Source organism: Halomonas sp. NPDC076908, from assembly GCF_050269715.1.
Classification (GTDB): Bacteria; Pseudomonadota; Gammaproteobacteria; order Pseudomonadales; family Halomonadaceae; genus Vreelandella.
This window is the reverse complement of the sequence record NZ_JBNNIW010000013.1, coordinates 1-56333: the sequence shown is the minus strand read 5'-3', so window position 1 is coordinate 56333 and position 56333 is coordinate 1. Positions and strand designations below refer to the sequence as shown.

Sequence of the window (56333 nt, the reverse complement as noted above, 5' to 3'; positions counted from 1 at the left end):
GGTACGCCAGAGGCCGGAGAGGTGCGGGACAACATCAATGAAGCGGTTGAAGCCATGGGAGTCGTCTAGCACTTCACCGGTGTCGACGTTGCAGGGAATGCCTTGTGCATACTCACGGAGTACCGATTGGTGGAAGCGCAGCTCGATACGCCACACGGTTTCGTCAGGGTCATAAGCGGGGCTGAGGTCGTCTTTTACGGCGTGCTGCCAGATGCCTTCCCATAGGTGCATTTTGTCGCGGTGTTTGGCTTCTAGCGTCTTGTTGTAGATACAGCATTGAAGCGCCCCAGCGGTACCAAACATATAGGTTTCACCACGGCCATAGGTGGTGGCAATGGTGTTGTGAGCAAACTGCAGTTCGTCGATGCCATCAATGCGCATGATCTTTTTAGAGCGGGTCACGAAGCGCGGCATGAAGTCTTTGGGAGGCTCCCAGCCCTGGACGTCTAAGGCGAGGTGAATGGCACAGCCGACCGGTTCCACATAGGCGAGCATGTGAGCCGCGATGTTGTACATGAAGTCTTGGCACTGCTGAGGGCTTCGCTCCTGGATGAAGTGGGGCGAGAGCTCAATTTTCAGGTGGGTACCAATGTTCTCTACCTTGGTATGCCGAGCCTGGAAGAACACGATCACGCCTAGCTCATTGTTCTGGAGTCGGTAGCGGAAGCCTGAACCGGCTGCGCCGGAACCGACTGACCATGTGACATCAAATACGTCCATGGTGGCCCCATGACCTTCGTTATAGACCCTGATGATCTCATCGAACTGGTAGAGGCAAGGCTTGCCCTGGTAAAGCTGCCTCACCGTGTCCACGCCTGCGTTCAATAAACGGATATTGTCCAGCTCACGTTGACCAGCGGAGCTGATCAAGAGCTTGCCAAACGGGTCTTGCTCGCCTTTCTCCAGTGAGGCAATCGAATAACGGTTCCAACGCTCCATGACCTATTCCCTTAAATTTTTAAAATGTTGCTACGAGCTGTAATGAGCTGTGTTAACGGGTTTCGTTGTTATTCTGCGAGACGTGTTACAGGGATGGTCTCGACCGCTTGCCGCCAGTTCATCGCCACGAGATTGGCTGTGATAGAGCCGGTTTGATCGTGGACGTTGGCGAGCTGGGTAGCGTCGAAACGGGGTAGCACGGTGGCTTGAAGCAGGACATGAAGGTTGGTGCGCTGGGTGGAAGTGGATTCGTTTTGGAATAAGCGACCGGCAACAGGGACGCTAGAGAGGCCAGGAACGCCGGAGACCTGGGAGCGGTCATCCTGTGACGAGAGGCCGCCTAATAGCAGAGTTTGGCCGGAGCGGATTTGGACGGTGGTGTTGATTTGGCGCTGGTTGGTAATGATGTCGGAAGCTAATAGGGAATCCGTGAGTGAGTCGGCGGAGGTGGTGATATCCATGATCACTAGACCGGAGGCGGTGACCACCGGCAGCACGTTTAAGCGTATGCCTACGTCGCGGCGTTCGATGGTTTGAAAGGGGCTGTTAACGTCGGCTGATTCGCCGGTCACGCGGCCAGTGACGAAGGGCACATTCTGACCAATGGAGATGGTGCCCCGCTTACCGGAAAGCGTGAGAATTTGCGGTGTGGATAACACGTTAGAGCGTGAGTCGCGCTGTAAGGCATTGATGGCAAACGCGAGTATATCGCCGTCGAAGATCCCGAAGGTGCCACCGGAGGAGGCTAGCGAGGTGCCTAAGTTAGCGGTGTTGAAGCCACCGGCGACACGGCTACCGGTAGCGCGGCCAAGCGATACGCCTAGATCGAAAGTATCCCCGTCAGTGGTTTCAAAGATGACCGCCTGAATCAGCAATTGAGGGTGTGCGACATCTACTTGGGGGATGAACCCTTGCAGCTGCTCAAGCTGTTTTTCTGGGCCCTTGGCTAAGATGGCATTCGAGGCATGGAGTACCTGCACACGCGGGATGGTGGTGCCTTCCTGGGCGTTCTGAGTCAGGAAGCTGGTCACCAGTGGGGCAATGTCGTCAGCGCGTACGTTGTCGAAGGAAAATAGGTGCGTGGCCTGGGGTTCTGGGGGTGGTGTGAGGGTGGGCACGTTGGCGAACACGTTAGCTTGATCGTGTGCGCCTGGTGCAGATAAAACACCTGGTGTTTGTTGGTGGGTGTTGGAAGTGCCTGGTCGTTGATCAGCAGGTGCCACCGTTGGCGGGTTGCCGGGCAGGATGGTGTAGCCGTGTGAACTCAGCACGCCTTGAAAGAATTCATCTAACTGGTGATCCGGTACGTTAGGGGCATAGACCGTGAGCGTTCCTGTGGCCGTGGGGTGGATGGCTAACGGGGTATCGGTTTGCTCGACGTACCAGCGCACAAAGTCCCGAATATCGGTGTCTTGCATCTGGATCGGGGTGGCTTGGGCACCGGTGGCGATGAACGTGGCCAGGGCGAACGAAGCAGCGGTTTTAGCAGCGAATTTCAGCATGGGTAACTCCATTTTCTATGCGGACAAGACAGGCGTTCACGGGGACGATGGCAAAGCCTTGGCGGGCGAGATCGTCGGTGGTGAGGGACTGGCGGTCGCTATCAATGAGGCGGTAAGTGGTGTGGTCGCCAAACTGGCTAAAGCTGGCGATACGGGCAGTACTCAGGTCGGGCAGTTCTAACGGTGCTACGGGAATGTCGTCTGGCGATCGGGCGTTAACGCGATCGGCCACCAAGACCGACAGGGTGATAAAGCAGCCCAGCGCAAACGAGGCGAGGGAGAGAAACGGACGGTTAAAGCGTTTCCAGTAGATACGGGTCATTTTCATGTAGAACCTCGCGTCACGCGGTACGCGGTGCATGCCGTGGGTGAGCCAAGGCGGCAGCACGGAGTAAGTGCCGTGGGGGTAGTGATCAGAGAAGGCTTGTTTGGTGTCGTAAGCGGGGTAGAGGTGGCGGCCAGTGTAGGTCCAGCGTTCCACGGTGAGGCTTTGCGGGGAGTCGCCATATTTAACAATTCCGAGGTGTACTTTCGGCATAGGCATCTTGGAGCCAACAAACGCTGAGTAAATAGCACCGACAAAGGGAACGGCGACCCGATCCAGGCGACGGCAGTAAACCACGTGTTCAGCAAGAGCAACGCGGGCTTGCTTGTCCATGATCGACAAGTCTTGAATAAGAAAAATGATATCCCAGCCCAGTTTTCGGGCATGAAGAAACCAGTTGATCACGTCTTGGCGGCTTTTATCGTTCCAAGAGCGGGCGTTAAACCAGGTGCCGCATTCATCTAGCACCAACAGGCCGTTTTTGTTTTCGTCGTATTCGTCGGTACCGGTACCGATAGACTCAAGATCAGCCAGGACGGGTTTATCAGGGATGCGGTAGCAGCGGGTAAGCTTGGCGTTTTCACCAATCAGCTTATCCAGGTTCAAGTCCAGGTTGGTAGCGACCTTACAGCCCTGGATCAACTTGTCCTTGATCTTACCCACGGCAACCAGGGTTTTACCGGCACCTAATTTACCGGTGACGACGTAAACGGCCATTAGAGAACGGGCCTCCCTTGCTCCCAATCAATCAGCTGTTTTTTCTGCTGGAAGACCCACATGGCGACTTTGCTGCTGTAAATCGCAGCAATACAGGCTTCAAGGTTATCGGGTTTCACAGCACCCATGCCGTTAGCCAGTTCAGAAGGGAGTGAGGCATTGATCCCGTTGATGATCAGCGCAAACGTGGACGCGAGAGCCACCAGAAGCGTGATATAGAGCGTTGTCCATACCAGCATGCCCGCTAAGCGGCTGGTAAAGCGGGAGGCAATACGTGTGACGAACCATTCAATAACACGCGTGAAGAAGCTGATAAGTGCGCCGATGCCGAGCACTGCCGGAAGTGCCATTTATGCCGTCCTCTGTTCAGAGCGAAAGAAGGTGTCGACGATGCTAACGACCGTCCAGAAATAGATGATCCAGGTCAGCCAGAGCTTGATGGTGTTAAATGCCTGGCAGGAGATTTCCATAGGGCCGAACTGGAGAGGGACGCAGCTGCCGGAAGGCAGCGAGGGAAGTCGTGAGGTAATTTGGTCAGCAATGTCGGAGGTGGCACCGTCGCCGATCTCATCCATCAATGTGTTTATTTCGTCGCTGTGTTCTTGTTCTTGAGCGGCCACACCGTCGAGGGTGTCATCCAAGCCAGAAGAGTTGAACAGGTCGTCACCGGTACCGAGGTCTTCGGTAAAGCGAGAGGCAAGATTATCAACCATGCCATTGAGTAAGTTAGAGATACCGCCTAAAAGGCCATCGCCTTCTTCCCCTTCGCCATCCCCTTCACCAAAACCAAGGCTAGCAATAGCGTCAAAAATGGACGTGCTGAGGGCATCCAGAGAACCAGTTAAAGCGCCTGTTTGGGTATCTATGGCACCAGTAACGTTTTCTGTTTGACCGTCGAGCGCCGCGGTAAACGCGGTAGACTGGTCAGCGATAGCATTTGAGAGAGTTTGCGTTTGAGTGTTATTAGACGCCGTTAAATCATCGGTTTGTGAGGAAATAGCGCCGGTAACGTCAGTTGATAGCGCATCAATTGCGTTACGGTTAGAGCGGCCAGCGGAGCCGATAGCCTCAATGATGCCGGATTCATCAAATTCAAAATCCGGTACGGTTGAGCCACCGCCCGAACCGCCACCACCAGGATTATCGCCGTTGTCGTTACCAGGATCGCCACCGCCGGTATCACCATCCCCGCCGCCATTGTCACCGCCTGGATCAGTGGGATCGGTGGGGTTAGTTGGGTCACCACCACCGTTATCACCGCCGCCGTTATCACCTCCGCCACCGCCACTGGAAGGCTTAGAATGGACGGTGCCATTAGAGTCAACGTAAGAAAAGTAATCAGGCGCGGAATCCCAATCAACTAAATAAGACGTATCGCCAATAGTTACGCAACTGGACGGGTCAGAGCAACCGCCAGGAAGCGCATTTAAATATTCAGGAACATTAAAATCAATTACCGAGAATGTACCCTCGCCTTCACCCCAACCGCCATTTAACGAAGAATCCTGATTAAACTGTCCATACTCACCAGCAGAAGTCGAGTCAATAGGAACAGAGCAAGAGATATTGTCATCAGTTCCCGAACAAGCAACAACGCCACCAGCACCCGTTATAGAACAAGCGCCGCCATGTGTTTTAACAGATCCACCACTATTTAAATAATTCGCAGAACTAGCAGAAACGGAAATAGAGTCACCATTTTCAGACTCACACTCTTCGTCCGTTTTTTGAGGCAATAATTCAGGATTATGCGCCAGAGCAGAACAATAATCGGAACCAGAACAATTGCTCGAACTAACCCTAAAATTAGAACTTACACTAGGATCACAGGGTTGACTGGGATCATAAGGATTAGCATAACAAGTACGGTGCATGCAATTATAGCGATTCCTCTCAAGAGCATTAATACCTCTATACTGCAACCAATGACCCGATAAACCTGAGTTATGATTGGCAATAGCAGCCGAACACGCAGCCGCCGGAGAACCAAAAGAACCACTACCAGCAGCAGGGGTGCTAAAAGTTGGTGAGGAGTGAGCAAAGCTAGAAAACACCATTAAAAAAGGCGCTGATACAGTTAATAAAACGGCTTTTTTAATCATGTTCCCCTCGCGATATAAAAAGGGGCGTTTCCGCCCCTTGGTTGATCCCTTTTAAAGCGGTATTAAGAAGCGCGGTTAGCAAACTTCTTAAACAGCTTGATACCGATTAACGCGGCGGTGATGGAGGCCACGACCGGCCATGCGTAACCGGCCATATCAGCACCGGCGGACTGAACCTCAGTGAAGGCGGCTTCTGCACCGGCTACCTGCGCGTGAGCACTACCCACCGCACCCATGGCGACCGTTGCACCGGCAGCGACCTTGGCTTGAGTGGACTGAACGGCGTTTTTTGCGTTTTGGAAGAGTGCTTTCATGGTCATGTGACTGACTCCATAAATTTCTTAGTGATGACGACGATATGTCCGAAGGCCCAACCGAGGGCGTAGGACGTGAAAAGAGAACCAACAACAAACGTTAGGCTTGGGTCGTTCATCGTTGGCCCCCACTTATCGCGCCGATCCCGAAGGCGAGAACGAGACCGACGCAATAAACCAGGAGCCACAGACCGGAAAGTTCGCTAGTGTCCATGGCTCAAAATCCTATTTTTTATCGCTGTTGGTAGCCGGTTGTGGCTGGCTACCGGTGGCGTTGGGTCGGCGGGCGGCAAGTACGTGAAGTACGGTTTTGCCACCGGCTGCCGCTGAGGAGGTGCGCAGTTCGATATCTAGCTCCATCGCACAGGGCATGTGCGGGGCAGCGGCGTGTAGCTGGTCGAAAATGTCATAGGGCGCTGTCATGACGCTGACCTGATTGCCGATAGCGTTTTCGTTATCAGCAGAGGCCGCCTGCATGATGGAAATTTTTGCGCCCTGAACGCCGTTATCCATCTTGTAGCGTGATGCACCGATAACGTGGGCTTGAATGGTGTTGATCATGGTGGTGGTTCCTTTTCGTTAGCGTTGGGTTCTGGCGGCCTGGGTTAGGCAGTAATCCGCGAGAATGGCTAGCTCAGTGGTTTCAGGTGTAATGCCGCTGCTTACTAGTGCCAGGTATTCAGCCTGTGCGTAGTAGGTGGCGGCGCGTGCATAGTCCAGCCCGTGGAGGCACCGCTGGCCCCGCTCCCTCAGAGCTCGGGAATCGAGGCAGGGGGTCCCAGCCCGCCCTCCGTGGCCCTTCGGTCTTTCTGCACGGCAGCCCACCCCGGCACGGCTGTCAACCGCTCGTGCCTCGGGTATGACAGCCGCGCCGGGGCGGGCTAAGTACGCCGTGCGACCGAAGGGCGACGGATGACGGGCAGGGGACATAGTATTAGGCCTCTGAGCCGTGGGGAGCGGGGGAGGCGGCACGGGCAAGGGCTTCCAGCGGTGCTTTTTCGCCGCGTTCCAATTGGGCAAGGCCGTACTCAATCAGGCGTTCTGAGAGCGCCGAAGAGGTCAGGCCGTTGGTGCCCGCCTGTATCAGGTGGCGGCTATGGGTTTCAGGGTCGAGAAAGACGCGGATGGGCTGTTTTTTACTCATGTGGATAACTCCAAAAGGGCTAAAGGCCGTTGTGGATAACGGACGGGGCGTTAGCCGTGTGGGTGTGGATAGATGCGCCGGTACCACAATTACCGATGAACGAGGGGAGGCGTCGGCAGGTGCGGGGGCGCAGTCGGTGGTGCTTGGGTCGCTTGGGGCGTCGGTAACGCCGTAGTTCAGTGCTAGGAAAGCCAGGGCAGCGCGGTAGCTGGGAAAGCGAATGCGGTAGCGTTTACCTTCGCTGTCAATCAAGGCCATCAGATCGTTATGGGTGACGCCTGAGAGGTCGAGGGTCAACAGGTGATCCGTTGGGATAAACAGTTTTACGATGCCATCAGCGCGAACGTGTAGGTGAACAGAGCCGTTCTGGTTGCAGCCACGATAGAAACGGCCATCGCAAAGTAGAGAAGCGGCGTAAAAGGTGCCTATAACGTCCAGAGTGTGCGTGGTGAACGCTGCCAGGGTGTACACAGGAGCTTGGTGGGCAATAGCAGTCATTAGTGCCAGTCCTCCGATTGCAGGCACTCAGCGGTAAAGAGCGCGACGTTCACGAGGCGACGACGACCCACCTTGATAATGGGGAGGTTCCCTTGGTTCATCTGACCGCGAACGGTGTCGGCAGTAAGGCCAGTGAGTTCAGAGAAGCGCTCTATCGTCATTACAGGCACCTGAGGTGCGGGGACGTGGGGCGTGTTGCTCGTTTCCATGCTGTACCTGCTCGCTGTGGCATGTTGTGGTATCTTCAAAACCAGCAATCAGATGCAATACTTTTTAATACACTAATTGCTGAGCGGGTGTACCGATTAATTGGTAGCCTACGAACTTAGTATACGAAGAAGTTGGTATATGTCCAGTGAACTAGCCCAAAAAATGCGAGAAATACGCGAGGTCGAAACGTCTGGCCGCGCTGAATTTGCGCAACTTATTGGTTTCAATAAAAAAACTGTTGAAAGCATTGAACAGGCTGGAAGAGCGCCAAAAGGGGAAATGCTGCAAGCTATTTGTAAGCAGTGGCCCAAATACACACTTTGGTTAATGACGGATCAGGTAGATGAAGTGTGCGGACAAGTAAGCCCCGATATAGAGAGGGCACGCCGCACGTTGAAGCAAACAGGGACGGGTACCAACTAGCACAAAGGGTTGTGGATAGATGGTATTCAGGGGGAAGGCATTGTGGATAAAGGGCGAGGGGAGTAATGGGAGATCTAAATATTTTAGATGCGTTAACACCTTATATATTAATAATTGTAATAGGTATTTTAGCACTAAAATTTCTTGAAATATTTATTGTGAAAAGCACATTTAGGTCTTTCATGAAAGCCTTTTTTAAAGGATTAGAAGAGGATGATGAAGAAAAAGCGAGTAGAAATAAAAAAAGAAAGAGCAAAAATGGAACAAACGAATATAAAAAGTCAAAAAATAAATCAGAATCATTGTCTGAAACGTTGATTAAAAAAGGAGAAGCTTATAAAGGTAATAGGTTTTTAATGACGCCGACTGAAAGGGATGTGTATAAAATTTTAGAAAAAGGATATGGGGATAAGTATTATATATTCTGCCAAGTAAGGGTTGTGGATATTGTTCAACCCAATATCAATAAATATCAAACATGGACAAAAGAGTATAAATCATTGTTTTGGCAAATATCACAATGGCATTTTGATTATGTAATGTGCAATAAGAGTGATTTTAGTATTTTTTGTGCGCTTGAACTTGATGATGCAAGCCATGAAAGAGCCGACAGAGTTCGAAGAGATAGAATTTTAAATGCCGTATGTACAGATGCAGGCGTTGATCTTAAAAGAATGAGGCTAAACCATAAGGACAAAAAGGTAGAGGTTATTAATTAACCTCTAACAAAAAGATATTTATTTAAACTACCTCTAGCTGTACATGCCCAGGCTTAGAGCGTGGGCGAGCTGGCCCCACAACAATACGTACATCACGGCCCAGGCGGGCTAAGCATTCGAGCATCTTGGATTCACTGATGCCGCGAAACTGGCCTTTAAGAAGGGCAGACACTTTAGGTTGAGGCAGGCCGGTCAACTCGGATACTTTGACCTGTGTTAAACGGCGATGCTTGATGACCTCACCGATCTTGGCGGCAAGCTTTGCCTTGATAAGCATTTCAGCGGCATCATTGCTGTGGATATCGTCGTAGACATTGCCGATGCTTTCTTCAATGATCATTAGGTTTCTCCTTTGGCGTGTTGTTCTGCCGCTTTCAATCGGTCACGGATTTTGTCTATATCGGGTTTAGGTGTGGAGATTCCACTGGATGACTTCTTTTGGAAGCAATGCAATACATAAACTGCTTCTTGGATGCGAACTGTGTAAACAGCACGGTAGGCGTCTCCCTGATGATCTTCCACAACTTCAAGCACCCCAGCCGAACCGAAGCCTTTGAGTGGCTTAGTTTGAGTATGTTTTGAACCAGATTGAGCCAAGTGAAGTGCGAAGCCGAAAACATCTTTCACATCCTCGGGCATGGCCTGGAGATCTTTTTTTGAGCTAGCTACCCATCGTAAGGGTTTTGGTGGTTTGCTATCCATGGGAAAAATATATACCTATTTGGTAATAATGGCAAATGAACGTGAATAGTCCACATTGTGACGACATTCTTGAGCTGCAACGAGCCAAAACGAGCTACTTTAAAGCTGAAAATTCTTTAAAATCAATGCAGTGTGCCGTAGTGAGCAGGTGCGCCAAGGCTTCAAAATCCGCCGCCTTTACGGGTGTGCCAGTTCGAGTCTGGCTACCGGCACCATCTTTAAAATCAGGCACTTAGGTGCCTTTTTTTATGCCTGAAACTTGTGATTTTCCCCTCTCTATACACCTGAATGTGTCCACAAAGTGTCCACGGCATTCCGGTACTTACTTCCTCGCATTAACCAAATGATCAACCAACAACTGTTGATAGAGCTCCACTAGCTCCACGCTCTTGGCATCTTCATGCCAACTCGTGGCGTAGGTTTGGGCGCGTTCGGCAAGCTGCTGGCGCAGGGGTTCATCGCTTAACAGGCGGTTAACCTTGGTGGCGAAGTCGTCATGGTTATCCTCGGCGATTAGGCAGCCTTCTCCTTCTTTCAAAACATCCTGCGTACCCATCTTTGCGGTGGAAACCACCGGTGTGCCCAGGGCCATCGCTTCCAGCAGTACCAGCCCCTGGGTTTCCGTGCGGGATGCAAATACAAAAACGTCGGCGGCGCGGTAGGCGGCTTGCAGTGGGCCGTGGCGGTCGAGGTAGCCGAGAAACAGCACGGCGTCCGCAACGCCAACTTCCTGGGCGCGTCGTACAAGCGATTCAATGGCAGGGCCTTCGCCGGTAATGATCAAACGGGTAGTAGGGTGTTCGGCTAAGACCTGAGGCAGAATATCGATAAGAAAATCGATGTTCTTCTCAAAGGCGGCGCGGCCTACGTAGAGCAGAAGTCGCGCTTCTTTAGGTAGGTGGTAGTGAGCGCGAAATTCGCTGTCATCTTGAGGTTGGCAGAATGATTCCAGCGCTAGCCCCGTGGCAATGACAGTGATGGGCGTGGTCACGCCGTAGTGGGTGAGCGCTTGCTGCATTGCCCGTGAAGGCGCCACTAAGGCGTCGAGCTGTTGACACTGGTGTACTGAAAGCCTACGTGCAGCAAGGCGTAGCCAGCGCCGTGGAAGCCAGCGGATATAGTGATGAATATACTCTTCAAAAAGCGTGTGATAGGTCGCTACCACGGGTAACCCAAGCTGGCGGCCCAGTGCTACTCCGGCATAGTGCGCTGTAAAGGGCGTGTGAACATGAATAAGATCAACGTCTTCATCTGCCAACTTAGCAGCCAGGGCGAGAAGATCCCGGTAGCGCATCATGCGGTCTTCAGGGTCGCCGGGTACTTGGCGGGAGGGTATGCGCAGCACGCCCGGCTCATTCACTTGGCCTACGGGGTAATCAGGACAGATCAGCGTGACCGAGTGACCTATACGCTCAAGGGCAGCGCGAAAACTGGCAATGGAGGTGGAGACGCCATTAACGCGGGGGAAGTAGACATCGGAGATCATTAGTATTTTGAGACCTGACCTCGATGTCTCTGAGGTTGCTGACGTGGAATGAAAAAATGTTAAAGCCGATGCCAGCCGGGCCTTGCGCTTTACCTGGCGCTGCTGGGTCAGAGCATTGCCTTTAGCTAACTGAGTTAGGGCCGCGAGTTCTGAATCGCTGAGAGGTGGGAGTCGGCGCTGAAGCATGTTGTTTAGACTCTTATGGCAGCTTTTTGCCACGCTACCCCGAGTCTATGACTGGCGAATGACAGCCAGTTGACCATTTAGCAGAACGTTAACGCACAGTTGGCTGCTCACTCGCTTTTTCAAGCGTTGCCGTTTTATAGTGCTTGATCAGTATTCGACGAAAGACGGTAACCCACCATGGCCCTTTTTGAGCTGCATAGTCGCAACTTAGCCCAAGAGCAGGTGGCCCATACCCACGATTTCCATCAGCTTATTCTGGCCACCTGTGGTGTTACGGAGCTTTCGATGGAGGGACAAGGGGAAAGGGTGACTGCCCGTCGCGGGTGTCTGATTCCTTCCTCGCGTCATCACGAGTTCCAGGGGGACGGCAGTAACCGGACCTTAGTGTTGGATATTCCGGTTGCTCATCTGGCGTCGCTTGAAAAAGGCAGCGAGATTGAGCGGTTCTTCGATAAACCGCGTTTTTTTAGTGTGCCGCCGGCGTTAAATCAACTTACTCATGCGTTAGCCCACCAGCTTGAACAGTGCCCGGCGCTGCAAAATGAAATCGCGATTCTGCTACTACGCGCGCTGTATATGTACTTGCAGGATGCGACCCCCGCCGCCGCGGGGCAGGTGGGCCAGCACTGTATTAGCGAACGCCTGGATCTTGCCCGTTTAGACGCTTGGTTGGATCAGCATTTGGGCGATGAGGTTCGGGTAGAGCAGATGGCCTCGCTTTGTGCTTTAAGCCCAGGCCACTTTCATAGCTGTTTTCGGGAACTGACCGGCGTGACGCCGCTGGCGTATGTTCAGCGCAGGCGCCTGGAACACGCTCGAACGCTAGTTCGCCATAGCACGCTTAGCCTGGGGCATATCGCCATGCTGGTCGGCTTTCGCGATCAGGGCAGCTTCTCCCGCGCCTATCGCCGCTACTTTGAGCTTTCCCCTTCTTCAGACCGTTAGCCCCTCGTCTGACCGTTAATGCTAAAATTTCCTGGCCTGCATGACTTGCGGGCAAACCTACCTCAGCTTCGGGCAAGTAATTTTCCCGTAAGCGCTTTAGTCTCTGAATATCTATTTAAAGGAAAACCGCCATGAGCGTCACTTATCAAGACAGCAATGCGCGTATGAGCCAAGTCGCCATACACAACGGCACCGTTTATTTGGCCGGCCAAGTGCCCCCTGATGCCACGGCGGATATGCGTGGCCAAACCGAGCAAGTGCTGGCGCGCATTGATCAGTTGCTAGCCCAAGCGGGTACTTCAAAAGAGCATCTGATTTCAGCGCAAATCTGGGTCACCAGCATGGCGGAATTTGACCAAATGAACGCCGCGTGGGATGCCTGGGTAGTGCCGGGTCGTCCGCCAGTACGTGCCGCGCTAGAAGCCCAGCTCGCCAAGCCTGAGTGGAAAGTTGAAATCATGGTTGTTGCGGCGCTTCCGGAGGCCTGATATGCGGGTTGTTTCTGCCGAAGAAGTTACTCAAACGCTTAGCTGGGATGGCTTGGTTAAACGGCTACACGCTACTTTTGTGAATGGCGTGGAGTCTCCTCCGCGCCATCACCACGCGATGCACCGTCCCGATGGTGAAGCCACCATGCTGCTGATGCCCGCCTGGGAAGCTTCAGGTTACATCGGTGTCAAAATGGTCAACGTGTTCCCGCAAAATGCTGACTACGGTATCCCGGCAATCTCGGGGCTTTACCTGCTCAGCGAGGGTAAACACGGTCAGCCGTTGGCGTGTATCGACGGCAGCGAGTTAACCCGCCGTCGCACGGCGGCCGCGTCAGCGCTTGCCGCCCAAGCATTGGCGAATGAGTCGGCAGAAACGCTGCTGGTCGTGGGTACGGGCAAGCTAGCGCCCATGGTGATTGAGGCCCACGCCAGCGTCCGCCCCATCAAGCGCGTACTCATTTGGGGGCGTAATCCCGAGAAGGCGGCATCGATTGCTGATGAGTACGCTGATCGCTTCGAGACCCATGTGGTGGAAGCGTTAGCGGATGCGGTAGCAGAAGCGGACATCATTAGCTGCGTGACGCTCTCTAACCAGCCGATCATCAAAGGCGAATGGCTCACCCCCGGCACGCACCTGGATTTAATTGGCGCGTTTCGTCCGCAAATGCGCGAAACCGATGGGCTATGCCTGCGTCGTGCAGAAGTGTTTGTGGACACTTACGCCGGCGCCAAAGGTGAGGCAGGCGACATTCTTCAGGCCATCAATGAAGGTGAGTTCCAGTTTGACCAGATTCAGGCGGAGCTTGCAGAGGTGCTAGCAGGGACGAAATCGGGACGCTCTGGGCCGGAGGCCATTACGCTATTCAAATCGGTAGGCGCTTCGCTAGAAGATCTAGCTGCTGCCATTGAAGTGTGGGAGTCGCTACCTTCAGCGATGACCGTCGACTAGTATAAAAGTACAAAATCACGTACCGCGCTGCCCGCTCTCCTTGAGCGGTTTAGAGCCGCCAAGGATTGCGAACTTGACCATGAAATGCTTCTACCACCCCGACCAGGCCTACCACGCGCCGCCGACCTTTCTGTTGCGTGGTCAGCCCGCGCCTTCCCCGGAAGGGCCAAAGCGCGCCAAACTGCTCACCCAAGGGTTGGCGAGTGCTGGGCTAACGCTAACCACGCCTACCGAGGCGGATTCACCTAAGCTGCGTAAGCGTTTGGAGCAGATTCATTCACCGCGCTACCTGACGTTTTTGGAAACCATTTATGAGCGTTGGCAGCAACTGCCAAACGCCGCCGAGTTTGTCGCCCCCAACATTCACCCCTGCGGTGGCGGTAACCACTACCCGCGTCACCCGATTGGCCAAGCGGGTTGGCACCTGCACGATATGGCCTGCCCGCTGAGTGCCACCAGCTTTCGTGGCGCGCTGGCCTCGGCTGCTAGTGCCGAAGCGGCGGCAGAAGAGGTACTTAATGGTGCGCCAACGGCCTACGCGCTTTGCCGCCCACCCGGCCACCATGCCGGGCCGGAGCGCGCCGGGGGCTTTTGCCTGCTGAACAACTCAGCGCTGGCTGCCACGGTGCTGCGTGAACGCTTTGCCAAAGTAGCGATTATTGATGTGGATTTACACCACGGCAACGGCACCCAGGATATTTTCTATTACCGAAGCGATGTCTGGACGGGTTCGCTGCATGCCGACCCCAGCGACTTCTACCCGTTTTTTTGGGGCGGCGTTGAGGAAGAGGGTTGCGAAGAAGGGGTAGGCGCTAACGTTAATCTGCCCTTGCCGGTAGGCAGCAACGGCGATGTTTATCTTGATGCACTGGCGATTTTGATTGACCACCTACAACGCTACCAGCCTGAGGCTGTGGTGGTTGCGCTAGGATTAGACGCCCACAAAGATGACCCCTTGGCAGGTCTCACCTTGGAAACAGGTGCCTTTGAAGAACTCGGCAAACGCTTAGCCGCACTCGGGCTGCCCACCGTTGTTGTGCAAGAGGGCGGCTACCCCACCGAACATCTAAGCGCCAACCTGACTGCCTTTATGCAGGGTTTTACAGCATGAGTAGAACCGGTTTCTACTGGCACGAACGCTGCTTCTGGCACGATTTAGGTGCCATTGGTGTGTTTTCCGCCCCCGGCGAATTTTTACAGCCCCAAGCTGCCTCGGAAAGCCCGGAAAGCAAACGACGGTTGAAGAATATTCTCGAAGTCAGTGGGCTGATTGACGAGCTAAGGGTGGTGAAACCGCCTGCTGCCGCCATTGATGATTTATCGCGCTTTCACACTTCACGCTATTTAGAACAACTGCAAGCAGGGGATAAGGCGCAGGGCGGTAATGGTGGCGACTGCGCGCCCTTTATGCCCGGCAGTTGGTCTGCGGCCAGACAGTCGGCAGGGTTAGCCATTGCCGCCGTAGAAGCCGTGGCGCTGGGTGAAGTGAGCAACGCCTACGCCCTGTGCCGCCCGCCGGGCCACCATGCTGAAGCTGATCAAGGCCGTGGATTTTGCTTGCTGGGCAATATTCCCGTGGCGGTGATGCGCGCCCGGGCCTTGGGGCAGGTCAACCGCGTGGCGATACTCGACTGGGACGTTCACCACGGCAACGGCCAGCAGGCGGCGTTTTATGGCGAGCCTGAGGTGTTTACTATTTCCATCCATCAGGCGGCTAATTATCCGCTGGATACAGGCAGCTTTGAAGAGCAGGGCGAAGGCGCGGCCCTGGGTGCCAATCTCAACCTGCCGCTGCCACCGGGCTGCGGCCTGGGCGCCTACGCGTACGCCATGAAAAAGCTGGTGCTGCCCGCGTTGGAAGCCTTTAACCCCGAGCTCATCGTGGTGGCCTGCGGTTACGACGCCTGCGCCAAAGACCCTTTAGGCAAAATGTTGCTCAACAGCCAGGCGTTCGCCACCATGACCGCACAGCTTAAAGCGCTGGCCGAGCGTTGCTGCGATGGCAAGCTGGTATTTGTGCACGAAGGTGGTTACTCCGAAGGCTATGTGCCGCTGTGCGGCCACGCGGTGATCCAAACCCTGGCGGGCAGTGCGATAGCCGTGCCCGACCCACAAAACGATGAAATTGCCGCTTGGGGCTATCAGTCCCTGCAACCGCACCAGCAGTCGTTGATAGACGACTGGTGCCAACAGTGGGAGCAAACAACCCGATGACACCGCTTTATGATCGCGATGGCTGGATCTGGCAGGATGGTGAGTGGCGTGAATGGCGTGAGGCTAAAGTGCATGTGTTGACCCATACGCTGCACTACGGCATGGGCTGTTTCGAGGGCGTGCGCGCCTACGCAGGTCCCAGTGGAACGCATCTATTTCGTGTGGCCGAGCACACCCGTCGTTTGGCAGAAAGTGCTCATTCGCTGGATATGCCGCTGCCGTTTAGTGAAGCTGAACTAATCGATGCTCAGCGCCAGTGCTTGGCGAAAAACAACCTTAGCAGCGCTTATCTCAAGCCCACGGTGTTTTTTGGCTCGGAAGGCATGGGGTTGCGTGCTCAAGGATTAACCACCCACGTCATGGTGACCGCCTGGGATTTAGGCCCCTATATTTCACCCCAGGCCGCGACCCACGGCTTGCGTGCGCTGACCTCTTCCTGGGCGCGCCACCACGTCAATATCAGCCTGTGTCGGGCGAAGACTAACGGCCACTACGTTAACTCGATACTCGCTTTGAATACTGCGATTAAAGCCGGTTTTGATGAAACCATCATGCTCGACCCGGAAGGCTACGTGGCTGAGGCCTCGGCGGCTAACGTCTTTTTGCTCCGCGATGGTGTGCTGCATACGCCAGAAGTGACCTCATGCCTGCAAGGCATCACCCGGGACAGCGTGATTCAACTGGCGCAAAAGGTGCTGGGTATCGAAGTGCGCGAGCGGCGGATTACCCGTGATGAGCTCTACACCGCCGATGAGGCGTTCTTAACCGGCACCGCCGCCGAAATACTCCCGCTTCGCGAGCTGGATGGTCGCCATATCGGCACCCGAACGGGTGCGCCGCCTGTCAACGAGCCGATCAGCCCAGATAGCGTGACGGCGCAACTGCAGGGCTTATATCGTCAGGCGGTGCGGGGTGAGTTGGACGATTTCAGACATTGGTTAACGCCTTAGATATATGGGTTGGAGGTTAGAGCTATGCATCCCCTCTTACGCGCTGCGAGGGCAGGTTTCCGCGAGGGTCTTTTGTCATGGATGACAAAAGTAGCGCCCAGGGATGGGTTCACAGCGCCCTCGCGGAAACCTGCCCTCGATGCACCTTTCCATCCGCTTGCTCAATTTTACCAGCTGAATCAGGCGTGTCCTTTACTAGCCTGTTCGAGAGCACCCAATCTTCCAGGCTCGAGCGCTGCTTGTACGGCGGTAATACGTATCACATTGGCAAGCTCAGGATGCGCTAAGCGAGCCACTAACACGCCTTTGTCTAGCAATTGCTGATGTACCTCGGCGGCGAGGTCAGCGCTGGGTAGGCGAATGCCGATAAAGTTGGTGGCGCTGGGCAACACATCGGCACCGAGTGCGCGGAAGTGCGCTGCCAATTGCTCGCGGCGGGCTTTCACATCGGCAACGTGCTGGTGTACTTCGTCGGGATGGTCGAGTACCACTTCGGCAGCGGCCAGGGTCAGCGACGATACCGAATAGTGAATACGCACCTTCATCATCATCGCCAGTACTTCGGGGTCAGCGATGGCGTAGCCAATGCGCAGGCCCGCCAGGCCGTGAGCCTTGGAAAGCGTGCGCAGGCGAATCACCCCCGGTATTGCTTTGGCAGCGAACTCGCTACCCGCGTCATCACGGAAGTCCCCATAGGCTTCGTCCAGCAACAGCCAGCAGGTGTCGGGCAGCGCCTCGCGCAGCTTGAGGATCGCGCTGTCGCTATGTAAATGGCCGCTGGGGTTATCTGGGTTGGCCAGATACACCAGCCGCGCGTTTTCCTGATGTGCCGCTGCGATAAGGGCTTCCAAATCGGGGGCTAGCACGCCCGGCGCTTCATAGTAGCTGGGCTCAATCAGGCGGCAGCCCTGGCCTTTGGCGAAATAGCCTAAGGTGGGGTAGGTGCCCGCGGTGCTTACTACGGTGTCGCCCGGTTCACAGGTGGTGCGCAGTGCCAGGGCAATCAAACTGTCCGCACCGGCATCTACCAGCATCGTTTCCAGCGCAATACCTTGCTGTGCGCTCAAACGTTGGCGCATGCCCAGTGCCTCGGAATCACCGTAGCAGTAAACGTGTTCGGCCAGGGCATCGCCAAAATGCTCGCGCAGGGCGCGGTGGGGCATATCCAGGCCTTCGTTAGAGCCCAGCCGGTGGGGGATTACTCGTCCTATGCGGCGCTCCAGCACCTTGATGCCTGGAAATGGATTAACAGGGCCCTCACTCAGTAAGTGATTTGGATAGCGGGGCGTTTTTTGGCGAGACATAGTGATTCCTAAAAGCGATGACTAAAAACGATTCTTAACAAACATTCGTAATGATTAACGTAGCGCGTTTATTTAAAGCACTTTACCGGGATTTAAAAGATTAAGCGGGTCTAGCGCTTGCTTAAGGGTATGCATCAGCTCGATTTCGGCGCTGGAACGGCAGGTACTTAACCAGGGGCGCTTCTCCAGACCAATGCCGTGTTCGGCAGAGACCGAGCCACCCAGCGCTGCCAGCGGTTGATAGACCATGGCTTCCACTTCACGGCGCACCTCCACTTCAGCGCTTCCCGCGCAAACAGAAATATGCAGGTTGCCATCACCCAGGTGGCCAAACACCACCAGGCGCGCCTCTGCCCAACGCTGGGTTAGCTGCGCTTCCAAGGCATCGGTATAGCGCTGCATATCGGCAATCGGCAAACTGACATCGAAGGTGAGCACCGGCGCGAGCCCCTTGACCAGTCCTTCAATATCTTCACGAATCGCCCATAGCCCATCGCGCTGAGTCGTCGACTGCGCAATCACCGCATCGACAATCAGCTCGCGCTCCAATGCGCTCTCTAACGCCTCGCTGAATTGACTCGCATTCCGGTCAGCGTCGCTACCTAGCGATTCAATGATTACATAAAAAGGGTGCTTGGTCGCAATCGGGGGTGTATGGCGGCCCAGGGTTTCAGTGAGCAGGCAATAGTGGTTGTGCCACATCACTTCAAAAGCGCCGAGGCTACCGCCGAGTGCTTTGCCCATATGGCTAAGCAGACCAGTGAGCGCTTCAAATGAAGGGCAGGCCACCATCGCCGTTTGTTCGCTTGGGGCCGGCGGCTGCAGGCGCAGCACTGCGCGGGTCACAATGCCGAGCGTGCCTTCACTACCAATAAACAGCTGCTTCAAATCGAACCCAGCGTTGTTTTTAAGCATACGGTTCATAGAGCTGACTACCCGGCCATCGGCCATTACTGCCTCCAGGCCAAGCACTTGCTGGCGCATCATGCCGTAGCGGATCACCCGCACGCCACCGGCATTAGTGGCGATATTGCCGCCAATCGTACAACTGCCCCGAGCGCCCAAATCCAGCGGAAACTGCAGGCCGACTTCTCGTGCGGCTTCCTGTACCCGTTGCAGCGGTGCGCCCGCCTGCACGGTGAGAGTGCCGCCCACTTGATCAATCTCTTCAATGGCGCTCATGCGTTCAAGAGAGATCACCAGTTCATCCGCGCTCGCTTCACCGCCATGCACCAGGCCGGTTAATCCGCCGTGGGTCACGACCGGCTGCTGGACGGCATGACAAGCCTGCATCACTGCAGCGACTTGCTCGGTATTCGCTGGGCGCACAATGGCGCCCGCTTGGCAGGGCGCGCCAGTCATCCAGTCAACACGACGGTTGTGTACATCGTCGCCGGTCAATACATGGGCAGGGCCTACAATGGCGCGCAGTGCCTCCAGTGTTATCCGCATCCAGTTATCCTTTCCTTTTAAAACATTATGTAGTGACTGCCACCGGCGCTTCGCGGCCGGGGATCGCGTTGAGCAGCGCTTGGGTATACGCCTCACGGGGGGCGAGGAAAATCTGCTCAGCGCTGCCTTGCTCGACAATACGGCCATACTGCATAACCACAATGCGGTCGCAAATTTGTGCGGCGACGCGTAGGTCATGAGTAATGAATAGCAGCGAAAGGGAGAGCCGTTGTTTAAGCTCCTCAAGTAGCTCTAGCACCTGCGCCTGAATAGATACATCCAAGGCTGATACGGCTTCATCCGCCACAATCAGTTCGGGATTTAGCGCTAATGCCCTGGCGATACCTATGCGCTGGCGCTGGCCACCGGAAAACTCATGGGGGTAGCGCTCCACGGCGCTGGCGCCCAAGCCCACCAACTCTAATAGTTCGCCTGCCTGCTTAAGCGCGGCGGCTTTTGGCGTACCGTTGGCGATTGGCCCCTGGGCAATCGCCATGCCCACCTTGGTGCGCGGGTTCAGTGAGGCGTAAGGATCTTGAAAGATCATCTGCACCCGGTGGCGCTCACGACGTAGCGCATCGCCTTTGAGCTGTGAAAGGTTGATGCCATCGAGCAGCAGCTCGCCGCTATCTGGATGTTCAAGGCGCACCACACAACGGCCGAGGGTGGATTTCCCCGAACCTGATTCGCCCACAATGCCTACCGTTTCTCCGCGGGCTAAGGTAAGCGATACCTCTTCAAGGGCGCGCACTTCTCGGGCAGGCTTAAACAATCCGCCTCGGGAGCGAAACACTTTATTGAGCTGTTTGATTTCCAGCAGCGGGGCGACCTGGCTGGTCTCGCGGTGGGGCGGCACCGCATTGCTGGGTATCGCCGCAATCAGCGCTTGGGTATAGCTATCCTGTGGGTTTTCAAGCACCGCTTTTGCTTCGCCTAGCTCAACAATTTTGCCGTGGCGCATCACGCAGACGCGATTGGCAATTTCGGCCACCACGCCAAAGTCGTGGGTGATAAACATCACCGACATACCGCGGCGCTGCTGTAAGTCGCGAATCAGCTCCAGTATCTGCGCTTGGGTGGTAACGTCCAGCGCGGTGGTGGGCTCATCGGCGATGAGCAAAATAGGCTCTAGCGCTAGTGCCATGGCAATCATTACCCGCTGGCGCTGGCCGCCGGAAAGCTCGAAGGGGTAGGCGCGAATGGCTTTTTCCGGCTGTGGAATGCCGACTTCGATCAGCAGTTCTAAAGCACGCGCCTGACGCTCTTTTGGTGTTAGCTGGCCGTGGGCTTCGAACACTTCAGCAATCTGTGCACCCACGCGCATCAGCGGGTTAAGGGCGGTCATCGGCTCTTGAAAGATCATGCCAATCTTTAAGCCGCGCAGGAAGCGGTGCTGCTTTTCTGTCAGGGCGAGTAGGTTCTGCCCCTCGAACAAAATCTCACCCTGGGTGGCGCGCACACCTTTAGGCAGCAGGCCCATCACGGCATTGGCGGCCATCGACTTGCCGGAGCCGGACTCGCCCACCACGCACATGATTTCCCCACGCTTTACGTCGTAGCTAACGTTTTCCACTGCCAGGGCGCGATCCGCCCCTTTGGGTAGCGCTACGTTTAGGTCGCGAATGCTAAGGACGGTTTCTGTTGATGCTTCATTCATAACAAGCTCTCCAGCCATAACAAACGTCTAGCGCTCGCGTGAAAGTTTGGGGTTAAGCGCATCGTCTAGCCCTTCACCGACCAGGTTTAGTGCCAAAACGGTGAGCAGAATCGCTAAACCAGGGAAGAAACTCAGCCACCAGGCCTGGCGAATGACCGTTCGCGCGGCACCGATCATATAGCCCCAGGACATCACGTTAGGGTCACCCAAACCAAGAAACGACAGCGCCGACTCCAACAAAATAGCGGTGGCCACCATAAGTGAGGCCAGAACGATAATCGGCGACAGCGTATTGGGCAGAATTTGGCGCAGAATAATCGTGGTGTTGGACTGGCCGACCAATCGCGCGGCTTCTACATATTCACGGTTGCGCAGCGACATAAACTCTGCGCGCACCAAACGGGCTACCGGGGGCCAACTGACAATTGCGATTGCCAGTACAATGGATGTCACGCTGGGCTGCATAATTGCCACTAGTACAATCGCCAACGCGAAGTTAGGGATGGTCTGGAAGAACTCGGTAAAGCGCATCAAGATATCGTCAATAATGCCGCCGTAATATCCGGCGATGGCGCCAAGCGGAACGCCAATCAATAGCGCTACGCTGGTAGATACCAGCCCGATCAACAGCGATACCCAGGCGCCGTGCATAATGCCTGCCGCCACGTTGCGGCCCATGGTATCCGTACCCAGCGGAAAGCCATCCTGAGAAAGTGGCGGTAAAAACGGTCGCTGGACCATGCGCCAGGGGGATTCGGGAAACAACAACGGCGCCAGTATCGCCATGGCGATAATCAATAGCAGAATAATCAGCCCCACCAGGGCGCCACGGTTTTGCGCGAAGCGTGCGAAAAAGCTCATGAGGCCCCCTTCTTGATGCGTGGATCCGCCAGGCTGTACACCACATCAGTGATGATATTGAAGACGATAACCAAGGCCGCCGAGAAGAAGAAAATGCCCAGTAGCAGGTTATAGTCCCGCTGCTGCAGCGCTTCATACATCAGCCGCCCGATACCCGGCCAGGCAAACACGGTTTCGGTTAGGATTGCCCCGCCAACCATTTGCCCTGCCTGCAAGCCTGCCAGAGTAATAATCGGCAGCAGGGCATTACGCAGCACATGACGACGCTGGATAATGCTCGGTTTTAAACCTTTAGCGCGGGCGGTTTTAACGTAATCCTGCTGGGCAGCGTCTAGCATGGAGGTGCGGGTCATGCGGGTGTAAATCGCCATAAAAAACAGCGCTAAGGTGGTCGCGGGTAGCACTAAGTGTTTGGCCACATCGAGTATTAAGGCAAAGCCCGTATGCCCAGCACCTACGGTGTAAAGGCCATAGGCGGGCAGCCAGCCGAGATATACCGAAAACACCACCACCGACATTAGCGCCACCCAGAACAGCGGCGTGGCGTAGAAGATCAGCGCCAGCGCCATGATGATGGAGCCTGAGGGCTTTTTAACCCGCGCCGCCGCCATAGAACCGGCCACAATGCCGAGTATCAGTGAAAGTACAAAGGCCGTGCCGGTGAGCAGCAGTGTGGCGGGTAAGCGCGCCATAATCAGATCAAATACTGGTACACCCAGCCGGTAGGAGTAGCCAAAATCGAGCATGGCAATGCCCGATACGTAGCGCCACAGCTGCACATAGAGAGGTTGGTCAAGGCCAAAGCGTTCGCGCAGCTGGTTTAGAAATTCCTGATCAGTTGCACCTGCTTCCCCCGCCAAAATAGCCGCCGGATCGCCAGGGGCCATCTGAATCAAAAAGAAATTAAAAATAACGATTAAAAACAAAACAATGACGGCTTTAAGCAGCCGCATGATAATCAAGCGAGCGTAACCCATAGACACCTTCCTGACGGATACCTTCAAGACATGGCTGAATCGCCCAGGTAGCGCGTGCTACCTGGGCAGAGTGTTGGTTTAGCGGTCTAACCAAGCATCTTTAAAGCCGTCATTGACGCCTACGCCAGAAGTAACAAGGTTCTGCACATCGCAGCGGTAAAGCGTCGGGAAGCCAAGCTCCATCAGCCAGCCAACGGGCACGTCTTCATGCAGAATTTCTTGCACTTCGCGGTAGAGTGCCTCGCGTTCTTCATCAGGGAAGGCGGTAGCTGCCTCGTTGAATAACTCATCAACACGCTCGTTTTCGTAGCCTTCAACGTTGTTCCAGGGCGAGCCTTTTTCGATATTGTCCGACAGATAGTTACGCGCTATACCGAGTGCCGGGTCGCCGTACTGGAATAGGTAGGTAAAGGCGAGATCGTAATCCCAATCGCCCAGCCGCTGGTTCCAGCCGCCCACATCGGTGGCTTGAGTGCGCACGTTAATACCCACTTCACGCAGGTTCTGCTGAACAGCTTCGGCCCAGCGCGTCCAGGTTTCGCCGTAGGGCAGCGGTAGGATGGTGATCTCCTCGCCGTCGTACTCCATCTCTTCAAGTAGCTCGCGGGCTCGGTCAGGGTTATGGTCGTAGGGCTCAAGGCCATCGTACTGGAAGCGGGCATTCGAACCGAACGCGGAAAGCGGCACATTGCCCAGGCCGTTCCACAGCACGTCACGGGCAAATTCGCGGTCCATGGCGTACATCACCGCTTGGCGGAAGCGTTTATCTGCCGTTGGGCCTTCACGGTTATTCATCCACAGCATCGCGAAGGGGCTGAAATACTCGTGACCCTCTTCGGTCATGCAGACATTGTCCATTTCTGCTAAGCGGGGAATATCGAAATTTTCCACTGTGCCGCTAGGCAGTACGTCGATAGTACCGTTTTCAAACGCTACCGCACGGGAAGCGCCGTCAGGAATGATGTGCCAGTTAATGCCGTCTAGGTAGGGCAGATCATCCTCGTAGTAGTCCTCGTTTTTGACCAGTTCGATAACCGTGCCGCGATCCCAGTTGGCAAACTTAAATGGGCCCGTGCCAATCGGGTGGTCGTTGTGCTCGTTATTGCGGAAATCGGTATCTGCATAGAGATGTTCGGGCACCATGGTGAAGGTGCCTGCTTCAAAGGAGATCAGGAACGGCCCAAATGGCTCCACAAGGGTAAACACCACGGTATGGTCATCGGTGGCTTCGATACTTTCCACATGCTGCAATACTGCACGGGCGCTGGGGTTAAGTTCACGATGGAACACATCGGCGGAGAAGACTACGTCATCGGCGGTGAAGGCTTCACCGTCGTGCCAAGTAACACCTTCACGCAGATGGAAGGTGTAAGTAAGACCATCGTCACTCACCTCCCAAGACTCTGCCAGTTGCGGCATCGGTTCAAGGTCAGTGGAGTAGCGTAATAAGCCTTCGTAAATGTTGCCAGAGACAGTGCGCGTCGGGGCATTTTGAATCATGCCCAGCACTAAGCCCGGTGGTTCAGGCTGGATAATCGTGTTAACGACGCCGCCTGATTTAGGCTCGTCAGCCATGCTGATGGATGTAAAAGCCAGTGCTGCAGCGGAAATAGCCAAAGCCAAAGGTGTTTTCATGTTTCCTGCTCCTAGGTTATTAGCACGTAATTAGGTTACGTCGTGGTTAGGCGAGCGAGGCGTGGCGTGTTAGGCCCAGTTATGTTGTTTGTTGGGGGCCTTTTGAACCTTGCACTATGAACTTAGCAGCATGTGGTAAATCTGTCGACAGTCGGCAATCGTTCGTCGACAAAGCGTTTTTTTTCGTCATACTGAGGGTACGCAATACACCCTATGAGTAAACTTTATGGCCTCATCAACGGTGGCTCCCAAGGCTTTTATCCAGCAGCAGAACTTAGTTGAGCAGGTTGCTGACTATTTAACCCAAGCGATTATCCAGCAACACTTTTTACCCGGCGAGCGGCTTTCTGAAGTGCAGCTTTCTCGTGACTTGGGGGTAAGCCGGGCGCCGGTTCGAGAGGCTGCTCGCTTACTGGAAAGCCGCGGCTTATTAATATCGAAACCCCGCCGAGGCTTCTTTGTAAGAGCGTTGAATGCCGTTGAACTCGAAGATGTGTTTGATTTGCGGCTCTGCCTTGAGCGTCATGCGATTCAGCGCTTAACGGAGCGCTATACGCCGGAAGCACAGCGCGCGCTCAAGCAACAGGTAGAGGTGCTCTGTGAAGCGGCCGCCGGTAATGATGGCACCCGTCGGATTGAAGAGGATCTGCAATTTCACCGCCTGATGCTGCACTACGCGGGTAACGAGCGACTGTTGCGCGCGTTTGACGACCTGACCCATGAACTGCGCCTCTGCATCACCCTGATTACCAAAACCCATGAAGCCCCCGACACCATCGCCACCAGCCACTTTAAGCTGCTCGACGCGCTTGATAGCGGCAGCCCGGCCGCCTGCCGTGAGGCGATTGACTACCATATCGGCGTTGCTCGTAAGTTCGTGGTGGAAGGTGTGGGCGAAACCGGAGAGCATGCCGATGAAGACGTTCTTTCACGATGATCAATTGCTTCATCAGCCGCAAACCTACTTCTCCCGCGGGAAGATGCGCACGCCCCAGGAAGTGCCGGAGCGCGCGACTCAGCTGCTGGCGGCGGCCAATCAGCTAGGGTTTGATATCCAAGCACCTGCGGATCATGGCGTGGCGCCGTTAAGAGCGGTGCACTCGTTGGCCTACCTGCGCTTTCTCGAAAGTGCCCATCGGCGCTGGCATGCCCTGGGAGAAGATTGGGGTGAAGAGGTTATCTCCAATATTTTTGTGCGTTCGCCCAACGCCCTGCGCGGCATTTTGGCAGAAGCAGGGCGCTACTTAGCTGATGGTAGCGCCCCGGTGGGCCAGCACACTTGGCAGTCTGCTTATTGGTCCGCGCAAAGTGCGGTCGCTGGGGCTGAAGCCTTGCTGGCGGGCGAGCGGTTCGCCTATGCGTTATCGCGCCCACCGGGCCATCACGCGGGCATTGATTCCGCCGGTGGCTTCTGCTTTCTCAATAATGCCGCCATAGCCGCACAGCACCTCACCACGCGCTACCCCCGCATCGTCGTGCTCGACCCAGATATGCACCACGGCCAGGGCATTCAGGAGATTTTCTACCAGCGCGACGATGTGCTGTATATCTCGATCCACGGCGATACCACCAACTTTTACCCGGCGGTGACCGGCTTCGAAGAGGAGCGCGGTCATGGAGCCGGGCTGGACTATAACCTTAACCTGCCAATGCCCCATGGCTCAGATGAAGCGGTATTCTTTGACCGCCTGGAGCAAGCCTGCCAAGCCATTCGCCTGTTCGAGCCTGACGCCATCGTGTTGGCGCTAGGGTTCGATATCTACGAACTTGACCCCCAAGCCAAGGTCGCCGTTTCTACAGCGGGGTTTGGCGAGCTTGGCCGCAGGGTGGCGGGTTTGAATGTGCCTACGCTGGTGGTGCAGGAAGGTGGTTACTACCTGGAAGGGCTGGAAGCTAATGCGGTGAGTTTTTTTGATGGGTTGTTGGGCAGCATGTAATGAGAAAGACAAACCATCAAGGTGTCTGGCAAGATAGCCACCTTAAGCGATCAGCATAACGATCTGGATAGTCATTGAAAGGACTCGACGTGGCCATTGGAAGGGCATGTGCCTGATGCCGTAAGGCTGGCTTAGATGGTCATCAATTTTTTAAAGACCGAATTGTATAGGTAATGCACAAACAAAATGTTATATGCACCCTCCTGCATCAAAGACTTGGTTTAAATATAGCGGAAAATATGTATTCGGTTATTTCGCATTCCTAGAAAAAGCGCTAAATGAGAGAGTGAAATCGTTGAGAACAACATTCAGGCGCCCGCTGCGTTGTATTAGACAGTCCAGCTTTGCCAAGCGTTCAGCCTGTGCCTTGATTAAATATAACGCCCACAACAACTAATCAAATACTTACTAGCTTGACTAGCATGATTAATGTATTCATAATTTTTTTTGTGTTGAAATTTAATTTAACGTGTCAGTAAATATCTGTACACCAGTATCTGCATAGGTTTAGAGAATATCGATCATGGATAAAATAAGGCAGAACACACTGCATGGTGAAGTCGCCGAGCGAATTCGCGTCATGATCACTCAAGGGAGGTTAACGCCAGGTAGCCGTGTTCCTGAAAAGCAGCTATGCGAGCAGTTTGGTGTATCACGCACACCACTCAGAGAAGCTTTGAAGGTACTAGCCCATGAAGGTTTTGTTGAGCTTTTGACGAATCGTGGAGCTAGAGTCGCAAAATTGACCAAAACCACTCTTAAGAATACCTTTGAAGTTATGCAGAGCCTAGAGTCTCTTGCGGGAGAGCTGGCCTGTGCGAGGATTTCTGAGGATGAGCTTACGAATATTGAAGCGCTTCATTATCAGATGCTAGCTTATTATAAGAGTGGAAACATGAAGGAGTATTTACTGGCTAATCAGCAGATACATGAGGCCATCGTACTAGCTTCTCAGAATGATATACTTATTGATGTTTATAAAAACCTCAATCAGCGGGTGCACCGTGTACGCTTCACCGCTGAACTCAGCAATGACTATTGGTCCAAGGCGGTAGCGGAGCATGAGGCGATGATTGTAGCGCTTCGAGCCCGTGATGGCGCTAACTTAGGCCAAGTATTGCGCCGCCACTTACGTGACAAATTAGAGGTCTCGGCTCTTGATGAGATGGCTGAGTAATTAGGGAGTTTCCACTGATAGGAGGATATACGGAGGATGGCAAAGCCAGCCCCCGTTGTGTTTTTATACTCTTATTGAATGGACAGTGCTAACTAGCTCAGGCCTTCCGTGGAATGCGATAAATTCTTTGTGCATTATCATGGAAAAGTAGTCGTTGCTCGGCGTTGGTCAGTTCGCTTGTGATCTCAAAAAAACCTGCAAAAATAGTATCAAATGTTGCAACCAAACTATCTACAGGGAAATTACTAGCGAACATGCAACGCTCCACGCCGAAGAGCTCAATGGTCTCAAGTACGATTCGACGGTTAGCCTCTTCTGTCCAAGCTGCTCCCTGCACTCCAATTCCTGAAATTTTTACTTTTACATTGGGATGGTGAGCCACTTGAGCCATAGCCTTACGCCAACCCTGGAGCCCTTCTTCGCTTCGATCTGCAGGTAAACCGGTATGATTAATGATGATCGTCGTATCGGGATAGGCAGCGGCGAGGTCGGCTGCTTCATGGAAGTGCCACCATGGACTCTGTAGATCAAAAGAGAGGTCATGGGCGGCTAGCCGAGCGAAACCGCTACGCCAAGCAGGATCACCCATGGAGCCTGGGGCGCTGGTCTCCACCGCGTTGGGCGATGGCGCGGCGCGGGGCTTATGGCGAATCCCGCGCACCAGTGGGTAGGCGCAGTGCGCTGCCAGTACATCCTCGACATACGGTTGGTCGAGACGTGCCTGTGCCACCATTACGCTGGGCAGCCCTTCACGCTCGGCTAGTTCATGGACCCAGCGGGTTTCCTGAATCGGCGTGTTGGCATCCCACTCGGTCTCAATGAAGACTGACCCCACCACACGATAATTTGTCGTGTCGCGTCTGTAATCCTTGGGCAAGTAGTTGCGCCGGATGGCGCTGTAATCGCCATAGCGAAACGGAATCATCGGATCGTCGCAGAGCCATGGCAGGTAGTTACGCTCAAGGTTCCAGAAGTGCTGGTGCGCATCAATGATAGGTAGTGGCGTCATGACGAGCGCTCCGGCGTGACACCTTCCAGCAGCGATACGATGGCGGCGCCATCCAGCTCTCCCTTGCCCTGGGAAACCAGCATGCTGTAGAGAGAGTTGGCGGTGCCCGCCATGGGCATGGAAACATTTAAGGCATTGGCGGCGTCCTGCAGCATATGCAAGTCCTTGAGAATCTGCCTGGCGTAGCCACGCGGCTCGAAATCGTTCTCCACCATGCGGGGCAACAGGTCGTTGAGCAAGTTGCTGCCAGCATAACCCGAGGAAAGGGCGTCGGGGATCTTGCTGACATCGATACCGAAACGGTTACCAAGGTTGCAGGCTTCGGCGATCACACAGTAGTTGGAGAGTACCAACGCCTGATTGATCAATTTGGTGGCTTGTCCAGCGCCGACCTCGCCCATACGGGTGAATTTTCCCAAGGTGCTCATCAATGGCTCGATGGCATCGATGGCAGCTTGATTACCGCCGGCCATAATGGCCAAACGTCCCTCTGCGGCGGCACCGGGGCCTCCAGAAACCGGGGCGTCGATAAATTGCATGCCGTTACGCTCCAGCAGGGATTTTGCCAAGCACTTAGTGGTCTCGAGTTCGGTCGTGGAGTGGTCGACCACGATCTTGCCTTCACCTTGGATAGCCTCGACGATTCCGCCCTCGCCGAGTATGACCTCTTCTACGGCAGTCGTGGAGATCACGCACACCTGAATGATCTCGGCGCGCTCGGCGACCTTGGCCGGTGACTCGGCAATCTCGACGCCCTTGGACTTGGCGGCCTGGCAGCAGGTGTCGTCGATATCATAGCCGATGACTGAATAGCCACTTTCGATGAGGCGCGTTGTGAAGCCAGCCCCCATCTTACCGAGTCCGATGAAACCGACGGTTGATTTGCTAGTCATTTTACTACTCCTTCATAACAGTCCAGTCGCTGATTAGTTTAGGCCACGCTCTTTAGCGCAAGAAGCTTGGTAGCCAAAGCACTAAGTCTGTTGCAAATGTAATAATTGCCAGTGTGATCAGTAGCGGGATATAGAAAGGAATAAGTGCTTTCAAAAGCTGTCTCAGTGAGACTTGGGCAATCGATGATACGAGGAACAACGAAAGGCCCATTGGGGGGGTAAGCAACCCAATCATTAGATTGAAAATGGCAACAATGCCCAGGTGTACCGGGTCAACTCCTGCAAGTACCATGGGCGGCGCGACAATAGGCACAATCAACAGTGTTGCAGTGGTCGAATCGAGAAAAATACCTGCGATGAAAAATATTAGATTCGCAATGAGCAGTAGCATTAACGGATCTTGGGATATCTGCAATATGAAGGCAGCGAACTGCTGTGGAATCTGCTCAACCGATAATATCCAACCAAACATTGAGGCCGCAGCCACGATGATCAGTATCGCGCTCGTTGTCTTTAGCGTGGCCATCATCGAGTTTATCAAGTGTGGCCAAGTCAGCTCTCGGTAAAAAATCGAGCTAACCAACAGCACATAGGCTGCTGTCACAGCTGCTGCTTCCGTGGGGGTAAATAAGCCCAATAACATCCCTGAGATCATTAACGCCGGTGCTAGAAGTGCGGGCAAGGCGGGGATGAACGACTTATACAGTTCACTGATCGTGGGGAGTCTCGGGGCACGAGGCATGTCATATTTGATCGCCAAAATCGCTGCGGTGATCATTAATAGTGCCGTGCAGATCAAGGCAGGAACGATACCGGCGAGAAGAAGCTGCACAATGGAGACGCTAGTGACCGACCCATAAACTATCAGCGGAATACTAGGGGGGAATATCGGGCCGACGACGGCCGATGAAGCAGTGACCGCCGCCGAGAAGGGGGCGCCATACCCCCTTTTCTTCATGGCTTCGATCTCTATCTTGCCTAGCCCACCCACATCGGCAAGAGACGCGCCTGACATACCTGAAAATACCAAGCTTGAGAAAATATTGACCTGTGCCAATCCGCCAGGCGCTCTCCCAACCAAAGTGTTGGCAAAATGGAAGATTCTGTCTGTAATACCAGACTGATTCATTAAGTTCCCGACAAAGATGAAGATTGGTACTGCAACCAATGGAAAGCTATCGAGAGAATAAGTGATGCGCTGACCGAGAAGCCCGATTGGAAACCCTTCAATAAGAACATACATCACCGAAGGAATGAGAATGGCATAGACCACAGGGAAACCGAGTAGGAAAAATACCAAGAACAAAGCCAGTATCATAAAGCCCATTTTTTTATCCTATAAACCAATGCTGGGTTTAGAGCGAGGGGACTTGAATCCCTGATAGAAGTGCATAAAGGCAGCTCCAGCAAAACCTAGGAAAGTAGTGCTGAAGAAGATCCAATAAGGAATTTTCAGAACAGGCGTAGCTTTATTCAAATTTGCTTGTACGGTGATGAATGCAGCATATGCAATGAAAAGACACGTAATGATAGATAACAGAGCGACAATCTTGTACAGCCATATTTTTAATGTGCTAGGTAATGTCTCGCGAAGCTCTGCCATTTCGATGTTTTCACCACTTGAGATTGCAAGTGGGTAAGAGGAGAACACCAGACAAATGAGCAAGAATCTCGTGAGTTCTCCCGCTCCTGGAAAAGAAAACCCAAATACGGAGCGAGTTATAACCTGCATAAAAGGAACAATTATCATGCCTGCTAGCAAGGCTAAGCAGAAAACTTCCAACAGCCTTTTTCCGGTTCTCATGCTGGCGACCCTATGTGGTAGTAAGTAAGGGCAGCGAGGAGTACGCTCTTCCTCGCTGCCAAACTATTACTCTATTTCCGCTATTTGTTCGATATAGGGTTGAAAGTTAGGGTAGTCCTCGTTTATTTGTGCCAAGACCTGTTCACGGAAGGCTTCCAACTCAAGCCCGTTCTCTTCAGTGATGAAGGTCATGCCCTTTTCCGTCAGTTCTTCCACAAGGCTGGCTTCCCGCTCTTGTGCCCATTGGAGCGATTCCTGAGCTTTCTCTTCGAGTATTCGCGTAATGGTTTCTTGATGGCCTTCGTCCAAGGATTGCCATGTATCTTCGTTGATGAAGACGGCTAATATGGAGTGCATGTGTCCGGTCATTGATACATGGGACTGCACTTCATAAAGGCTATTGGACATAAGCATGGTCAGTGGATTTTCCTGGCCAACCACAAGCCCTGTCATTAATGAGGTGGGAAGTTCTGAGACTTCGACCGGAGTCGGATCAGCGCCAAATCCATTAACCATGGAGATCCATATATCAAGTGGTACCGCACGGAAAGGCTTGCCTTCCAGGTCAGCGGGTGAGTAGACGGGAAAATTGGCGGTAATATGTCGCGCCCCTCGATACATGCGGCCTATGATACGCATATCACCTTCTTCAATGAGCTTTTCGTTCATTTCACTGATGACAGGTGAGTTAGGATCTGTAGCTTTCAGGGCATGCTCAGCATCACGATAAATGAAAGGAGCATTGAATACGGCAATATCGGGAACGGTTTGAGCGAGCGAGGCAAATTCGTGATGTGCCATTGATATCGATCCAAGTGACACACCATCGACCATTTCGGCGACACCCCCAAGCTGGCTTGACGGGAACAGGTTAAACGTAATCTCACCATCGGTTGCTTCCTCAATTGAGGCAGCCGCTTCGGACGCATAGCGTGTCTGCGAATCTCCTTCTGCACCAACATGGGCATAGCGTAATGTTTCGGCTGAAACCGACAAAGTTGTAACACTAACGGCTAAAGTGGCAATTGTTAGTGTGAGCTTTTTCTTAAGAAACATGTTGCACCTCTCTTTTTTGTTTTGTTTTCGTGTAATTCAGGCTAATTTTTATTGCTTTTATAAGCTTAGTTTCTTGCTATTACCTTAAGTTACCTATGAGTTATCCTATCCTTTAAAAATTTATTATGCACTCATAATTCATTTTTTCGAGTTGTACTTTCGTCGATGATTTCTAGTCATCGACTTACAAAATTTAGCCCCATCCGACAGGCGATATCAAAGGCGTGGCGTATGGCTTCGACGTTGGCTTTTCCTTGTCCTGCGATATCAAAGGCGGTGCCATGGGCCGGGGTAGTGATGGGGATCGGCAGTCCACCCTGAACAGTGACGCCGCGCTCAAAGCCCATCAGCTTCAAGGCGATTTGCCCCTGGTCGTGATACATGGTCACGATGCCATCGAATTCTCCATCCCGGGCGCGCCGAAAGATCGTGTCGGCAGGGAAGGGGCCCTGGGCTGCGTAGCCGGCGTCGCGGCATGCGTCGATCGCTGGTGCAATGATGTCTATCTCTTCGCGGCCGCAGGTTCCGCCTTCTCCAGCGTGAGGGTTTAGTGCCGCTACACCGATACGGGGCTGCTCTATGCCAGCGGCTACCAACGCATCATGAATTAACTGGGTAGCGCTAAGGATGCGTTCAGGTGTCACATGAGACGCCGCCTCAGCAAGCGGGATATGCGAGGAGATGCGCGACGTCCAGAGGTTGCCTAGGGTGTTGAATTCGCAGACGGGGGTCTCGACCTTTAGATGGTCGACGAAGAAGTGGAGCTCATCCTCGTGTTTCAGTCCGCCCTGTTTCATGGATAGCTTGTTGAGCGGGGCGAAGCAGATCGCATCGACATGTCCATCACTGGCGCCATCCATACACTGCGCCAGCACTTTGAGTACAGAGGCGCCGCACAGGCCGCTGACCCTGGCGTATTCGACGTCTTCCGGCTTAATGGTCGATATAGGTAACAGCATTGGGCCTGTTTGGTCGCGCGCCTCGGCAAAGCTTGCGATTTCAGGGAGGTCATGGCGGATGCCAGCTACCCGCTGACCTTCTTCCCATAGCCAACGGTCACCCACAACCACGATGCTGGCCTGGCTCACCGCGTCGCGGTCCTCAAGTAGCCTGGCCACCAGTTCGGGCCCGATGCCGGACGGGTCGCCAAGGGTCAGGGCGATACAGGGTTGTACTTGTGGCATGTTACAAATCTCCTCAATGGTTTTATTCACTTTTCTTTCCATGCCTGCCCGCCAGGGTAAGCATGGCGAGACAGCGAATCCGGGTGCATGGTGATACTGTAGCCGGGCGCCATGGGGACCTGATAGCGACCATTGCGTATCAACACCGGGTTTTCGAAATGCTCGTGCAAGTGGTCAACGTATTCCAGGATGCGGCCATCCAGCGAACCCGACACGGCGATGTAGTCGAACATCGAAATATGTTGCACATACTCGCAGAGACCGACACCGCCTGCATGGGGGCAGACCGGGACGCCGAACTTGGCGGCCATTAATAGTACGATGATGACTTCGTTGAGTCCTCCCAAGCGGGCGGCATCGAGTTGGCAGTAGTCGATGGCTTCGGCCTGGAGCAGTTGCTTGAACATGACCCGGTTATGACAGTGCTCACCGGTAGCGACACCGATCGAACCGAGGCGTTGACGTATTGCGGCATGCCCCAGTATATCGTCGGGGCTGGTGGGCTCCTCGATCCACAATGGGTCGAACTCAGCCAGTTGGCGCATGTTGGCGATGGCTTCGTCGACATCCCACATCTGGTTAGCATCCATCATCAGGGTACGGTCCCAGCCGATCTCCTCCCTGAGAATTTGGGCGCGCAGGCAGTCTTCGGCGAGATCGCCTCCCACTTTTTGCTTGAAGTGTGTCCAGCCTTCCGCCAGGGCTTCGCGAGCGAGACGACGCACTTTGTCAGCGGAGTAGCCGAGCCAGCCAGCCGAGGTGGTATAAGCGGGATAGCCTTGCTCACACATTTCCTGTTCGCGGCTAGCCTTGCCGCTAGCCTTGCGCCGAAGAATGGCCAATGCCTCCTGAGGCGTCAGGGCATCGCTGACGAAGCGGAAGTCGAGGCAGTTGACGAGCTGTTCTGGAGACATGTCGACGAGCAGTTTCCATACCGGTTTTTGCTCTGACTTGGCCCATAGATCCCATATGGCATTGACGATGGCCGCGGTGGCCAAATGAATGGCGCCTTTTTCTGGCCCGGTCCAACGAAGTTGGCTGTCGCCGCTGGTCAGATGTCGCCAGAAGGTTCCCATGTCGGAGGTGATGGCCTCGAGATTGCGACCCTCGATCAGGTAGGCGAGCGATTGGACCGCTTTGACACAAATCTCGTTACCACGCCCGATCGTGAAAGTGAGTCCGTTCCCTACAATGCCGTCACTGGCATCGGTATGCAGGGTGACATAGGTGGCCGAATAGTCCGGCGCAGCATTCATGGCATCAGAGCCATCCAATGATCGAGAAGTGGGAAATCGAATGTCCTGAACGTCCAGGTGGGTAATCATGGTCATCGGCAATGGGCCCTTGTGATATTTGTTGGCATGACTTGCTCCAGCTTAGTCTTGCCATTCAATAACCTTCCAATCAAAAATTAACGAATAGCGATTACCTCTAGTTATCATGTGTCGTATCGTTATGAGATTGCTTTGGATTCATGTGATGGTGAAGGAGACTTGATGGAAAAGCTGATGTCCGCCAGCCTCAACAGCTGGTTACGTTTTAAGCATCTGCAATTGCTGGTGAATCTCGAGCAGAGTCGTAACATGCACGCGGCCGCTAGGCAGATGAATCTCAGTCAACCAGCCGCGAGCAAGATGTTGCGCGACCTGGAGAGCTACTTCGGATTTTCGATCTTCGAGCGTCAACCTCGCGCCATGGTTACGACCGACCTCGGTAAAGCTGTGGTAAGGCATGCGGAACGCCTTCTGAACGACGTTCAACGACTGGTCGATGACGTTCAGGTCTTGCGAGAAGGGGGTTATGGTCATCTTGTGATCGGCGCGATACCTGCAGCAGCTCCCGAAATTCTGCCCGCCGCTATTGCCGCCCTTAAAGAGCGGCGACCAAGGCTCTCGGTGAGTATTGACGAACAGAGCAGCGATCGCCTGCTCCTAGCGCTGGAGTACAAGCGGCTTGATCTAGTCATCGGCCGCTTAACACATGTCAGCCAACACAATCTTTTCGACTTCGAGCCACTCCTTGAGGAACCATTGCGTGTCGTCGCTCGTCAGGGACATCCTCTCGCAACTGTTGATGGTGTGACACTTGATGGACTGAGCGGCTGGCCATGGATTCTGCATCCGCTGGCCAGCCCCATGCGAGGCATATTCGAGGAAGCCTTGGCTGACGCAGGGATTCCTTCACCTGTGAACACCATCGAGACCACCTCGACACAGTCCATTCTGCAGCTGTTACTGGCCTCCGACATGCTGGCCATATTGCCTCGCTCGGTATTACACCGGCCGCTGGCCAGCGGTCAGTACGTCACGTTATCCATTACCGTCGGCAAACCCCTGGATTACTACGGCATCATTACCCGCAAGCATGAACCTCTTTCTCCGGCAACAGCCGAGTTGATCGTCGAGTTGAGGCAGCAAGTCGAGTTGGCAACCACTCGTTGACGTACGTTATGGAGAAAGCTTACCGGCGCCAGGGCTCATTTTCGTGCCTGGTCGTTCAGAATGCTGACAAGCTCGGGCATCGTCGAGTGGGCATGACCCGAGGACTCTGCGTCGTCCAGCACTTGGTAAATTCCTGCAGCCGCGCCCTTTGTGGCACCGGTATCGTTCGCCATGGTTAGGTAGTAGCCCATATCCTTGTGTGCGTTAGCGATACTGAAGCGGAATCCGCTGTCATCCCGCGAAAGAATATACGGACGCAGCCGCTCCAATACTGTTCCTGCGCCACCACCATGTGCCAGGACGTCGACCAAAACCTCTGCTTCGATGCTGCCTTGTTCCGCACAGGCCGCCGCTTCCGCCAATACCGTGGAAAAGCCGACTGAGACGAAGTTATGCAGCAACTTCAGTTTATGACCCGAGCCTACCGGTCCAGCATGAGTGATATTTTCCGCATAACTTTGTAACAGGGGGAGTTGAGCTTCAAAGAGTTCACGGTCGCCCCCGACGATCAGGTTGAGCCGGCCCTCGGCGGCTTCCTTGGGTGTGCGAGTCATCGGTGCATCTAGGAAACGGCCTCCCGCTGCTTCCACGGCCTCGGCGATCCGTAGGGTGGAGCTGGGGATCGCGGTCGAACAGTCGATGACAACTGTACCTGAGCGAAGGCCCTCCAGAACGCCACCGTCACTGAACAACACTTCTTCCACTTGGGGCGTGCCGGTAACACAAAGGATGATGATGTCGGAGTGGGAAGCGAGAGCCGCCCCAGTGGGATAGGCGGTCGCACCCTTGGCGATCAGATCCTCGACCGGTTGGTTGCCGGGATGTTCCAGGAAGTTCAGGGGCCAGTCATAGCGTTGAAGGCTGCTGGCAATTCCGTGTCCCATTAAACCAACGCCGATCATGCCGACCCGTTGTTGCTTGCTGCTCATATGTGTTGTCCTTTGTCGTTTTGCCGGTCGGGATTCAAAGACCACCCATGCAGAGATATTTGATTTCGATATAGTCATCGATGCCGTACTTGGAACCCTCGCGGCCAATACCGGACTCCTTGACCCCGCCGAAAGGAGCCAACTCGCTGGAGATGATGCCTTCGTTGATGCCCACGATGCCACACTCTAAGGCTTCCGCGACGCGCCAGACGCGCCCCACATCACGGGTATAGAAGTAGCTGGCCAATCCCAGAGAGGTGTCATTGGCTTGGCGAATCACATCGTTTTCATCGCTGAATCGTAACAACGGGGCCACCGGGCCGAAGGTTTCGTCGTGCATGAGCAGGGAGTCGGGTGAGACATTAGTCAGGATCGTCGGCTGAAAGAAGTTACCCTGCAACGCATGGCGTTGCCCGCCCAGGTGTACGTTAGCTCCTTTGGCCTTCGCATCCTCGATATGTTGCTCGACCTTTTCGACGGCCGCTAGGTTGATCAAGGGCCCCAGTGCGACGCCCTCTTCGAGGCCATTACCAACCTTTTGCGCGTTGACGGCCGTGGCCAGCCGGTCGGCAAAGTCGTCATAGACCTTGTCGTGGACGAAAATCCGATTCGCGCAAACGCAGGTCTGACCGGTATTGCGAAACTTGGACGCCATTACTCCTGCAACCGCCTGGTCAAGGTCAGCATCCTCAAAAATGATGAAGGGCGCATTGCCGCCCAGTTCCATCGAGACCTTTTTGACCGTTTTCGCACACTCGCCGAGTAATATTTTGCCGACCTCGGTGGAGCCGGTGAAGGAGAGCTTACGTACCCGCGGGTTGGCTGTAAGCTCGCCGCCCACGACGCTCGCACTCCCCGTTACCACATTCAATACACCCTGAGGAACCCCAGCTCGTTCGGCGAGCTCGGCCAGTGCTAAGGCCGAATAGGGTGTGCTGGAGGCAGGCTTGACAACCACACTGCACCCCGCCGCCATGGCCGCAGCGGCTTTGCGGGTGATCATGGCATTGGGGAAGTTCCAGGGGGTAATGGCGGCCACCACGCCGACGGGCTCCTTGGTGACGATGATGCGACGATCATTGGCATGAGCCGGGATGACGTCGCCATAGACCCGCTTGGCTTCTTCACCAAACCATTCGATAAAGGAGGCACCGTAGGCGATTTCACCCCTGGCCTCCTGGAGTGGCTTGCCCTGTTCGAGAGTCAGTATCTGCGCTAGATCCTCCTGGTGCTCCATGCATAGATCGAACCACTTTCGCAGGATCGAGGCGCGCTGCTTGGCTGTCTTGGCTTTCCATAAAGGGAAGGCCCGATCGGCAGCATCAATGGCCGCGCCAACCTCGTCCTTGCTTAGCTTTGGCACCGTCCCTAATTGTTCATTGGTGGCTGGGTTGGTGACTTCGATTGCCGCTTGTGCTTCGGCATCCGTCCAGCGCCCATCAATGTAGCAATGCTGCCGAAATAGAGCAGAATCATTTAGTTTCATTTTATTTTCCTAAAGAGAGTGAATATAAGTCAGACAAAAGCTCAGTCCAGATAGTAAGCAAGGAGGGCTTGTCCTCAAACTTGATAGATTCTCAATGTGAATTATGAATTCAATTAAATATATTATACTTTCGATGTAAGCATGCTTTGCATGAATTAGGAAAAAAAGTGTGAGCCATAGTTGAGGTGCCTTTTAACCTCTTTTCGTGATGCTTAATGCGCTGCTATAACGATTTTCTTATGACTTTCGCTTCATAGGTGAGAGGGGCATCGGGGTTAGAAGGCGTACCGTCGACTAAAGTCTACGTTGAAAGAATGAATTATGAGTTCAAAATGATAAAGCCTAGGTAGTATAAGGTATGCAAGGTACACGGCTTTCCTTTGCGAGCCGAGGCGGGCTGTTAGCGAGCTGTCATACTACGAGTTCATCCATATTCGAGGATGAGAGCGCCGAGTAAGTTTGTTGCAGTCGTGAAATATGATGGAAAAGCCACAACAACAATTTGGGTGAAAACATGACCATAGTGAAACAGCTTGGCAAGGTCGCGCTGTCAGGGGCGGTTGGTATCACGCTTATCAGCGGTAGTGCGAACGCTTGGGAACCCGAGCGTAACGTGGAGTTTGTCGTTCCCTATAGTGCCGGTGGCGGTAGTGACATCAATGCTCGCATGTTGGTGGAGACGTTTCGGCAGAGCGATCTCGTCGACGCAACCATTTTGGTCAACAATCGACCCGGCGGCTCTGGCGCAGTCGGTAATAGCTATACCTATAACAAGGGTGATGACAACCACACCATCATGACCTTCAATGGAGGACAGATGATGAGTATGGTTACCAATGACGCTAATGTTCAGTTGGAAGACTTGACCCCCCTTGGCACGCTCGCGCTGGACACGCTCCTTCTGGGCGTTGCCGCCGATAACGATGTCGAAAATCTCGACGACCTCATCAAAAAGGCGGAAGAAGACTCAGGTAGCATCGCAATTGGCGGTGCTGGACGTGGGGGTGAGGATCATCTTGCTTTCGCCATGATCAATTCTAGCTTAGGCACGGATTTCCAGTACGTACCCTTCGGTGGCACGGGTGAAGTGACGTCCGCCTTGCTGGGTGGCCATATCGATGCTGCTGTATACAAGCTTGGGTCGCGTATGGATCCGAGTCAGGTGCGCAGTCTTGCAGCGCTTTCTGATGAGAGGCTCGAAGCACCTTATGATGATGTTCCGACCTTTGCTGAGCTTGGTTATCCTGATACCCAATTGATGATTTTCCGTGGCTATGCGGGGCCTCCTGAAATGTCGGATGAAGCGGTCGCTTATTGGGAGGGCGTCCTGAAAAAGGCGTCGGAGAGCGAGCAGTGGAGTTCCGATTATATCGAGACGAACAACCTGATCGGCACCTTCATGGGAGCCGAGGAGAGCGCCGAGTTCTATAGTAAAGAGAAAGACCGCTATACGGAGAAGTTCAAGGAGGTCGGAATCATCGAGTAATGTCTTTGGTGGCCATAGGCGGTTTGGCTGCCTGTGGCCGCCCATGACGTTCATACATTCTGTTAAAGCTCTTGGGCACTTTAGGCTTTCATGGAAGTTAGGAGAGAAATGAGTATGGAAGTAGAGCGGTCTTCTGAGAGAGAGAGCCTTTCCTGGCTGCCGGCTTTAGTCACCATCGGAATCGTGATAATGGGGCTTTGTTGGGCAGCGTTTGGCATTTTCAAGTACGGCATCTGGGTGAATAATGGTCCTGGAGGCGGCTTTTTTGCAGCGGTAGCAGGTATCGGTGCTGCTGCACTTGGCATTTATGAATTCTTTTTCTCTCCCGTTAGTGCAAAACCTATTGGGGGGAGAAGCCTATGGCCAGCGGCTGCAATGGCCTTAGCGATACTGTGTATTCCTTTGCTCGGCATGGTTCTTTCCATGTCACTCTTTATCTTATTGTGGATTCTTCTAGTCGAGAAGAAGTCCTGGAAGCAATCGGTTTTTACTGGTATTGGCGCTGGGGTGGCGCTGTATTTACTGTTTGGCCTATGGCTGAAGGTTCCCTTTCCTCAAGGCATGTTCCTTGAAATGTTATAATAATAAGGTAAGTCTCACATGGATATCCTTCAATCCCTGATGTCGGGTTTCGCGACGTCGCTGACTTTCTCAAACATACTCGCTGCTCTTGTCGGGGCTGGCTTAGGTATCGTGATCGGAGCGATTCCGGGCCTTGGCTCCGTAACTGGCGTTGCCTTGTTGTTACCACTGACGTTTCAGATGGATCCTATCACCGGCATTATTATGCTGGGTGCCGTATATTACGGTTGCATGTACGGGGGATCCTACAGTGCCATTATGCTCAATATACCTGGTGATGCACCGGCTGTCGTAACGGCCCTGGATGGATACCCGCTTTCGAAAAAGGGGCAGGCTGGTAAGGCACTATTTACAGCTAACATTGCCTCTTTCATTGGCGGAACCATTGGCATTGTCATGTTGACGTTTATGGGAGCCGTGTTAGCAAAGATTGGGTTGTTGTTTGGCCCTGCTGAAGTCGCAGCACTTGTGATTCTTGCGCTGTGCTCCATTGGCTGGTTGTTGGGAGATAGTCCTAAGAAGGGCCTGATTTCCACGTTCATTGGCATCATGCTTGCGATGGTAGGTATTGGTTTGGCTTTTGGTCAGCCAAGATATACTTTTGATTCGATGTATTTGTTGAATGGAGTTTCTTTCATTCCATTGGTCATTGGAATGTTTGGTTTCAGTCAGGTTCTGGAAATGATGGTCAACAGAGTGGATGCCGCCGGTTTGATGACAAAGCTATCTCTTCGCGAAAGCTTATTGAACCGTAGTGAATTGCGGAGCATCATTCCCACCTCCCTTCGTTCGGGCGTGCTGGGTAATCTGGTGGGTATCCTGCCAGGAGCAGGGGCCACGACAGGGTCTTTCTTGGCTTACGTGCTTGAAAAAAAAGTCGGCCGACACGGTGCTGAGATGGGAACGGGTAGAATCGAAGGGGTTGCGGCTTCCGAAGCAGGAAACAATGCGGCTGCTGCAGGCTCTTTCGCTCCCTTACTTTCCTTGGGTATTCCGGGCTCTGGGACGGCTGCCGTGCTACTGGGCGGTTTGATGATGTGGGGAGTGCAGCCAGGCCCGATGCTGTTCCAAAATAGCCCCGATTTCGTCTGGGGGCTAATTTCATCCATGTACCTAGGTAATGTCATGGCGGTACTCGCTGCACTCACCATTATCCCCTTCCTTGTTAAGTTGTTACGCGTTCCTCCAGCATTCATGATACCGGTCATTGCTGTGGTCTGTGTAGTGGGTTCCTATAGCGTCAACAATAGTATGTTCGATGTGTGGTTCATGTTAGGGGCGGGCGTGGTCGCCTTTTTCATGAATGTTGCCAAGTATCCGGTAGCGCCTCTGTTGTTGGCATTTGTATTGACGCCCAGGCTGGAAACCAGCCTGCGACAGGCACTAGATATTTCGCGTGGTGATCCGTCGATTTTCTTTGGCAGCCCGATTGCGACAAGTCTTTTGTCCATTACCCTGCTTTTTTTCTTATATCCTTTGTTAGCAAAACTGGTCAGGGCATTGGTAAAGAAGCGGGAGTTGGCAAAGTAGCACCTCGGTCACATTGCTACAGCATGATGTATTTCCTTGGTGAGGCAACAAGGCCTCACCAAGGGAGGGGCAGCTTTTCCGCTTTGTATATATGGCGAAGGTGCTGGCAAAGCTTGCTTCCTTTTCGTCTCTTCGATCATGTCCCCGTAAGTCAGCTACTCATCTCTTTGTTTATTCCCCCTTCGTCGATGAGGATCACGTCACGGGCAACTACTGGACGTGTCTTCGTATGTTTTGTCACGCCGTTGAGTTCTTGAACGCCCGTCGAAAGGTGGCTGTGTTTTTTTGATCATAATTTTTTGGGTATAGGAAATTATCTTTACGTTTTCACGTAACTCTAGACAAAAGTCGATATTGAAAAAATGAATTATGAGTTCATTATTACATCTAGATGGATGTGATAAGCCTCTGATTTGAGTACTTGTCATTCAGCAATCAAGTAGTAGAGAAACAAAAATAAGGAGTGTGGATGATGAGTTCGACGGATGAGCTGTTGTACGAAAGAGAAGGACGCGTTGCTTGGCTGTCTTTCAACCGCCCCCAGGTTCGTAATGCCATGACCTGGGGCATGTATGACTCGCTCGAGCGTCTCTGCCTTGAATTAAATGAAGACCCCGATATTGACGTCGTGGTACTGCGTGGGTCTGGTGGTGAAGCTTTTGTGGCGGGTACTGATATTAAACAGTTCAGTTCTTTTTCCCAGGCACAGGATGCCCTCGATTACGAGAGACGTATCGATAGGGTAATGGCAACCCTAGAGTCGCTTTCAAAGCCCACGATTGCTCTGATCGAGGGGTACTGTATCGGGGGGGGGGCAGCTATTGCCATGGCTTGCGATTTTCGTTACTGCACGCCAGACCTCAAGTTCGGCGTTCCTATTGCCAAGACGCTTGGTAACTGCGTCTCGATGAATAATGTGTCTCGTCTAGTAGATTTGGCCGGGCCAGCAAGAGCCAAGGAAGTCCTGATGCTGGCCAGTATCCTAAAGGCTGATGAGGCGAAGCAGGCAGGTCTAGTAACTGCTGTTATCGACCAGAAGGACATTGAAAGCGAAGTCAGGCGGGTCATCGAAAAGCTTCAGAGCTTCGCCCCCTTGACGATTCGTGCTTCCAAAGAGGCCATCAGACGCTTCCAGAAGTATCACTCTCCTGTAGATGGCCAGGATGAGGACCTTATAGCACTTTGTTATACGAGTCAGGATTTTCATGGCGCTGTAGAGGCGTTTATCAATAAGACGTCACACACTTGGCGCGGTATATAACTCCCCCTTTTGAATTAAGAGGTATTGAAGCATGCTTCCCTTGACTAACATGAAAGTTCTGGATATCTCCCAGATCATGGCCGGCCCCTACTGCACCATGGTGCTAGGTGACATGGGGGCTGAGGTCATCAAGGTCGAGAAAAATGGCGGTGATGACAGTCGGCAAATGGGTCCTTATATCAATGAAGAGTCCACCTGTTTTGCTCAGATCAACCGTAACAAGAAGAGCATCTCGTTGAACCTGAAAGAGGAGGAGGGGCGCGAGCTGTTCTATCGTCTAGCCGAGACAGCCGACGTCATTGTCGAAAACTATCGTCCTGGTGTTGCCAAGTCACTCAAGGTCGATTACGAGACCATCAAGGCATTCAATCCGGGCATCATCTACTGCTCTATTTCCGGTTATGGTCAGACTGGGCCCTACAGCCACAAGGGTGGTTTTGACCTCGTGGCTCAAGGTATGTCGGGGCTGATGTCCATGACCGGGGAGCCGGGGCGTCGTCCACTGAAGACCGGTATCGCCGTCTACGATATCGGTGCTGGCATCACCGCGACCTACTCGATTCTGGCAGCCTATATCCATAAGATGAACACCGGCGAAGGGCAGTTGGTTGATGTCTCCATTGCTGAGTGTGGGCTACCCTGGTTTACCTGGGAGGCGGCTGCATACTTCGCCGAGGGCACTATCCCCGAGCCAACTGGCTGGCGTCATCGAGTATCAGCACCGTATCAGGCAATCAAGGTCAAAGATGGCTATATCATGCTGGGTTGTGCCAATCAGCGTACCTGGGAGCGTCTGTGCCATGAGGTAATTCATCGACCGGATCTGGTCGAGGAGCCACGTTTTGCGACCAATTATCAGCGCGGTCAGAACGTTGAAGCTTTGGAAACGATACTAGAAGAGATCTTCGTGACGCGTGACAAGCATGTATGGCTGGATGCTTGTGATAAGGCTGGGGTGCCAGCGGGTCCGATCAATAACTTTGCCCAAGCTATGGAGGATCCTCACTATCAGGAGCGCGGCATGATCCAGGAGATGGTACACCCGGTCATCGGCACGATGAAGACGATTGGCTTTCCGGGTAAGCTTTCGCGTACGCCTGCACAGATTCGTCGACCGGCCCCGCTCTACGCTCAGCACACCGATGAAGTTCTGGATCAGTTGGGTATCGACAAGTCGTATTGCGATGAGCTCCGGGAGCGTGGCGTCATCAAGTAATCACAATTTACTCTTAGCTAAGTGGGATGGTTATTACCATGAAAGTACTATTTATATGCCAGTAACGCCATTGCCTCGGTGAAAAGTGACGACGCGCTGAAAGTGATCAACTATGAGTTAGTAATATAACCTAATGGTAGCGTTGGCCCGTCACGATGGGCTGTGGTGGCAAAGAATACACTTCTTTGGGTATTCCAATACAAAGTCACCGCCTCAAAGCTGTGTTTTGCTGAACCTAGTGCCGGGGTAGCGAGCCTGCACGTACCCACGCTGGTGGTGCAGGAGGGCGGTTACTACCTGGAAGAGTTGGAAGCCAATGCGGTGAGTTTCTTTGAGGGGCTGCTAAGTAGAGAGTAATTGTATAGAGCCAGTTTATTTGCCGCTGGATAATAGTGGGTCAGCTATAAAGGGTGGACAGCATCGCGTAGCAAGTCAGGCAACTCACGGTTGCCTTCCAGTTGATCCATGCTCAGCATCACGTCCCGCTTCGTGACAAGGTTCTGAATATTGGGCAAGGCAAGTTTATTCACGCTAAGGTCACGAGCAATATAAAGGACATCGCGCCCGGATGGAGACTGATCGAATTGACTCCAGTCCAACATGTAACCTGACGCTTCAGCTAGTTGACGTGTGAACTCGCGCAGCGTGCGGCTATTACCGTCAATGAAAGGGTGAATGTAATCGACTTCGACGTAAAGCTTCCCTATAGCCTGGGTGAAATCGGTAGCCTTAACGTTGAATAACTTGGCTGAGTTCACTCCTTCCAGCACTTCTTCTAGCCGTATTTGCGCTGCTTTGTCCATTGGAGAGTAAGCAACGTGAGATGTTATCCCAATGCTTTCAAGGTGACGGCTCTTAATCCAGTCTTTCCCAGGGGCGACAGTCGGTCGATACTCGCCCGGTGTGATATCAACGAATCCCAAGCGCGGTAGATCTTGAAAAATTCGCCGATTAACTTCTTTAAGGTGAGCCGCATCAAAGTTGCCAAGCACCGGATCAAGGCGTAGTTCAACAATCCTTTGCCATGTATGCGTCGCTTCAAGCGCTTGGCGTGGTGCAGGGCTGAGTGGTTTACCGCTCTTGTACTGATTCATTACGTATTTTTATAAACTCATCCAGCTCGATTTCGCCATTGATAAACCGCTGTGCATGCTGCTCATCGGCCTTGCTGAGTTTCAAACCCTCTAAACCGACCGAGGTTCGGCCATAGTTTACTGCTTCCTCACGGCGCTTACGCTCGGCAGGGCTAATAGTCGACTTACGAACACGAGCTTGATCAACGTAGTCTCGCATCAGCTCGCGTAAAACCTGAGCGGCTGGACGGTGTTCACTCTCAGCCACATCACGGAAGCTGGCTCGAAGATCCGGCTCGACTCGGAAAGTCATCGTAGTTTCTTTGCTCATTGCTTTAACTCCTAAGCTCAAGGGCTTAATAGCAATCTTGATGTAATGACATTGTAGTGTCAATTTCAGATGAATAATGAAGCTAATGTTCAAAACTCAGGCCATCAAATGCCGCTAGAAAATGCTGCTTTGGCTTGTATCTGGCAAGAGTGGCAATATAGCCACTTTCAGCGATCAGCATAACGATCCGGTTAGCAAACGAAAGGACACGGCATGGCCCACCTGCTACGCATCGTGATGATTCACGGCCACCTGGAAGGGGTGGTGGAACTGAGTGTGGATGGCCACACCAATATTTGCGGCACCAACGCCTCCGGTAAAACCACGCTACAGCGCCTGGTGCCGGTGTTCTACGGCGAGTTACCCAACAAGGTTGTGCCCAAAACGCGCATGAAGTTTGATGCGTTTTACCTGCCCAACCGCAATAGCTACCTGGTGTACGAATACCGCCGCGAAGCGGGCAATATCTGCCAGGCGGTGCTGACCCGCAAAGCCGAGGGCGGAGTGGAGTACCGATTCGTTGGCGCGTCCTACCAGCCGGAAGACTATCTGGTAGAGAGCGAGGCGGGCGTAGCGGCGCTGGACTACACCCAGTGGGCTAGCGGCCTGCGGCGCAGCGGCACGCCCGTTTCACCTAAGCTGGGCGCGACCTCTGAATTTCGCTCGGTGATCCAAAACGACTTTACCCAGCTGCACGGCAACAGCCGCGACGGCCTCAAGCTGCGTCAGATCGCGTCGCAGTTCAGTCTGGTCAAACCCGAGCGGCGCATCCGTCATATCGAAAAGCTGGTCTCGGCGGTGCATGCCAAAGAGGGCAAGATGGACACCCTCAAAACCATGCTGGCGGCGATTTTTGAAGAGGATGGCGTTGAGCTGCCGGTGACTCGGATCCGCAACACCAAGGCCCGGGAGTGGATCGCCCAGATGCGTCAATCCATGCGCCTGGAACCGCTGCAGGCCTCTCTCACCCGGCTCGCCGGTATTGATCGTGAACTCGCCGACCTAGATGCCACGCTGTGGCAACTGAAGCCCCAGCTAGAAGAGGACCGCCAGAAAGCAGCGCGCCAAATGGCCGATGTGGATGCTGAGCTGGCCCGCCATCACCGCGAATTCCAGCAGCGAGAGAGCGACTACGCTGAAGCGCGGGATAAGCTAAACGATCGCCACAGCGAAGTGGTCAGCGATTTGCAGCAGACACAGCGCCGCCTGAATGATCTACAAACCCAGTACGAACAATACGCCGAGGCGGACATGCCCGCCCTGGAGCGCGACATCAACGCGCTGCCCCAGTGGCGGGAGCAGCGCGACCAACTGCGCACTCACCTGAACGTAATGCAGGACGCGGTCAAAGAGAGCCAGGCGCGGCTGGATGGTCGGCTGCGCGAACTGTCCGAGGCGCTGGCCCGCCAGACCCGTGAATCGCAGGAACTGATCGACGCCCTGGTCGAAGAGAAAGCCCTGCGCCGGGAGCAGCAGTGGGAGTCCGAACAGCAGCTCAACGAACGCTACCAGCAGGAGCGTCAACGCCTGGAAGGCGAGTACCAGGCGCAGCTGGAACTCGGTGTCGAGCAGCTAGCCGAACTAAAAGCGCAGCTCTCGCTTTCGACCCAAACCGCCGAAGAGGCATCCGAAGCGGAGCTTGCCCAGGCGCGCCTGGATCAGGCCCAGCAGGAGCGCAACGCATCCGCCGCTACTCTGGATGGCCTACGCCGGGAGTTTGAAAGCCGCAAACGCGAGCGCGACAGTGCCGAACAGCAGCTGGTGCAGCTTCGCCAGCAGTTGGAGCGCGCCGAGCAGCGCTGCTTTGCGCTCTATCAGCAGCGCGACCCGGAGCAGGGCAGCCTGCGCCACTTCCTGCGCTACCATCGCCCCGGCTGGGAGCAGCAGTTAGGCAAGGTAATTGCCCCGGAGCTACTGGAGCGGCGTGACCTCGCTCCGCAGCTTGCGGAAGGCGCGAGCGATGACTTGTTCGGGCTGGCGCTGGATCTTTCCGCCATTGCCCTGCCCGATTACGCCCAGGATGAAGCCAGCCTGCTGGCCGCCATCGAAGAAGCCGATAGCGCTAAGCGCCGGGTGCAGACCGAGAGCCAGGCCGCCGAGAAATCGCTCAAGCAGCAAAACGAGCGGGTGCAGCAGGCCGATGAAGCCCAGGATCAGGGCCGCATGGCCCACAAGCGCGCCGAGCAGGAAGTCGAGTTTGCAATAGAGGCCCGCCGCCAGCAGCAGGAGCGGCACACCAAGCGCCAGCAGGAGCGCCGCACTGCTCATCAAACAGCGCTAGCCAGCCAGGAGCAGGCGCAAAAGGAGCTGCGCGAAGAGAAGCAGCAGGCGCTCGCCGCCCTCAGCGAGACCCATCAAAGCCAGTTATTAGAGCTAAAAGCCGACGGCCAGAGCCAGGTGGATAGCCTGGATGCCCAGCTGCGCCAGTATAAGCAGCAGCTTACCGACGCCAACACCGAGCACCAGCGCCAGCGCGCGGAACTGGAAGAGGCCTTTAGCCAGGAACTGGCCGAGCAGGGTGTCGACCCCGCCAAGCTAAAAGAGACCAAGCAGCGCCTGGCGAGCCAGGATGAACGCATCCGCGTCACCGCCGCCCGACAGGATGAACTCACCGAATACACCCGCTTTATGCGCGTTGAGTGGGGGCAGCATAAACCGCAGCTCGTCGCTCAAGAGGCAGAGCTGGAGCAGGCCGAACAGCAGCTTCAGCGTGATAAAGAGCGGCTGAAAAACGACTTTCAGGCGGCACGCAAAACTCACCAAAGCACGGTCAGCACGCTGAAAACCCAGCGGGAGAGCGAATACGCCTGCCTGGAAGCCTTGAAGCCGCTGCTCACCCAACTGGAAGCCTTGGCCATTGAACCCGACGGCCAGGCGCCCGGCGCGCCACTCGGTGATGTGGACGAGCGCATCGAGCGCGCCCGTCAGGCGCTGGGCAATCGCCACCAGCTCATCGAGCAGCTGCGGCGTGGCTGCCTGGAGGTCGAAAGCCAACTGATCAAGGACGCCAGCAGCGGCTTCGCCGAGGCGCTGGAGAGCGAGCGCAGCAAATTGCAGAGCGACAACCCGCGCCTACAGCTGCCGCTACTGCGCGACATGCTCAAACTGCTCGAAGATCAACAGCAGCAGCTGATTCAGGAAGGGCGCAACCTAAGCGACGACCTGGATAAGTTCTTTACTGTGTTTCGCGATTTGAACCGACGCATTAGCGCCCAAAGCCGTCGGCTCTCTGAAGAGGTCGCCGACGATCTGCGTCTGGAAGGCATCAGCAAGGCCGAAGTGCGCATCCAGTCCACCATCGATGAACTGGGCTTCTGGGAGCCGCTGAAGCTGTTCGCCCAGCGCTACAAAGAGTGGCGGGAATCCGGCCAGACGCTACCCAGCGACGACTACCTCAACGCCTTGGCGGACGTGGTCGATCTGCTGCGCAGTGACCAGCAATATAGCTTTGAAAGCCTGCTGCGCCTGGAGCTGCACCTGAACGAAGGCGGCACCGATCTGGTGATCAAGAACGACCGCCAACTGCTGGAGTCCTCCAGCCACGGCATGGCGTATTTGATTCTGTGCAAGTTCCTACTCGCCTTTACCCGCCTGCTGCGCGGCGATGCGGAAATCGCCATCCACTGGCCCATCGATGAGATCGGTACCCTGGCCTATCACAACGTTGAAAAACTGTTCGACGCCTGCGACAGCAACCGCATTCATATCGTCGGCGCCTTTCCCAACCCCGAGTCCGATGTGCTGCTGCTGTTCGCCAACCGCTACCTGATCGATCGCGATGAGGCCAATCCCAACAAGCGGGTGTTAAAACGCATCGAGCCACGGCTAAGCCGCCTGGCCGAACGGCTCCAGGAACGCCAGCAGGAGGTGACGGTATGATCGAACATGGCCCACTGCTTGAACGCCTGCTGGCCGGTGAGTTTGTCTGCCCGATCAGCGATGAGAGCGGCTATCGTCATCTCACCAACGAAGAGACCCGCGAGGAGATCGACACCTACCTGCGGCCGCTTAACCGCCGCCTGGCCAGCAATGAAGACGGCAGCGTCTATTTTCTGGCCTGGCGTCAGCTCAATGACAGCGCCCGGGATCAACTGTCCCGCCAGCTTGGCGATACCCTCAATAGCCTGCTGCCGCTGCTGGAGTGGCTGCAGCTGGTGCAAGAGGCCCTGGGCCGGGATACGTTGGCCGCCCCCGGCGACGTGCTCAAACCCGCCGAGTTCAGCGCCAAGTGCGAAGACAACCAAAGCCTTCGAGAACGCCTGGAGCGCCTGGCCACCGACAGCTTTTTTGGCTCGCAAAGTGACCAGCTCGATGCCCAGGTTAAGCAAGTTTTCAAGCGCCTGAAAGAGCACGGCTACCTGCTCCAACCCCATTCAGAGCGGCAGGTGTTCGTGGTCACTGGCAAGATCGACTACCTGGTGGATCTGGTGCGCTTTATTCGCGACGAAGAGAACCTGCCCATCGAAGAGGGCAGCGCAGAAGGCTCCGGTTCCCAGGAGGCCTTGTTGTGAATTCAGGTGTGAGTACAAGCGGCGAACACGCCCTGGAAAGCCGCTTGCTCAAAACCGGCAGTGAGCGGCTGGCGCTGCTGGGCAAGCACGCCGATACGCTGATGCAGGCCTACACCCGTGATGAAGTGCCGCTGGAATCGCTTAGCGATAGCGCGCTACGCAAGCTGCTGGTGGCGCGCATTCTATGGCGGCCGGACGAGCAGAGCGGCGTGAAGCTGGCGCCCAAGGTACGCGAACTGATCGCCGAAATGCTCGCCGACGAGACCCGCCGCCATGTAAATGCCGACGTAGCGGAAACCCTGGAGCTGATTCGCGCCCTGGTACACAGCTACCGGGAAGCGCGCAGCCGCGGCGAACATTGGCGGCTGGAGCAGCAACTGATGCGGCTGCGCCAGGAGGTCGATGATCTGAACGGGCGCTTCGCCGATGCCATCGACAGCTTATGGCAGCGGCTGAATAGTGATTTTGGTTTCGTCAGCCAGCTCAACGACAAAATTCGCGAAAACGACCGCGCCCAGAAGCAGATCGCGAGGCTACTGGATGGCCTGGCGCTAATCGACTTCGACGAGCTGATCGAACTGGTGGGCAGCGACGGCAGCCTGCGCAAACTGTTGATCAGCCAGCTTCAGCAGCAGCTAAGTAACCACTACACCGGCCTGCGTGAAGTGCAGCGGCGCTTGATCGAACTAATGGCACGCTTTCGCAAGCAGCAGGCGCGCAGCCGCCTGATCAGCGGCATGGCCGCCTTTATGCGCGAACACCCCGGCTTTGTGCCGGGCAACTACGCCCGCCGCAGCGAAGTGCCCACGCTGGTCAATCAAGCCGCCCCGCTAAGCGCCGCCGCCGCCCCAGCGCTGGATCGCAACCTTGATAGCCGGTTGCTCGCCGAGCTACTGCACCAACTCCCCCAGCCGCGCCACACCACGCAAACCGTTGAAGCCGCGGCCCCGGCCCAAGCCCAGGAGAGCAGCCTCGCCGCCGCCCGACAGCAGGCGCTCAAGCAGGATGTGGAACACTTCTATTTAAGCGTGATCGACCAGCCCCAGGCGGAGCCGGTCAGCGCCCTTGACTACCTACACGAAAGCCCGCTGGAATGGCCGGAGGAAATCTGGCTCTTCCAGGTGATTTCCGAATACCAGGGCCTGCCGCGCAGCGATCAGAAAGCGTTCCGGCTTAAACAGCAGGAGAGTCAGGCCAGCCAATTCAATCACCTGCGCCTGATCCACGATGTAGAACTGCAGCTGGCCGTATGAACCTACCCGGCCGCGCCCGCAATGGGCTAAACGGCGTCGCCCGTGAACTTCTTCGCCAGCCCTCGGTGGAGAAGCCCCGCCGCCAGTGGGTGGACGACGTAGTGGCCTGGTGCCATCAGCACGACATTGACCTAGCCACGCGAATCAATAGTAAAGCGCTGCGCTTTGACGCCGCCTTGCTGGCGCAGATCAATGATGTATTAGAGAGCGCCCGCATAGCACCGCTAGGCCGCTCACTCAGCGGCCTAACCAGCAGCGCTCAGGCGAAAGAGGGCGTGGAAGAAGACAAAGCCACCCGCGAAAGCCCCCGTGCGAGACGTGTTCTCGTCAGCTTTCCGCTACAGCCAACACTCGGGCTTGCCAACGAGCCACGCGCCATTCGCGATGTGGATGTACTCGGCCTAAAGCTGAGTGCGTTCAGCGCCCTGATACAGTTCGAAAACCTGGACAGCTTCTATGAGTTCTCACCAGAATTGCCAGCACTAAGCGGCTACGCAAACCCGCTGATCGTCTACCGTGGCGATAGCCACTACGGCGGCGGCTTTGCCCTACTAAGAGAGGCGTGGTGCAAAACCCACCGACCGCATATGTATGCCGGTGACTTCGATGTAAAAGGCGTCACGCTAGCGCTGGACAGCAGCGCCACCCACTTGCTCCTGCCCAACATCGAATGGCTTTCTCAAAACGCCACGCCGCTGCACGTGCCTGCTGAGCAGTTTCCTTATCAGCGCAGGCTACGTAAGCATCTCGCCGCGCTGCCATCTGCTCATCCATTGCGTGAGTACCTTACGTTGTTGTTGGAAAAGCAGCGGGGGCTCAAGCAGCAGTGGTTTGGTGGGGAGATCGAGTGTGTTGAATTGGAATGATGAAGCGGGGAAAGGTACTGGTAAGAGAATACAGATAAATGGGCAATATTTTCTTTGCCTTGCAGCGAATTATTAAGATAGAGTTAAATTAGATAGTTATATAACTTCAGTGAATGCACCTACTTTTTTATTGAAGTTATATAATTTCCTTATTATTAATGTTTAATGCAGGCGGCACATAAAAAATGAACAATACGATGGATTTAGAAAGGTTTTCAAAAATATCGGAATCGCTACGTCAATATAGACGAGCAGAGCTTCGAGATTTCGAGTCAGAGATCGGTGATAAACCCGTAGATCAACTCTACGTTGATGCTTTGCCGGGCGGCGCAGTATTGCAGGCAGTTCTTTCTAGCAATACGACTTTTTTACTAGGACGAAAAGGTACAGGTAAAAGTACTGTTTTCGCAAAGGCTCAATCTGAGTTGAGGAAGCGAAAGGACGTTATATCAGTTTATATAGACGTAAAGTCACTATATGATGTTCTGGAAGCAGTCAACATTCCTGATGAGGAGCTAGAAAGTATAGGGGTATCCAACGTAGCGTATCGGTCACATATGTTACGTAAAATAATGCTAGGAAAAGTAATTGCTGAACTTCTAAGAGAAGTGGGTGAAAGTTGCGATAAGTTAAATTTTCTGGAGCGGTGGAGAGGTATAAAAAAACAATATGACGAACTGAAAAGCTCGCTAAATGAAATCGGAATCCGAGTTAAGAATTCAAGGCTAGAGAAGCACGAAATACCTGTGCTTCAAAAAATAACAAATCAGCTCAGGATTAAACAGCAACAAGAATCCTCAAAAACTGCTTCTATTGATGGTAAGCTAGCCACCAAAATTAATCTGAATCAATTTGGGTTAAGCACAGAAGTTTCAGGCTCATTGTCAGATTTTGATAAAGCTCTAGATGATAGTGATACCTATAATGAGTACTCTGACGTCGTATTAAAATCTTTCCCTTTCGGTGAGATAATTGACGAAATAAAAACTTTAATTTCAGAGGCAGGTCTAATAAGGCTGGTGGTTTTCTTTGATGATTTCTCTGAGCTAGCTTTAGTCGATCAACGACTTTTTATTGATGTCGTTTTGTCTCCGCTAAACAATTCTAGCAATGAGACAGTAAAGCTGAAAGTTGCTGGTTATCCTGGTCGTGTCTATTACGGAAAGATAGACCCAGGTAAAGCCGATACAATAGGCCTAGATTTCTCAGATTTATATGAGGCAAGTGAAGTCCAAGAAATGGAGCGGTCGGCTTCAGATTATGCGCTTAGGTTACTTACAACCCGTTTTTCAGCGTTTGGAGAAACGTTGGAAAACTATTTTGATGTTACATCTAGCGTCTCAATAAACGACTATATGCATATGATGTTCAAGGCATCATTTAACGTTCCGAGAATAATGGGTCATGTGCTTCATATTTGCTATCTAGATAAGGTGTCTAGGGGTGAAAAAATTACCATTTCTTCTATCAAGTTAGCATCTAGAAAGTATTACGAAAACACGATCTTTAAATACTTTGATAGACTCAACCGCTACGCTCTTGAACCATTTGAAAACAAACTAGATAGACATAATCAGCAGCAGCTTCTCAATTGTATAATTGAAGAAGCTAAGAGCGTCAGAAAGAGAATTATTGATAAAGAAGTGGGCGGAAAATACTTTGATAACTTAGGCGGCAATCCTCAAACAAGTCACTTTATTGTTAGTCCAGATTTAGAAGAGATTTTTTCTTCGTTAGAGTCTAATTTTTTCTTGTCAAGATATAAAGCCACGCGCGATAAGGCAGGGAAAGATGTCATTGTATATGCTGTTTTTCTAGGGCTTTGCGAGAGCGAAAGGATGAATTGGGGATATCCTGAAGGTCGTGAGTATAGGAACTATTTTGTACAACGATGCTTTGAATACACAAGAGCCATTCACCAATATCTTTCACAAAATCAAACAATAAAGTGTGGGCAATGTGGATTTTGTCACCCTATGGAAAAAAGGGAAAGTATAGAGCTTTTTAGGTGGAGATGCCCTGAATGTATGGAAGGTACTTGCTCTATAGTTAATCTGTCGGATGATTTTAAAGAAGAAGTGGAAAGGCTAAATAAAGATATTATGCTTGACCAAGTAGAGTTAGATATTGTGACTACGCTTAATGATGAAAAGAGAAGTATGCGTGCAGGTGAAATATCTGCACTTATTGATACAACTCATCAAATGGTTGGAAAAAGGACAAGTAAGCTACAAGAAATGGGTCTTATACATAAGGAACGTGACGAACAAGATGGGAAAATGCGCAGCGAAATTACCGAGAGATGTGAGGAAACATACTTCGAGTAATCCATTTAAAAGTCAAAGCCGCGGACTTGGTAGAGTTATTGCCATTCTTATTCCAAAAAAGTTGGTAGCCTCATCAAGTAGCTGTTTGATGCGTTATATGCAAATAGAAGGCTTTAAGGTTTTTAAGTATGAATTCGCTCTTCCTCGGCACCTCCGCCGGCGTGCCCGCCAAGCAGAGAAACGTCTCCGGAATAGCTTTGCGAGAGAGCAAGGGGAAGGGCTGGTACTTGTTCGATTGTGGTGACCAGCATCAGGTTTTGTACATGAAGCTGTCGTTTCATTCATTGAAGGCCATCTTTATTACCCACGTGCACGGCGACCACTGCTATGGGCTGCCGGGCATACTGGCCAGCGCGCTCGCCCTCGGAGTACGCTCATATGATTTTGCTGTTTCGTAGTGCGTCATAGGCTGTGATGTCGCTATTGTGAGGCTGGCATTTCAAAGCGGTGGTGCAGATCGGATTACAGGGTAGGGTGTCGCTTTTTTTACGCTGGCTCAGGTGTATAATCTGACCCAATTGCTCAGAGGTGCTTATGAACAAAAAAATAGAAGCGTACGGCGTTAAGGCTGTTAAACGTCCCAAAATCGTAGCCAGCAAGCAACTAGATCTCTCCGGTGAATCTGGGCAGCAGATAGTTAAGTCTGAAACAAAGCTGGTTCTCAGAACGCATAAGCGCACTTTCAAAAAGCTAGCTGATATGTAATGAACCTTATTTTTTTTCCTTTCGAGCGTGTTGTTGAGATAAATATCTTCATCCTTGAGCATGAGCCAGGCATGAAAGGCTCTGCCGATATAAATAAGCTTCAAGGTGCTTTGGGCAGAGTAGACAATGCTATTGCATACTCTGGCTTAGATGACGTTTTTGAGATTGCGGCAAAATATGTAGCATCCATTGCTCTTTCCCACTCTTTACCAGATGCTAACAAGCGAACTGGTTTGGCAGTCGGCCTGGAATATTTGTCTCTTAATGATTTCGAACTTACCGCTGATAATGAGTTATTTGCTGACGCAGTCAAAGACCTGGTTATCGGTGCCATTGATGAGTCCGATTTTGCTGATTTACTCTACGCCCAATATTCTGCAGAGCAAGATAATAAACCATAATAACGGCACCCATTTGCCCGCAAGTGGATGACCTGCATCACCGCTACCGGTTTTAGCAACACATGAACCTACTCTTCCTAGGTTCTGTCTGAAAAGTCGGCTCTCATGCATTGCTCAATGCAAGCCAATGTCACCATGGCCTTGAAGCTACTGGCCAGCTTGTCGTAACGCGT

55 protein-coding genes and 1 pseudogene (1 of these 56 running past the window's edge) are annotated in these 56333 nt (G+C 53.6%); 25 read left to right on the top strand and 31 right to left on the bottom strand.

Going from position 1 to position 56333, the window contains the following annotated elements; translation table 11 throughout:
- The 11 genes from ACQKE4_RS09775 to ACQKE4_RS09725 form a co-directional block, all read right to left on the bottom strand.
- Positions 1 to 939, bottom strand: partial view of a hypothetical protein gene (locus ACQKE4_RS09775; RefSeq protein WP_427388127.1) — the 5' portion only. The gene continues 354 nt to the left of window position 1, outside the view; 939 of the gene's 1293 nt are visible here — the first part of the coding sequence; its start codon is at positions 937 to 939; its stop codon lies beyond the left edge, outside the window.
- 68 nt (positions 940 to 1007) lie between these two features.
- A complete protein-coding gene (locus ACQKE4_RS09770; protein ID WP_427388126.1) occupies positions 1008 to 2441 on the bottom strand; it encodes a secretin N-terminal domain-containing protein in 1434 nt (477 codons plus the stop codon).
- Positions 2422 to 3483 (bottom strand): zonular occludens toxin domain-containing protein, encoded by a 1062-nt coding sequence (locus ACQKE4_RS09765; RefSeq protein WP_427388125.1) that lies wholly within the window; start codon positions 3481 to 3483, stop codon positions 2422 to 2424. The genes ACQKE4_RS09770 and ACQKE4_RS09765 overlap by 20 nt, the downstream gene beginning before the upstream one ends.
- Positions 3483 to 3833 carry a DUF5455 family protein gene (locus ACQKE4_RS09760; protein ID WP_427388124.1) on the bottom strand — a complete coding sequence of 117 codons (351 nt, stop codon included), beginning with the start codon at positions 3831 to 3833 and terminating at the stop codon, positions 3483 to 3485. Before ACQKE4_RS09760 ends, ACQKE4_RS09765 begins: the two co-directional genes overlap by 1 nt.
- Positions 3834 to 5585 (bottom strand): hypothetical protein, encoded by a 1752-nt coding sequence (locus tag ACQKE4_RS09755; protein WP_427388123.1) that lies wholly within the window; start codon positions 5583 to 5585, stop codon positions 3834 to 3836.
- A gap of 62 nt (positions 5586 to 5647) precedes the next feature.
- Positions 5648 to 5905, bottom strand: a complete 258-nt coding sequence (locus tag ACQKE4_RS09750) for a major coat protein (protein WP_427388122.1) — start codon at positions 5903 to 5905, stop codon at positions 5648 to 5650.
- Between the two features lie 109 nt (positions 5906 to 6014).
- Positions 6015 to 6113: a tail virion protein G7P-2 gene (locus ACQKE4_RS09745; RefSeq protein WP_427388120.1), complete on the bottom strand. Its 99-nt coding sequence runs from the start codon at positions 6111 to 6113 to the stop codon at positions 6015 to 6017.
- 11 nt (positions 6114 to 6124) lie between these two features.
- The gene (locus ACQKE4_RS09740) at positions 6125 to 6460 is read right to left on the bottom strand and encodes a hypothetical protein (protein ID WP_427388119.1); all 336 of its coding nucleotides are present in this window, start codon (positions 6458 to 6460) and stop codon (positions 6125 to 6127) included.
- An 18-nt stretch (positions 6461 to 6478) separates the two neighbouring features.
- On the bottom strand, positions 6479 to 6829 hold the full coding sequence (locus tag ACQKE4_RS09735) for a hypothetical protein (protein ID WP_427388118.1): 351 nt from the start codon (positions 6827 to 6829) through the stop codon (positions 6479 to 6481).
- 4 nt (positions 6830 to 6833) lie between these two features.
- Entirely contained in the window at positions 6834 to 7541 is a 708-nt protein-coding gene (locus tag ACQKE4_RS09730; RefSeq protein ID WP_427388116.1) for a hypothetical protein, read from the bottom strand.
- The gene (locus tag ACQKE4_RS09725) at positions 7541 to 7750 is read right to left on the bottom strand and encodes a DNA-binding protein (RefSeq protein ID WP_290836507.1); all 210 of its coding nucleotides are present in this window, start codon (positions 7748 to 7750) and stop codon (positions 7541 to 7543) included. Before ACQKE4_RS09725 ends, ACQKE4_RS09730 begins: the two co-directional genes overlap by 1 nt.
- Before the next feature lie 139 nt (positions 7751 to 7889).
- On the opposite strand from ACQKE4_RS09725, the gene ACQKE4_RS09720 reads away from it, so the two are divergent.
- The gene (locus ACQKE4_RS09720; protein WP_427388115.1) at positions 7890 to 8174 is read left to right on the top strand and encodes a hypothetical protein; all 285 of its coding nucleotides are present in this window, start codon (positions 7890 to 7892) and stop codon (positions 8172 to 8174) included.
- Positions 8175 to 8239: 65 nt separating this feature from the next.
- Positions 8240 to 8893 (top strand): DUF2726 domain-containing protein, encoded by a 654-nt coding sequence (locus ACQKE4_RS09715; protein WP_427388114.1) that lies wholly within the window; start codon positions 8240 to 8242, stop codon positions 8891 to 8893.
- A gap of 22 nt (positions 8894 to 8915) precedes the next feature.
- Here ACQKE4_RS09715 and ACQKE4_RS09710 read toward each other — a convergent pair whose 3' ends face one another.
- From ACQKE4_RS09710 to ACQKE4_RS09700, 3 genes are all read right to left on the bottom strand, one after another.
- Positions 8916 to 9233: a helix-turn-helix domain-containing protein gene (locus tag ACQKE4_RS09710; RefSeq protein WP_427388113.1), complete on the bottom strand. Its 318-nt coding sequence runs from the start codon at positions 9231 to 9233 to the stop codon at positions 8916 to 8918.
- The gene (locus tag ACQKE4_RS09705) at positions 9233 to 9595 is read right to left on the bottom strand and encodes a type II toxin-antitoxin system RelE/ParE family toxin (protein WP_427388112.1); all 363 of its coding nucleotides are present in this window, start codon (positions 9593 to 9595) and stop codon (positions 9233 to 9235) included. The genes ACQKE4_RS09710 and ACQKE4_RS09705 overlap by 1 nt, the downstream gene beginning before the upstream one ends.
- Positions 9596 to 9917: 322 nt before the next feature.
- Positions 9918 to 11081 (bottom strand): glycosyltransferase, encoded by a 1164-nt coding sequence (locus ACQKE4_RS09700; RefSeq protein WP_427388111.1) that lies wholly within the window; start codon positions 11079 to 11081, stop codon positions 9918 to 9920.
- Positions 11082 to 11444: 363 nt separating this feature from the next.
- Here ACQKE4_RS09700 and ACQKE4_RS09695 point away from each other — a divergent pair, with 363 nt between their 5' ends.
- The 6 genes from ACQKE4_RS09695 (at position 11445) to ACQKE4_RS09670 (ending at position 16816) form a co-directional block, all read left to right on the top strand.
- A complete protein-coding gene (locus tag ACQKE4_RS09695) occupies positions 11445 to 12212 on the top strand; it encodes an AraC family transcriptional regulator (RefSeq protein WP_427388110.1) in 768 nt (255 codons plus the stop codon).
- Positions 12213 to 12343: 131 nt separating this feature from the next.
- A complete protein-coding gene (locus ACQKE4_RS09690; RefSeq protein WP_176302645.1) occupies positions 12344 to 12700 on the top strand; it encodes a RidA family protein in 357 nt (118 codons plus the stop codon).
- Position 12701: 1 nt separating this feature from the next.
- Positions 12702 to 13652: an ornithine cyclodeaminase family protein gene (locus ACQKE4_RS09685; RefSeq protein ID WP_427388109.1), complete on the top strand. Its 951-nt coding sequence runs from the start codon at positions 12702 to 12704 to the stop codon at positions 13650 to 13652.
- Between the two features lie 79 nt (positions 13653 to 13731).
- Positions 13732 to 14763, top strand: a complete 1032-nt coding sequence (locus tag ACQKE4_RS09680; protein WP_427388187.1) for a histone deacetylase family protein — start codon at positions 13732 to 13734, stop codon at positions 14761 to 14763.
- Complete coding sequence (locus tag ACQKE4_RS09675) at positions 14760 to 15866, top strand: class II histone deacetylase (RefSeq protein ID WP_427388108.1); 1107 nt, start codon at positions 14760 to 14762, stop codon at positions 15864 to 15866. Before ACQKE4_RS09680 ends, ACQKE4_RS09675 begins: the two co-directional genes overlap by 4 nt.
- Positions 15863 to 16816 (top strand): branched-chain amino acid transaminase, encoded by a 954-nt coding sequence (locus tag ACQKE4_RS09670; protein ID WP_427388107.1) that lies wholly within the window; start codon positions 15863 to 15865, stop codon positions 16814 to 16816. Before ACQKE4_RS09675 ends, ACQKE4_RS09670 begins: the two co-directional genes overlap by 4 nt.
- 179 nt (positions 16817 to 16995) lie before the next feature.
- On the opposite strand, the gene ACQKE4_RS09665 is transcribed toward ACQKE4_RS09670, so the two are convergent.
- From ACQKE4_RS09665 to ACQKE4_RS09640, 6 genes are all read right to left on the bottom strand, one after another.
- Positions 16996 to 18120, bottom strand: a complete 1125-nt coding sequence (locus ACQKE4_RS09665; RefSeq protein WP_427388106.1) for a pyridoxal phosphate-dependent aminotransferase — start codon at positions 18118 to 18120, stop codon at positions 16996 to 16998.
- Between the two features lie 72 nt (positions 18121 to 18192).
- Positions 18193 to 19572 carry an FAD-binding oxidoreductase gene (locus tag ACQKE4_RS09660; protein ID WP_427388105.1) on the bottom strand — a complete coding sequence of 460 codons (1380 nt, stop codon included), beginning with the start codon at positions 19570 to 19572 and terminating at the stop codon, positions 18193 to 18195.
- A 25-nt stretch (positions 19573 to 19597) separates the two neighbouring features.
- On the bottom strand, positions 19598 to 21229 hold the full coding sequence (locus ACQKE4_RS09655) for an ABC transporter ATP-binding protein (RefSeq protein WP_427388104.1): 1632 nt from the start codon (positions 21227 to 21229) through the stop codon (positions 19598 to 19600).
- 27 nt (positions 21230 to 21256) lie between these two features.
- Positions 21257 to 22090, bottom strand: coding sequence for an ABC transporter permease (locus ACQKE4_RS09650; RefSeq protein ID WP_427388103.1), 834 nt, complete (start codon positions 22088 to 22090; stop codon positions 21257 to 21259).
- Positions 22087 to 23067, bottom strand: coding sequence for an ABC transporter permease (locus tag ACQKE4_RS09645; protein WP_427388101.1), 981 nt, complete (start codon positions 23065 to 23067; stop codon positions 22087 to 22089). The genes ACQKE4_RS09650 and ACQKE4_RS09645 overlap by 4 nt, the downstream gene beginning before the upstream one ends.
- A gap of 78 nt (positions 23068 to 23145) precedes the next feature.
- The gene (locus ACQKE4_RS09640) at positions 23146 to 24702 is read right to left on the bottom strand and encodes an ABC transporter substrate-binding protein (protein ID WP_427388100.1); all 1557 of its coding nucleotides are present in this window, start codon (positions 24700 to 24702) and stop codon (positions 23146 to 23148) included.
- A 226-nt stretch (positions 24703 to 24928) separates the two neighbouring features.
- Here ACQKE4_RS09640 and ACQKE4_RS09635 point away from each other — a divergent pair, with 226 nt between their 5' ends.
- The 3 genes from ACQKE4_RS09635 to ACQKE4_RS09625 all read left to right on the top strand — a co-directional run bounded on the left by ACQKE4_RS09635 (position 24929) and on the right by ACQKE4_RS09625 (position 27816).
- Positions 24929 to 25639, top strand: a complete 711-nt coding sequence (locus ACQKE4_RS09635; RefSeq protein WP_427388099.1) for a GntR family transcriptional regulator — start codon at positions 24929 to 24931, stop codon at positions 25637 to 25639.
- The gene (locus ACQKE4_RS09630) at positions 25617 to 26639 is read left to right on the top strand and encodes a histone deacetylase family protein (protein ID WP_427388098.1); all 1023 of its coding nucleotides are present in this window, start codon (positions 25617 to 25619) and stop codon (positions 26637 to 26639) included. Before ACQKE4_RS09635 ends, ACQKE4_RS09630 begins: the two co-directional genes overlap by 23 nt.
- Positions 26640 to 27162: 523 nt before the next feature.
- Positions 27163 to 27816, top strand: a complete 654-nt coding sequence (locus ACQKE4_RS09625; RefSeq protein WP_427388097.1) for a GntR family transcriptional regulator — start codon at positions 27163 to 27165, stop codon at positions 27814 to 27816.
- Positions 27817 to 27913: 97 nt separating this feature from the next.
- Here the strand turns inward: ACQKE4_RS09625 and ACQKE4_RS09620 are convergent, their stop codons facing one another.
- The 7 genes from ACQKE4_RS09620 to ACQKE4_RS09590 form a co-directional block, all read right to left on the bottom strand.
- Positions 27914 to 28825 (bottom strand): amidohydrolase family protein, encoded by a 912-nt coding sequence (locus tag ACQKE4_RS09620; protein WP_427388096.1) that lies wholly within the window; start codon positions 28823 to 28825, stop codon positions 27914 to 27916.
- On the bottom strand, positions 28822 to 29718 hold the full coding sequence (locus ACQKE4_RS09615; RefSeq protein ID WP_427388095.1) for an NAD(P)-dependent oxidoreductase: 897 nt from the start codon (positions 29716 to 29718) through the stop codon (positions 28822 to 28824). The genes ACQKE4_RS09620 and ACQKE4_RS09615 overlap by 4 nt, the downstream gene beginning before the upstream one ends.
- Before the next feature lie 52 nt (positions 29719 to 29770).
- Entirely contained in the window at positions 29771 to 31045 is a 1275-nt protein-coding gene (locus tag ACQKE4_RS09610; protein ID WP_427388094.1) for a TRAP transporter large permease, read from the bottom strand.
- 9 nt (positions 31046 to 31054) lie between these two features.
- Positions 31055 to 31522 carry a TRAP transporter small permease gene (locus ACQKE4_RS09605; protein ID WP_427388093.1) on the bottom strand — a complete coding sequence of 156 codons (468 nt, stop codon included), beginning with the start codon at positions 31520 to 31522 and terminating at the stop codon, positions 31055 to 31057.
- 66 nt (positions 31523 to 31588) lie between these two features.
- Positions 31589 to 32578 (bottom strand): TRAP transporter substrate-binding protein, encoded by a 990-nt coding sequence (locus tag ACQKE4_RS09600; protein WP_427388092.1) that lies wholly within the window; start codon positions 32576 to 32578, stop codon positions 31589 to 31591.
- A gap of 176 nt (positions 32579 to 32754) precedes the next feature.
- A complete protein-coding gene (locus tag ACQKE4_RS09595; protein WP_427388091.1) occupies positions 32755 to 33762 on the bottom strand; it encodes a 4-hydroxythreonine-4-phosphate dehydrogenase PdxA in 1008 nt (335 codons plus the stop codon).
- Between the two features lie 26 nt (positions 33763 to 33788).
- On the bottom strand, positions 33789 to 35093 hold the full coding sequence (locus ACQKE4_RS09590; RefSeq protein WP_427388090.1) for an L-fuconate dehydratase: 1305 nt from the start codon (positions 35091 to 35093) through the stop codon (positions 33789 to 33791).
- A 165-nt stretch (positions 35094 to 35258) separates the two neighbouring features.
- Here ACQKE4_RS09590 and ACQKE4_RS09585 point away from each other — a divergent pair, with 165 nt between their 5' ends.
- Complete coding sequence (locus ACQKE4_RS09585) at positions 35259 to 36203, top strand: LysR family transcriptional regulator (RefSeq protein ID WP_427388089.1); 945 nt, start codon at positions 35259 to 35261, stop codon at positions 36201 to 36203.
- 35 nt (positions 36204 to 36238) lie between these two features.
- On the opposite strand, the gene ACQKE4_RS09580 is transcribed toward ACQKE4_RS09585, so the two are convergent.
- Both ACQKE4_RS09580 and ACQKE4_RS09575 read right to left on the bottom strand, forming a co-directional pair.
- A complete protein-coding gene (locus tag ACQKE4_RS09580; protein WP_427388088.1) occupies positions 36239 to 37210 on the bottom strand; it encodes an NAD(P)-dependent oxidoreductase in 972 nt (323 codons plus the stop codon).
- Entirely contained in the window at positions 37167 to 38618 is a 1452-nt protein-coding gene (locus ACQKE4_RS09575) for an NAD-dependent succinate-semialdehyde dehydrogenase (RefSeq protein ID WP_427388087.1), read from the bottom strand. Before ACQKE4_RS09575 ends, ACQKE4_RS09580 begins: the two co-directional genes overlap by 44 nt.
- A gap of 514 nt (positions 38619 to 39132) precedes the next feature.
- Between ACQKE4_RS09575 and ACQKE4_RS09570 the strand changes: the two genes are divergently transcribed.
- From ACQKE4_RS09570 to ACQKE4_RS09545, 6 genes are all read left to right on the top strand, one after another.
- On the top strand, positions 39133 to 40104 hold the full coding sequence (locus ACQKE4_RS09570) for a Bug family tripartite tricarboxylate transporter substrate binding protein (RefSeq protein ID WP_427388086.1): 972 nt from the start codon (positions 39133 to 39135) through the stop codon (positions 40102 to 40104).
- Positions 40105 to 40212: 108 nt separating this feature from the next.
- On the top strand, positions 40213 to 40686 hold the full coding sequence (locus ACQKE4_RS09565) for a tripartite tricarboxylate transporter TctB family protein (protein ID WP_427388085.1): 474 nt from the start codon (positions 40213 to 40215) through the stop codon (positions 40684 to 40686).
- Between the two features lie 18 nt (positions 40687 to 40704).
- Positions 40705 to 42216 (top strand): tripartite tricarboxylate transporter permease, encoded by a 1512-nt coding sequence (locus ACQKE4_RS09560; RefSeq protein ID WP_427388084.1) that lies wholly within the window; start codon positions 40705 to 40707, stop codon positions 42214 to 42216.
- Positions 42217 to 42685: 469 nt separating this feature from the next.
- On the top strand, positions 42686 to 43477 hold the full coding sequence (locus tag ACQKE4_RS09555; protein WP_427388083.1) for an enoyl-CoA hydratase/isomerase family protein: 792 nt from the start codon (positions 42686 to 42688) through the stop codon (positions 43475 to 43477).
- A 31-nt stretch (positions 43478 to 43508) separates the two neighbouring features.
- Complete coding sequence (locus ACQKE4_RS09550) at positions 43509 to 44693, top strand: CaiB/BaiF CoA transferase family protein (protein ID WP_427388082.1); 1185 nt, start codon at positions 43509 to 43511, stop codon at positions 44691 to 44693.
- Between the two features lie 165 nt (positions 44694 to 44858).
- The gene (locus ACQKE4_RS09545) at positions 44859 to 45050 is read left to right on the top strand and encodes a hypothetical protein (RefSeq protein ID WP_427388081.1); all 192 of its coding nucleotides are present in this window, start codon (positions 44859 to 44861) and stop codon (positions 45048 to 45050) included.
- Positions 45051 to 45094: 44 nt separating this feature from the next.
- Here ACQKE4_RS09545 and ACQKE4_RS09540 read toward each other — a convergent pair whose 3' ends face one another.
- Positions 45095 to 45787 carry a Fic family protein gene (locus ACQKE4_RS09540; RefSeq protein ID WP_427388080.1) on the bottom strand — a complete coding sequence of 231 codons (693 nt, stop codon included), beginning with the start codon at positions 45785 to 45787 and terminating at the stop codon, positions 45095 to 45097.
- A complete protein-coding gene (locus ACQKE4_RS09535) occupies positions 45765 to 46097 on the bottom strand; it encodes a hypothetical protein (protein WP_427388079.1) in 333 nt (110 codons plus the stop codon). Before ACQKE4_RS09535 ends, ACQKE4_RS09540 begins: the two co-directional genes overlap by 23 nt.
- Positions 46098 to 46310: 213 nt before the next feature.
- On the opposite strand from ACQKE4_RS09535, the gene ACQKE4_RS09530 reads away from it, so the two are divergent.
- From ACQKE4_RS09530 to ACQKE4_RS09500, 7 genes and pseudogenes are all read left to right on the top strand, one after another.
- Entirely contained in the window at positions 46311 to 49976 is a 3666-nt protein-coding gene (locus ACQKE4_RS09530; protein WP_427388077.1) for an ATP-binding protein, read from the top strand.
- Positions 49973 to 50608, top strand: coding sequence for a condensin complex protein MksE (locus ACQKE4_RS09525; protein ID WP_290839645.1), 636 nt, complete (start codon positions 49973 to 49975; stop codon positions 50606 to 50608). The genes ACQKE4_RS09530 and ACQKE4_RS09525 overlap by 4 nt, the downstream gene beginning before the upstream one ends.
- Entirely contained in the window at positions 50605 to 51861 is a 1257-nt protein-coding gene (locus ACQKE4_RS09520; protein WP_427388076.1) for a hypothetical protein, read from the top strand. The genes ACQKE4_RS09525 and ACQKE4_RS09520 overlap by 4 nt, the downstream gene beginning before the upstream one ends.
- Entirely contained in the window at positions 51858 to 52727 is an 870-nt protein-coding gene (locus ACQKE4_RS09515) for a DUF7281 domain-containing protein (RefSeq protein ID WP_427388075.1), read from the top strand. Before ACQKE4_RS09520 ends, ACQKE4_RS09515 begins: the two co-directional genes overlap by 4 nt.
- A gap of 185 nt (positions 52728 to 52912) precedes the next feature.
- On the top strand, positions 52913 to 55054 hold the full coding sequence (locus ACQKE4_RS09510; RefSeq protein ID WP_427388073.1) for a hypothetical protein: 2142 nt from the start codon (positions 52913 to 52915) through the stop codon (positions 55052 to 55054).
- A gap of 128 nt (positions 55055 to 55182) precedes the next feature.
- Positions 55183 to 55410 (top strand): annotated as a pseudogene (locus ACQKE4_RS09505) (MBL fold metallo-hydrolase); the annotation flags it as partial.
- Positions 55411 to 55758: 348 nt separating this feature from the next.
- Positions 55759 to 56160: a type II toxin-antitoxin system death-on-curing family toxin gene (locus tag ACQKE4_RS09500; protein WP_427388072.1), complete on the top strand. Its 402-nt coding sequence runs from the start codon at positions 55759 to 55761 to the stop codon at positions 56158 to 56160.
- Positions 56161 to 56333 lie beyond the last annotated feature (173 nt).

Bases quoted from the DNA above. Each gene is read 5' to 3' on its own strand.
- ACQKE4_RS09620 (WP_427388096.1), bottom strand. From the start codon at position 28,825: ATGACGCCACTACCTATCATTGATGCGCACCAGCACTTCTGGAACCTT.
- ACQKE4_RS09550 (WP_427388082.1), top strand. From the start codon at position 43,509: ATGCTTCCCTTGACTAACATGAAAGTTCTGGATATCTCCCAGATCATG.
- ACQKE4_RS09690 (WP_176302645.1), top strand. From the start codon at position 12,344: ATGAGCGTCACTTATCAAGACAGCAATGCGCGTATGAGCCAAGTCGCC.
- ACQKE4_RS09720 (WP_427388115.1), top strand. From the start codon at position 7,890: ATGTCCAGTGAACTAGCCCAAAAAATGCGAGAAATACGCGAGGTCGAA.
- ACQKE4_RS09595 (WP_427388091.1), bottom strand. From the start codon at position 33,762: ATGCCACAAGTACAACCCTGTATCGCCCTGACCCTTGGCGACCCGTCC.
- ACQKE4_RS09580 (WP_427388088.1), bottom strand. From the start codon at position 37,210: ATGACTATATCGAAATCAAATATCTCTGCATGGGTGGTCTTTGAATCC.
- ACQKE4_RS09670 (WP_427388107.1), top strand. From the start codon at position 15,863: ATGACACCGCTTTATGATCGCGATGGCTGGATCTGGCAGGATGGTGAG.
- ACQKE4_RS09665 (WP_427388106.1), bottom strand. From the start codon at position 18,120: ATGTCTCGCCAAAAAACGCCCCGCTATCCAAATCACTTACTGAGTGAG.
- ACQKE4_RS09640 (WP_427388100.1), bottom strand. From the start codon at position 24,702: ATGAAAACACCTTTGGCTTTGGCTATTTCCGCTGCAGCACTGGCTTTT.
- ACQKE4_RS09730 (WP_427388116.1), bottom strand. From the start codon at position 7,541: ATGACTGCTATTGCCCACCAAGCTCCTGTGTACACCCTGGCAGCGTTC.
- ACQKE4_RS09695 (WP_427388110.1), top strand. From the start codon at position 11,445: ATGGCCCTTTTTGAGCTGCATAGTCGCAACTTAGCCCAAGAGCAGGTG.
- ACQKE4_RS09735 (WP_427388118.1), bottom strand. From the start codon at position 6,829: ATGTCCCCTGCCCGTCATCCGTCGCCCTTCGGTCGCACGGCGTACTTA.
- ACQKE4_RS09745 (WP_427388120.1), bottom strand. From the start codon at position 6,113: ATGGACACTAGCGAACTTTCCGGTCTGTGGCTCCTGGTTTATTGCGTC.
- ACQKE4_RS09750 (WP_427388122.1), bottom strand. From the start codon at position 5,905: ATGACCATGAAAGCACTCTTCCAAAACGCAAAAAACGCCGTTCAGTCC.
- ACQKE4_RS09700 (WP_427388111.1), bottom strand. From the start codon at position 11,081: ATGATCTCCGATGTCTACTTCCCCCGCGTTAATGGCGTCTCCACCTCC.
- ACQKE4_RS09575 (WP_427388087.1), bottom strand. From the start codon at position 38,618: ATGAAACTAAATGATTCTGCTCTATTTCGGCAGCATTGCTACATTGAT.
- ACQKE4_RS09655 (WP_427388104.1), bottom strand. From the start codon at position 21,229: ATGAATGAAGCATCAACAGAAACCGTCCTTAGCATTCGCGACCTAAAC.
- ACQKE4_RS09600 (WP_427388092.1), bottom strand. From the start codon at position 32,578: ATGTTTCTTAAGAAAAAGCTCACACTAACAATTGCCACTTTAGCCGTT.
- ACQKE4_RS09570 (WP_427388086.1), top strand. From the start codon at position 39,133: ATGACCATAGTGAAACAGCTTGGCAAGGTCGCGCTGTCAGGGGCGGTT.
- ACQKE4_RS09680 (WP_427388187.1), top strand. From the start codon at position 13,732: ATGAAATGCTTCTACCACCCCGACCAGGCCTACCACGCGCCGCCGACC.
- ACQKE4_RS09615 (WP_427388095.1), bottom strand. From the start codon at position 29,718: ATGACTAGCAAATCAACCGTCGGTTTCATCGGACTCGGTAAGATGGGG.
- ACQKE4_RS09630 (WP_427388098.1), top strand. From the start codon at position 25,617: ATGAAGACGTTCTTTCACGATGATCAATTGCTTCATCAGCCGCAAACC.
- ACQKE4_RS09760 (WP_427388124.1), bottom strand. From the start codon at position 3,833: ATGGCACTTCCGGCAGTGCTCGGCATCGGCGCACTTATCAGCTTCTTC.
- ACQKE4_RS09770 (WP_427388126.1), bottom strand. From the start codon at position 2,441: ATGCTGAAATTCGCTGCTAAAACCGCTGCTTCGTTCGCCCTGGCCACG.
- ACQKE4_RS09650 (WP_427388103.1), bottom strand. From the start codon at position 22,090: ATGAGCTTTTTCGCACGCTTCGCGCAAAACCGTGGCGCCCTGGTGGGG.
- ACQKE4_RS09500 (WP_427388072.1), top strand. From the start codon at position 55,759: ATGAACCTTATTTTTTTTCCTTTCGAGCGTGTTGTTGAGATAAATATC.
- ACQKE4_RS09535 (WP_427388079.1), bottom strand. From the start codon at position 46,097: ATGAGCAAAGAAACTACGATGACTTTCCGAGTCGAGCCGGATCTTCGA.
- ACQKE4_RS09635 (WP_427388099.1), top strand. From the start codon at position 24,929: ATGGCCTCATCAACGGTGGCTCCCAAGGCTTTTATCCAGCAGCAGAAC.
- ACQKE4_RS09710 (WP_427388113.1), bottom strand. From the start codon at position 9,233: ATGATCATTGAAGAAAGCATCGGCAATGTCTACGACGATATCCACAGC.
- ACQKE4_RS09590 (WP_427388090.1), bottom strand. From the start codon at position 35,093: ATGACCATGATTACCCACCTGGACGTTCAGGACATTCGATTTCCCACT.
- ACQKE4_RS09540 (WP_427388080.1), bottom strand. From the start codon at position 45,787: ATGAATCAGTACAAGAGCGGTAAACCACTCAGCCCTGCACCACGCCAA.
- ACQKE4_RS09510 (WP_427388073.1), top strand. From the start codon at position 52,913: ATGAACAATACGATGGATTTAGAAAGGTTTTCAAAAATATCGGAATCG.
- ACQKE4_RS09715 (WP_427388114.1), top strand. From the start codon at position 8,240: ATGGGAGATCTAAATATTTTAGATGCGTTAACACCTTATATATTAATA.
- ACQKE4_RS09645 (WP_427388101.1), bottom strand. From the start codon at position 23,067: ATGGGTTACGCTCGCTTGATTATCATGCGGCTGCTTAAAGCCGTCATT.
- ACQKE4_RS09565 (WP_427388085.1), top strand. From the start codon at position 40,213: ATGAGTATGGAAGTAGAGCGGTCTTCTGAGAGAGAGAGCCTTTCCTGG.
- ACQKE4_RS09765 (WP_427388125.1), bottom strand. From the start codon at position 3,483: ATGGCCGTTTACGTCGTCACCGGTAAATTAGGTGCCGGTAAAACCCTG.
- ACQKE4_RS09685 (WP_427388109.1), top strand. From the start codon at position 12,702: ATGCGGGTTGTTTCTGCCGAAGAAGTTACTCAAACGCTTAGCTGGGAT.
- ACQKE4_RS09625 (WP_427388097.1), top strand. From the start codon at position 27,163: ATGGATAAAATAAGGCAGAACACACTGCATGGTGAAGTCGCCGAGCGA.
- ACQKE4_RS09675 (WP_427388108.1), top strand. From the start codon at position 14,760: ATGAGTAGAACCGGTTTCTACTGGCACGAACGCTGCTTCTGGCACGAT.
- ACQKE4_RS09605 (WP_427388093.1), bottom strand. From the start codon at position 31,522: ATGAGAACCGGAAAAAGGCTGTTGGAAGTTTTCTGCTTAGCCTTGCTA.
- ACQKE4_RS09525 (WP_290839645.1), top strand. From the start codon at position 49,973: ATGATCGAACATGGCCCACTGCTTGAACGCCTGCTGGCCGGTGAGTTT.
- ACQKE4_RS09755 (WP_427388123.1), bottom strand. From the start codon at position 5,585: ATGATTAAAAAAGCCGTTTTATTAACTGTATCAGCGCCTTTTTTAATG.
- ACQKE4_RS09515 (WP_427388075.1), top strand. From the start codon at position 51,858: ATGAACCTACCCGGCCGCGCCCGCAATGGGCTAAACGGCGTCGCCCGT.
- ACQKE4_RS09725 (WP_290836507.1), bottom strand. From the start codon at position 7,750: ATGGAAACGAGCAACACGCCCCACGTCCCCGCACCTCAGGTGCCTGTA.
- ACQKE4_RS09705 (WP_427388112.1), bottom strand. From the start codon at position 9,595: ATGGATAGCAAACCACCAAAACCCTTACGATGGGTAGCTAGCTCAAAA.
- ACQKE4_RS09555 (WP_427388083.1), top strand. From the start codon at position 42,686: ATGATGAGTTCGACGGATGAGCTGTTGTACGAAAGAGAAGGACGCGTT.
- ACQKE4_RS09530 (WP_427388077.1), top strand. From the start codon at position 46,311: ATGGCCCACCTGCTACGCATCGTGATGATTCACGGCCACCTGGAAGGG.
- ACQKE4_RS09660 (WP_427388105.1), bottom strand. From the start codon at position 19,572: ATGCGGATAACACTGGAGGCACTGCGCGCCATTGTAGGCCCTGCCCAT.
- ACQKE4_RS09610 (WP_427388094.1), bottom strand. From the start codon at position 31,045: ATGGGCTTTATGATACTGGCTTTGTTCTTGGTATTTTTCCTACTCGGT.
- ACQKE4_RS09740 (WP_427388119.1), bottom strand. From the start codon at position 6,460: ATGATCAACACCATTCAAGCCCACGTTATCGGTGCATCACGCTACAAG.
- ACQKE4_RS09585 (WP_427388089.1), top strand. From the start codon at position 35,259: ATGGAAAAGCTGATGTCCGCCAGCCTCAACAGCTGGTTACGTTTTAAG.
- ACQKE4_RS09560 (WP_427388084.1), top strand. From the start codon at position 40,705: ATGGATATCCTTCAATCCCTGATGTCGGGTTTCGCGACGTCGCTGACT.